We start from the raw sequence: 56,080 nt of genomic DNA on the forward strand, positions 1-56,080 counted from the left end.
TTCCAGATTTATAAGAATACCGACAGGCCAGCACGTCACACTGCTGGCCTTTCTGACAGCAGGTCGGCACAGCCGATGTGAAAATAAGAAGATCGTGGAGAACTACAATGAGCGCAAATGCGGAGAACGTTACCCCGCAGCAACCGGTCAATAAGAAAGGCAAACGCAAGAGCGCCCTTCTTCTGCTGACCTTGCTCTTTATTATTATTGCCGTGGCATATGGGATCTATTGGTTTTTAGTATTGCGTCACGCTGAAGAGACAGACGATGCATACGTGGCAGGGAACCAGGTACAAATCATGGCGCAGGTGTCGGGCAGCGTGACGAAGGTCTGGGCTGACAATACCGACTTTGTGCAAAAGGGCGACGTGCTGGTCACGCTCGATCCGACCGACGCCCAGCAGGCGTTTGAAAAAGCCAAGACCGCGCTGGCCTCCAGCGTGCGTCAAACCCGCCAGCTAATGATCAACAGCAAGCAGCTGCAGGCCAACATCGACGTGCAGAAAACCGCGCTCGCGCAGGCGCAGAGCGACCTGAACCGCCGCGTGCCGCTCGGCACCGCCAACCTGATTGGCCGTGAAGAGCTGCAGCACGCCCGCGATGCGGTTGCCAGCGCGCAGGCGCAGCTGGATGTGGCGATTCAACAGTACAACGCGAATCAGGCGATGGTGCTGGGGACAAGCCTTGAAAATCAGCCGGCGGTGCAGCAGTCCGCGACCGAGGTGCGTAACGCCTGGCTCGCCCTGCAGCGTACCAGGATCGTCAGCCCGATGACCGGCTACGTCTCTCGCCGCTCCGTGCAGCCAGGCGCGCAGATTAGCCCCACCACGCCGCTGATGGCGGTTGTACCGGCGAACAACCTGTGGGTGGATGCGAACTTCAAAGAGACGCAGCTTGCGCACATGCGCATCGGCCAGACCGCGACGGTCGTCAGCGACATTTACGGCGATGACGTGAAGTACACCGGTAAAGTGGTCGGTCTGGATATGGGGACAGGCAGCGCCTTCTCCCTGCTGCCCGCGCAGAACGCAACCGGTAACTGGATCAAAGTGGTTCAGCGTCTGCCGGTGCGTATCGAGCTGGATCCGAAACAGCTCGCCGATCATCCGCTGCGTATTGGCCTTTCAACGCTGGTAACCGTAGATACCGCCAACCGCGACGGCCAGATCCTGGCAAGCCAGGTGCGGACCAGCCCGGCTTATGAAAGTAACGCCCGTGAAATTAGCCTCGATCCGGTCAATAAGCTGATCGATGACATCGTGAAGGCAAACGCCGGTTAAGCCGAAGGTGAGCGTTATGCAACAGCAAAAGCCGCAAAAACCGCTGGAGGGCGCGCAGCTGGTCATTATGACCATTGCGCTCTCGCTGGCGACATTCATGCAGGTGCTGGACTCCACCATCGCAAACGTGGCGATCCCGACTATCGCCGGTAACCTTGGCTCGTCGCTGAGCCAGGGGACCTGGGTTATCACCTCATTCGGGGTGGCGAACGCCATCTCGATTCCGATTACCGGCTGGCTGGCGAAGCGCGTCGGTGAAGTGAAGCTGTTCCTGTGGTCAACGATATTGTTTGTGCTCGCCTCATGGGCGTGCGGCATGTCCACGAGCCTGACGATGCTGATCTTCTTCCGCGTTATTCAGGGGATCGTGGCCGGGCCGCTGATTCCGCTGTCGCAGAGTTTGCTGCTGAACAACTATCCGCCCGCCAAGCGCTCTATAGCGCTGGCGCTGTGGTCGATGACGGTGATCGTTGCGCCGATCTGCGGGCCTATCCTCGGCGGCTATATCAGCGACAACTACCACTGGGGCTGGATCTTCTTTATCAACGTGCCGATTGGGGCGTTGGTGGTGATGCTGACCCTGCAAACGCTGCGCGGTCGCGAAACCCGCACGGAGCAGCGGCGCATTGACGCCATTGGCCTGGCGCTGCTGGTGATTGGGATCGGCAGCCTGCAGGTGATGCTCGACCAGGGCAAAGAGCTGGACTGGTTTAACTCGACGGAGATTATCGTTCTGACGGTCGTCGCGGTGATATCGCTGAGCTTCCTGATCGTCTGGGAGCTGACGGACGATAACCCGATAGTCGATCTGTCGCTGTTTAAGTCGCGAAACTTCACCATAGGCTGCCTGTGCATCAGCCTGGCCTACATGCTCTACTTCGGCGCCATCGTCCTGCTGCCGCAGCTGCTGCAGGAGGTCTACGGCTATACCGCCACCTGGGCGGGCCTGGCCTCTGCGCCTGTGGGGTTAATTCCGGTCCTGCTGTCGCCGATTATCGGCCGCTTCGCCCACAAGCTCGACATGCGCAGGCTGGTGACGTTCAGCTTCATCATGTACGCCGTGTGCTTCTACTGGCGCGCGTATACGTTCGAGCCGGGCATGGACTTTGGCGCATCCGCGTGGCCGCAGTTCATCCAGGGCTTTGCCGTGGCGTGCTTCTTTATGCCGCTGACCACCATTACGCTTTCCGGCTTGCCGCCCGAGCGCATGGCGGCGGCATCAAGCCTGTCGAACTTCACCCGAACGCTGGCGGGCTCCATCGGGACGTCGATCACCACGACCCTCTGGACCAACCGCGAGTCGATGCACCACGCGCAGCTGACGGAAGCGGTGAACCCGTTTAACCCTAATTCCCAGCAGATGTACAGCCAGCTTCAGGGGATGGGCATGACGGAGCAGCAGGCGTCCGGCTGGATAGCCCAGCAGATCACCAACCAGGGGCTGATTATCTCCGCCAACGAGATTTTCTGGATATCGGCGGGGATCTTTATCGTCCTGCTGGGGCTGGTATGGTTTGCAAAACCGCCGTTTGGTGCCGGTAGCGGCGGCGGCGGAGCGCACTAGTCCTCTGCGCAGGATGCCGGGTGGCGGCTGCGCCTTACCGGGCCAACGTTGAATTTGTAGGCTTGGTAAGCGCAGCGCCATCGGGCAACGATCGCCTCCTTGTCCAAAATGCGACAGCGATTGTCAGTTTCGATAAAGCCGCGCGCCTGAAATCCCTTCACGATAGTGAAAAGACAACAGGAGCGCACCATGCTGAAAACACCCGCAGACAAGTATCAACCTTACCCTCCCCTCTCCCTGCCCGACCGCCGCTGGCCTGAGCAACGCATCACGCATGCCCCACGCTGGCTTTCAACCGACCTGCGCGACGGCAACCAGGCGCTGGCCGAGCCGATGGACGGCGCGCGCAAGCTGCAGTTCTGGGCGCTGCTGCTGAGCTGCGGATTTAAGGAAATTGAGGTGGCTTTCCCGTCGGCCTCGCAGACCGACTTCAACTTCGTTCGCCAGCTGATCGAAGAGAACCGCATTCCGGATGACGTCACGATTCAGGTGTTAACTCAGGCGCGGGAAGATCTGATCGTCCGCACCTTTGAGTCCCTGCGCGGCGCGAAGCAGGCCACGGTACATCTTTATAACGCCACCGCCCCGCTGTTCCGCCGCCTGGTGTTTGGCATGGATAAGGCGCAGGTCGTCGAGCTGGCGACGCGCTCCACGCGCCTTATTCGTCAGCTGTGTGAAGAGAACCCGGACACCCGCTGGCAGTACGAATACTCTCCGGAAACCTTCTGCTTTACCGAACCGGAGTTTGCGCTGGAAATTTGTGAGGCGGTGGCGGAAATCTGGCAGCCGTGCGGCGAGCGGCCAATGGTAATCAACTTGCCGGCCACCGTTGAGGTCAGCACGCCGAACGTCTATGCCGACCAGATCGAGTATTTCTGTCGCCGCTTCAGCCGCCGCCGCGACGTCTGCATCAGCGTGCATCCGCATAACGACCGCGGGACCGGCGTCGCCTGCGCCGAGCTTGCCGTAATGGCGGGCGCCGACCACGTGGAGGGGTGCCTGTTCGGCAACGGCGAGCGCACGGGCAACGTCTGCCTGGTAACGCTGGCGATGAATCTCTACAGCCAGGGCGTTAGCCCAAATCTCGACTTCAGCGATATGAACCGGGTCGTGGAAGTGGTGGAAACCTGCAACCAGCTGCCGGTCCATCCGCGCCATCCGTGGGCGGGACGGCTGGCCTATACCGCGTTTTCCGGCTCGCATCAGGATGCCATCAAGAAAGGGTTTGATTCCCGCCGGCCTGGCGACCGCTGGGAGATGCCCTATCTGCCCGTCGATCCGCAGGATATCGGCTGTACCTATGAAGCGGTGATCCGCGTGAACAGCCAGTCGGGGAAAAGCGGCAGCGCGTGGCTTATTGAGCATAATCATGGGCTAAAACTGCCCCGCGCCCTGCAGCAGGATTTCAGCCAGCACGTACAGCAGGAAACCGACCGCCATGGAAAAGAGATGACGCAAAACGCGCTGTGGCAGCTGTTCCGCGCCCGCTACGGCCTGGTGTCGACGCCGCGCTTCGCGCTGCAAACGTACCGCAGCGACAGCCAGCAGGACGGGCAGCTCCGGCTGACGGCAAGCGTTGCCACGCAGGGCGGAACGCGCCAGCTTGACGGCGAAGGTAACGGGCTGTTATCCGCCGCAGCCAGCGGGTTAAGCCGCTGGATTAATACGCCGTTTGTGATTAAGGACTACCACGAACACACCCTGGGCGAGCGCAGCGATAGCCGCTCGGTGGCCTACATTCGCTGCCTGTTCCAGGACGGCAGCAGCCGCTGGGGCGTGGGCATTGATAGCGACGTGGCGCGCGCGTCGCTTCAGGCGCTCTTTAATGCCGTCAGTCGTTCTTAAAGTAATCGCTGGGGGAGATGCCCATCACCCGACGGAACATGGCCGTAAAGGCGCTGTGGCTGCCGTATCCCAACTCCAGCGCCACGCGCAATACCGGCTGGCCCTGCGCCAGCCGGTCCAGCGCCTCCAGCAGCCGCGCCCTCCTCACCCACTCGCGAAAGCTTAGCCCCGTCTGGTGCTGGAAATGGCGATTTAGGGTCCGCTCGCTCATTCCCAGCACGCTCGCGGCCTGGCCTATGCTCCAGCCTTCGCCCGCGTTTTGCCTGACCCGATCGCAAAGGCCGCGCAGCGGTTCGCTTTGCGGCTCCGGCAGGTGAAACGGCAGCGCCGGCAGGGTGCGAATTTCATCAAGGATCAGCTCGTAGACCCGCTCATCACGGCTGCCGGACAGGTAGGATTCAGGAAGCGTTAGCGACGCGAGGATCAGTTCACGCAGCAGCGGCGAGATCTGCACGATCTGACAGGTTGCAGGCAGATCGGCCCGCGCCAGCGGATCGATAAACAGCGTGCGCGCGGCAACATGCCCGGTAATGCGTAGCGAATGCGGCGTACCCGCCGGAAGCCAGACGCCGCGACCCGGTGGCACCACCCAGCAGCCGGAAGCCGTATCCACCCGCACGACGCCGCTTAGGCTATGCAGCAGCTGCGCGCAGTCATGCTGATGCCACGGCTCGCTGTCACCATGAGCATAGTCATGCGCAAACGGAACGAGAGGACGATGGGTAAAGGAAAAGGTTGAGGTTGTGGTCATGGGCTAAATAACCCTTACCTTACCCTCTCCCAGGGGAGAGGGAGAAGGTGCCCTAGATGTGCAGTTCCTGCAGTTTTTCTTTCGGCAGGGCCAGCTCGTCGTTGCTGTTCACGCGAACATCACGCTCGATGATATGGCGGGCGATCTCCTGCGCTTCTTCCAGAGAGTGCATCTGGTAAGTCCCGCACTGGTAAACGTTCAGCTCTGGGATCTGGTTCTGCTCTTTCACCTTCAGCACGTCTTCCATGGCCGCTTTCCACGCGTCTGCAACGCGTTTCTCTTCAGGCGTGCCGATCAGGCTCATGTAGAAGCCGGTACGGCAGCCCATCGGGGAGATATCGATGATCTCAACGCCGTTGCCGTTCAGGTGGTCACGCATGAATCCGGCAAACAGGTGCTCCAGGGTGTGAATGCCTTTTTCCGGCATCACTTCTTTGTTCGGCACGCAGAAGCGCAGATCGAAAACGGTGATCGTGTCGCCGTGCGGGGTGTTCATGGTCTTCGCCACGCGTACTGCAGGTGCTTCCATACGGGTATGGTCGACGGTAAAGCTATCTAATAACGGCATACGTCACCTCCGATAGTGATTTTCTTAAAAATAAACTGAACTCTTCTACACAATGCGCGTCTGAGTATATGAAAGACGCGCATTTGTTATCATCATCCCTGAATTCAGAGATGTATATTTTGGCCACAGCGATGTGGCCTTTTTCTTTTCTGTTACGCCTGCTTCGCCAGAAACGCGTCAAACGACTCCGTATCCGCCGCCTCAATCTCTTTCTGACGCACCATGGAAGCCTCACGCTCCGCCACAAAGTCGGCTTCACTCAGCACCTCTAACGGCTCATGCATCAACATCTCACGATACTCCGCCGAGAGCGAACGTCCGGTGCCGCCAATGCCCTGCTCAATCATGGAACGCAGAATGCGCGCCGAGAACGTCAGTTCCGGATTATCAAAGCTTTCAACCAGCTGATCACAGACGTTTTGATACGCCTCGCCGCCGTCAATGCTGTCCATCGTCTGGGCGACGCGCTTCAGGTCACGGAACAGATCTTTACCGACTTTCGTCAGCGGGAACTGCGCCGTTTCGCACCCGATGCCAAGCGTCAGTCCTGGCTTACGGCCTTCCAGAATCACGCGGTTCCAGTTCGTGCGCGTGCAGGACAGTTCGTCAGAACTCATTTCCGGCGCGTCAGCCAGCACGCACCAGACCATGAACAGGTCAAGGAAGCGGATTTGCTGTTCGTCGACGCCAACCGGCGAGAACGGGTTGATGTCCAGCGAGCGCACTTCAATGTACTCAATCCCGCCGCGCTGCAGCGCATCGGACGGCGTTTCACCGCTGCGCGTGACGCGTTTAGGGCGAATCGGCGCGTACAGCTCGTTTTCAATCTGCAGCACGTTGCTGTTGATTTGCAGGCGCTTGCCGTCTTTTTCGAGGCCGATTTTTTCGTACTCTTCCGACTGCGTTTTAATCGCCCGCTTCAATCCTGCCACATACTCGTGCAAATCGTTAAACGTAATTCCGAGATTGCTTTGCGACTTATTGGTATAGCCAAGATCGCTCAGGCGCAGCGAGGTCGCATACGGCAGATAGTACATGCCGCATTCGGTCTTCTCGAACGGCAGCGTGGTCGGTTTTCCCTGCAGGAACGACGAGCAGATGGCTGGCGATGCGCCAAAGAGATACGGGATAACCCAGCCGAAGCGATAGTAGTTACGAATCAGACGGAGGTAGCCCGCTGAAATCGCCTCTTTATCGCTTTCACCGCATTTCGCCTGCCAGAAGGCCATCGGCAGCGAGAAGTTGTAATGAACGCCAGAGATGGTTTGCATCAGCGCGCCATAGCGGTTCTTCAGACCTTCGCGATAGAGCGTTTTCAGACGGCCAATGTTCGAGGTGCCGTATTGCGCCAGTTCAATAGCCTGCCCCTGCTCGATATAGCATGGCATGCTCAGCGGCCACATGCGCTCATCGCCCAGATTACGGGCGGTGAAGCGATGGACATCGCGCAGGATTTTCAGCATGCGATCGATGTCGCCCTCTACGGGAGTAATGAACTCCAGCAGCGCTTCGGCGAAATCGGTGGTGATCCATTTATGTGTCAGCGCCGATCCTAACGCCTTCGGGTGACCCGTCGTCGCTAAGCTTCCATCCGCGTTAACGCGCAGCGTTTCGCGCTCAAGCCCACGCTGAATCCCCTTCAGTGCCTGAGGGTGATTTTCCAGCCAGGCCAGCGCCTGTGATACGTCCGGGATCAAGTTGACCTCCCGCCTGTCAAAGTAATGTTACCCAGCATAATTGTAATGGTTGACGATTGAAGGTCGCGTATTCATTCCACCAATTAGTGCCACCACGTCATACCCTGTAGTGTTACCCATGCCACGAGAACATAGCGCAACGCCTTGCCAAGGCACAAAAAAAAGAGCACCGGTCCCCAGGAGATGCGTAACCATCCCGCCAGCAGACACAGTAAATCGCCTATTACAGGCATCCAGCTTAATAATAGCGTGGCAGCGCCATAGCGTTTTAGCCAGCCGACTGCCTTTTCCTGCCAGCGCGATTTTTCACGCAGCGGAAAGAAACGCCCAAGAATAACGTTAGTCAGTCCTCCAAGGCTATTACCCATTGTTGCTATTAACACCAGCAACCACGGCTGACTGACGCCGGACAACAGCATCGCCACCAGCACCACTTCCGAATTGCCCGGTAAAAGCGTCGCGCTTAAGAAACTGCTGGCGAATAGTGAGGCAAGTGACAGCGCGTCACTCACAGCAGGCGAACGTCCACCGCGGCCATGCCCGCATCCCGCGCGGCCTGAATGCCAAAATCAGCATCTTCAAAAACGACGCATTTTTCAGCAGGCACGCCCATCAATTTTGCGCAAAGCAGAAAGGTATCCGGAGCAGGTTTGTGATTTTTGACATGATCGGCCGCGACCACGGCAGAAAAATAGCGGCGCAGGCCCAGATGATTGAGCAACGCTTCGGCAACCGCGCTTTCACTGCCGGTGCCAACCGACATCGGTCGACGTCCGTGCCAGTCTTTTACCACGTCAATGAGCGGTAAAGGGCGCACGGTATCTAACAGCATGGCTTTTACCGCATCGGTTTTTTCGCGCGCGAGCTGGTAGGGGTCAAGATCGGCATGATTGAGTTCAATGACGGCCTGAGCAATACGCCAGGTCGGCGATCCGTTGAGGGCCACCATCGCCTGTAAATCGAAACGCATGCCGTAACGCCCAAGAACGTCATCCCAGGCTTTACGATGCGTAGGCTCGGTATCCAGGAGAGTGCCGTCCATATCGAAGATCAAACCGTCATACTTTGCGTACATCGTGCTCTCGCTAACCGATTAACAAAGCATTACTTTATCGTAAATGGGGGTTTTTGTCGCTGATTGCAGGTGCGATGATTAACGGAACGTCGAAGGAATAAACAAAGAGGGAGAATATGGTGCATCCGGGAGGATTACTCGGCTTACGCCTCGCCCTGCGGGCCGTTGCTGAAGCAACGTTATCCTCCCTAGTGCTCGCGATTCATTCGCGGACCTTTAAACAACAGCATCGCTGTTACCCTGGAGAATATGGTGCATCCGGGAGGATTCGAACCTCCGACCGCTCGGTTCGTAGCCGAGTACTCTATCCAGCTGAGCTACGGATGCATCGGGATAATGCTTTCAGAAATAGTAAATGGTGCATCCGGGAGGATTCGAACCTCCGACCGCTCGGTTCGTAGCCGAGTACTCTATCCAGCTGAGCTACGGATGCATCGGGATACTGCTTTCAGAAATAGTAAATGGTGCATCCGGGAGGATTCGAACCTCCGACCGCTCGGTTCGTAGCCGAGTACTCTATCCAGCTGAGCTACGGATGCATCGGGATTTACTACTGTACTACTCGATATTCACATCACTTCTAAAGCAATATGAAGTAATAGATGGTGCATCCGGGAGGATTCGAACCTCCGACCGCTCGGTTCGTAGCCGAGTACTCTATCCAGCTGAGCTACGGATGCAAAATGGCGGTGAGGCGGGGATTCGAACCCCGGATGCAGCTTTTGACCGCATACTCCCTTAGCAGGGGAGCGCCTTCAGCCTCTCGGCCACCTCACCACACAACGCCTCTCTCGAGTGCTTCAAGGAACTCGTTAAGAGCTTCTCGTCGCTGCGTGGCGCATATATTACTTTCTGGGACTTATAAGTCAAACAATTTTCCAAAAGCTTTTATCGTTTGCACAAATCACACGCAATTAGCATGTAAAAGCCACAAAGAGGGTGTTTTATAAGCGGATTTTAACGGATTCCAGACAGTTTCAGCAGAGCAGCATAAAGGTTGAAGGGCGTATTAAGGCAACGAGAAAGATGAAAATTTGAGCGGTTGAAATCAAACGGTAACGTTAAGCGGGAAAAATAGCGGAAGGGTTGCGTCTCGCCCGACAGCGAGACGCGACAATATCAGTAACTGGACTGCTGGGATTTTTCAGCCTGGATACGCTGGTAGATCTCTTCACGGTGGACAGATACTTCTTTAGGGGCGTTAACACCAATACGAACCTGGTTACCCTTTACCCCTAAAACTGTCACGGTGACCTCATCCCCAATCATGAGGGTCTCACCAACTCGACGAGTCAGAATCAGCATTCTTTGCTCCTTGAAAGATTAAAAGAGTCGGGTCTCTTGTATCCCGGCATTATCCATCATATAACGCCAAAAAGTAAGCGATGACAAACACGTAATGTGTAAGCAGTCACGGCATCACATTCTGTTAAACGTAAGTTTAGCCGATATACACAAACTCAACCTGACTTTATCGTTATCGATAGCGCAGTGAACAAGACGCCATAACGTTACCGCTATGGCGTCTGTTTGTGCTTTGTCGTTATTACAGTTTCGCACTCACCCAGCTTTCAACGCTGGCTAATGCTGCTGGAAGCGCCGCCGCATCCGTACCGCCGGCTTGCGCCATGTCAGGACGACCGCCACCTTTGCCACCCACCTGCTGGGCGACCATACCGATCAGTTCCCCTGCTTTAACACGGTCAGTCACATCCTTAGAGACCCCCGCAATCAGAGAAACCTTACCTTCTGCCACCGTCGCCAGTACGATAACCGTCGAACCTAACTGGTTCTTCAGATCGTCGACCATAGTGCGAAGCATTTTAGGCTCAACGCCAGCCAGATCGCTGACCAGCAGCTTAACGCCTTTAATTTCTACCGCTTTGCTGGAGAGGCTTGCGCTCTCCTGCGCCGCGGCCTGTTCTTTCAGCTGCTGGAGCTCTTTTTCCAGCTGACGGGTACGATCCAGCGCAACGCGCACTTTCTCGCCCAGGTTCTGGCTATCGCCTTTCAGCAGCTGCGCGATGTCGTGCAGCTGATCGCTCTGCGCATGCAGGCTGGCAATTGCGCCTTCACCGGTTACTGCTTCAATACGACGCACGCCCGCAGCCGTTCCTGATTCGGAAACGATGCGGAACAGGCCGATATCACCGGTGCGGGATGCGTGCGTACCGCCGCACAGTTCGGTGGAGAAATCACCCATGCTCAGCACGCGAACGCGCTCGTCATACTTCTCGCCAAACAGCGCCATCGCGCCTTTTTTCTTCGCGTCCTCGAGATCCATAATATGGGTTTCGATTGGCAGGTTACGGCGGATCTGCGCGTTCACCAGGTCTTCAACCGCACGAATTTCGGACGGCTTCATCGCTTCAAAGTGCGAGAAGTCGAAACGCAGCACTTTGTCGTTAACCAGAGAACCTTTCTGCGCAACGTGGGTACCCAGCACGTCGCGAAGCGCGGCGTGCATCAGGTGCGTTGCAGAGTGGTTCAGACGAATGCGCGCGCGGCGTGCTTCGTCAACGTTGGCCTGAACGCCCTCGCCCACTTTCAGAGAACCGGAAACCAGTTTGCCCTGGTGACCGATCGCCTGGCCATATTTCTGGGTGTCGGTGACGGCAAAGCTAAAGCCATTCCCTTTCAGTTCGCCCTTATCGCCAACCTGGCCGCCGGATTCGGCATAGAACGGCGTTTTGTCCAGAATGACCACCGCATCCTGACCCGCGCTGATGCTGTCTACGGCTTTGCCGTCAACAAACAGCGCGGTCACTTTGCCGGTCAGTTCCAGCGCATCATAGCCTTTAAATTCAGAGGCGCCGTCAACGCGGATCATCGCGTTGTAGTCGGCGCCAAAACCGCTGGATTCGCGCGCGCGGCGGCGCTGTTCTTCCATCGCCGCTTCAAAGCCCGCTTCGTCAACTTTGATGTTGCGCTCACGGCAAACGTCCGCCGTCAGATCAACCGGGAAGCCGTAAGTGTCGTAAAGGCGGAAAGCGGTTTCGCCGTCCAGCGTGTCGCCCTTAAGCTTCGCCAGCTCGTCGTCCAGCAGCGCCAGACCGCGTTCCAGCGTACGGGCAAACTGCTCTTCTTCGGTTTTCAGAACCTGTTCAACCTGCGCCTGCTGGCGTTTCAGCTCGTCACCGGCAGAGCCCATCACGCCAATCAGTGGCCCAACGAGTTTATAGAAGAAGGTGTCCTTCGCGCCCAGCATGTTGCCATGGCGGATCGCACGACGAATGATACGACGCAGCACATAGCCACGGTTTTCATTCGACGGGATAACGCCGTCAGCAATCAGGAACGCACAGGAACGAATATGGTCTGCGATAACGCGCAGTGATTTGTTGCTCAGATCGGTTGCGCCCGTTACCTCAGCAACGGCTTTGATCAGGGTGCTGAACAGGTCAATCTCATAGTTGGAGTTAACGTGTTGCAGAACGGCCGCGATACGCTCAAGGCCCATACCGGTATCTACGGACGGTTTCGGCAGCGGCTCCATGGTGCCGTCGGCCTGACGGTTGAACTGCATGAAGACGATGTTCCAGATCTCAATGTAGCGATCGCCATCTTCTTCCGCGCTTCCCGGAGGGCCACCCCAGATGTGGTCGCCATGATCGTAGAAGATCTCGGTGCACGGACCGCAAGGGCCGGTGTCGCCCATCTGCCAGAAGTTATCAGACGCGTAAGGCGCGCCTTTGTTGTCACCGATACGGATGATACGTTCGCGAGGGATACCGACTTCTTTTTCCCAGATTTCATAGGCTTCGTCATCGGTTTCGTAGACGGTAACCCACAGACGCTCTTTCGGCAGGTTGAACCAGTTTTCACCGGTCAGCAGTTCCCACGCAAACTGAATTGCATCATGTTTGAAGTAGTCGCCGAAGCTGAAGTTACCCAGCATTTCGAAGAAAGTGTGGTGGCGTGCGGTGTAGCCGACGTTTTCCAAATCGTTGTGTTTACCGCCCGCACGCACGCAACGCTGTGAGGTTGTGGCGCGGGAATAATTACGCTTGTCGAGACCAAGGAAAACATCCTTGAACTGGTTCATCCCGGCGTTGGTAAACAGTAAAGTCGGGTCGTTATTCGGTACCAGGGAGCTGCTGGCAACAACCTGGTGTCCCTTACTATGGAAAAAATCGAGAAACGCCTGACGGATCTCAGCGGTGCTCTTGCTCATAATTATCCTGAAATCAAGCTAACGAAATGTCGTAGCAAGCCTGTATCTGTAAACTGCTGGACAGGCTCGCGACTGAAAAAGTGGGAATAAGATAAGTTTTCTTTAAAGGGAAGTAAAATCCCGCATGCGTTCAATCGGCAAAATTACGCCAGATATCCTGAATATCTTCCATGAGAAAGCCGCGGTAGAGCAAAAAGCGTTGGATTTTGACTTTTTCTGAAAATTCGCGCGCCAGCGGTTCACCGTATTTACGCACGGCCTGCTCGCGCGCCAGCTCGCACCAGTCGATGTCGCATTCGCGCATCGCTTTTTCAATGGATTCCCGGGCAACGCCTTTCTGGTTCAGCTCCTGGCGGATACGTGCGGGGCCATATCCCTTGCGGCCGCGGCTGGCCAGAAACCGCCCGGCGAAACGATCATCGTCCAGATAACGCTGCTCGTAGCACCAGGCGATGACGCGATCGTAATCTTCAGCCGTGGCATCAATCTCTTCCGGACCGTTTTTGCTCATGACGGGCGCTGACAGCTTTCGCCGTAGCTCCTGTTCACTGTGGTCACGCACGGCAAGAATGCGTACGGCACGGTCCAGCAAGCGCGAGTAGGCGGGTCGGCGTGTTGTCGGTTCACTCATAAAAAACCTGCAGATTCAGAAATGCAAAAAGGGCCGCATCAGCAGCCCTTCATCTTTACACGAGAGACTTAAAAGTCTTCGTTGGTTTCTTCAGCATCCGCAGCATCAACCACGAAATCCGGTTTGGAGTCCTGGTTGCTCAACAGAAGCTCGCGTACTTTCTTCTCAATCTCTTTTGCGGCAGCCGGGTTGTCTTTCAGCCAGGAAATCGCATTCGCTTTACCCTGACCGATCTTGTCGCCGTTGTAGCTGTACCAGGCACCTGCTTTTTCAATCAGCTTCTCTTTCACGCCGAGGTCAACCAGCTCGCCGTAGAAGTTGATACCTTCACCGTAGAGGATCTGGAATTCAGCCTGTTTGAACGGCGCGGCGATTTTGTTCTTCACAACCTTCACGCGGGTTTCGCTGCCCACCACGTTTTCGCCCTCTTTCACCGCACCGATACGGCGAATATCCAGACGAACAGACGCATAGAACTTCAGCGCGTTACCACCGGTGGTGGTTTCTGGGTTACCGAACATCACGCCAATTTTCATACGGATCTGGTTGATGAAGATCAGCAGCGTGTTGGACTGCTTCAGGTTACCCGCCAGCTTACGCATCGCCTGGCTCATCATACGAGCCGCGAGGCCCATGTGTGAGTCGCCGATTTCACCTTCGATTTCCGCTTTTGGCGTCAGTGCGGCAACGGAGTCGACCACGATAACGTCAACCGCACCGGAACGTGCCAGCGCGTCACAAATCTCCAGCGCCTGCTCACCGGTGTCCGGCTGGGAACACAGCAGGTTGTCGATATCAACGCCCAGTTTGCGGGCATAGACAGGATCAAGCGCGTGCTCGGCATCGATAAACGCACAGGTTTTACCTTCGCGCTGTGCCGCCGCAACGACCTGCAGCGTCAGCGTCGTTTTACCCGAGGATTCCGGTCCGTAGATTTCTACGATACGGCCCATTGGTAAACCACCTGCGCCCAGGGCGATATCCAATGAAAGCGAACCGGTGGAGATAGTTTCCACGTCCATGGAGCGGTCTTCACCCAGGCGCATGATGGAGCCTTTACCGAATTGCTTTTCGATCTGGCCCAGTGCTGCCGCCAACGCTTTCTGTTTGTTCTCGTCGATAGCCATTATTACTCCTGTCATGCCGGGAGAAGCGGCTGCGCTTCACCGTGGATTTCTGTTCTGTTGATGCAATTATACTGTATGGTCATACAGTATCAAGTATTTTGTAGAAATTGTTGCCAGAGCGTTTTCAACGCATATTCCGTTGCCTGCCGGCGCACGCTTTCACGATCGCCGCTAAAGCATTCGCGGCGGGTGATCCCCTCACCTTTTGAGGTGGCGAACCCAAACCAGACGGTGCCAACGGGCTTCACGTCGCTGCCGCCGTCAGGCCCCGCGATGCCGCTAATGGAAATGGCATAATCCGCGCGCGCCTCTTTGAGCGCGCCAATTGCCATTTCAATCACTACCGGTTCGCTGACCGCACCGTGCTGCTCCAGCGTCGCTTCATGCACGCCAATCATCTGCGCCTTAGCTTCGTTACTGTAGGTCACAAAGCCGCGTTCAAACCAGGCGGAACTGCCCGCGATATCCGTGATAACTTTGGCAACCCAGCCGCCGGTGCAGGACTCCGCGGTGGTGAGGGTTGCACCACGCTGCTTCAGCGCCAGCCCTACCACTTCGCTCAGCTGCATCAATTCATGGTCAGTCATTCTCGCTCCAGGCTTCGGAAAAACGTGCAGCACAAGATAGCACTTTCCGGTGAGATATGGGGACGAGGTTCCGGTTTTACGAGGGGCATTCAGAAAAAAGCCGATGCGCGCGCACCGGCTCAGGAAAAGGGGTGACGAGAAAGAATTACTGGCTAAACGGTGACGCCGCCGGGACGCGCGCCTGGGACACCGCCAGCCCAAGCTGCCATACCGCCATAGCGTAATGGGTGCTGTGATTATAGCGGGTAATGGTGTAGAAGTTCGGCATGCCGTACCAGTACTGGTAGCCGGTCCCCACGTCCAGACGCAGCAGGCTCACCTGGTCCACGTTGCCCAGCGGCTGCGTTGGCGTTAAGCCCGCCGCCGTCAGCTGCGCCACGCTGTATTTGGTTTTAAAGCCATTATCCAGCCCGAACGCCTCGCCGTTAGCCTGCACCGCAACCTGCCCGCCCGGGGTCCAGCCGTGCGCCTTAAAGTAGTTAGCGACGCTGCCGATGGCATCCTCAGGGTCCCACAGGTTGATGTGTCCATCACCATTAAAATCAACGGCATATTGCTTGTAGGACGACGGCATAAACTGGCCGTAGCCCATCGCGCCGGCAAACGAACCCTTCAGATCGAGCGGGTCATCCTGCTCGTCGCGCGCCATCAGCAGGAAGGTTTCCAGCTCGGACGAGAAGTATTCAGCGCGGCGCGGATAGTTAAACGACAGCGTCGCCAGCGCGTCAAGAATGCGGGTTTTGCCCATCACGCGGCCCCAGCGCGTCTCCACGCCGATAATGCCGACGATGATTTCCGGCGGCACGCCGTAGACCTGCCACGCGCGGTTCAGGGCATCTTCATACTGATTCCAGAACGCCACGCCGTTTTGCACGTTGTCCGGGGTGATGAACTGCTTGCGATAGCGCAGCCATGCGCCGTTTGGCCCGGTTGGCACCTGCGCCGTCGGCGCCTGCCTGTCCATCAGGCGCAGGACGTAGTCCAGACGTTTCGCCTGGGACAAAATTTCATGCAGCTGCTGGCGGTCAAAGCCATGCTTGCTGACCATCTTATCGATGAACTGCTCGGCGGCCGGATTGTTCGCAAAGTCGCCGCCCATCTGCATCATGTTGTGCTGCGGCTCCAGCAGAAAGCCCCCGGAGGGCGCGCCAGCCGTTTGCTGGGCTGCTTCAGTTTTCGGTTTGCTATTACAGGCAGAAAGCAGAATCAGCGCGGGTAACAACGCTGCATAACGACGCTTGAGCATGTGACATCCATTTAACGAATCGATAAGTGCCAATTATGGTAAAGCATCCCCAACACCACAAGGAAGCGGTTATGTGGCGGTATGCAAAATCTTTCACCTTTAACCATGATCGCCAGAAGGGTATGCATTACTATTAACGCCCCCGCTGCTGAGCCGGGGATGGAACGATCGAAACCGGAGAGAACAATGAGTGATTTTCTGTTAAAGGCAGGCCGTCAAACCCTGATGCTGGAGCTGCAGGAGGCGAGCCGCCTGCCCGAGCGGCTGGGTGAAGATTTTGTCCGCGCGGCAAACACCATTATCCAGTGCGAGGGAAAAGTGATTGTGGCAGGCATCGGAAAGTCCGGCCATATCGGCAAAAAGATTGCCGCCACGCTTGCCAGCACCGGAACGCCTGCGTTCTTCGTCCACCCGGCCGAAGCGCTGCACGGCGACCTGGGCATGATCGAAAGTCGCGACGTGATGCTGTTTATCTCCTATTCAGGTTCGGCGAAAGAGCTGGATCTCATTATCCCGCGCCTGCAGGAAAAATCGGTCGCCCTGCTGGCGATGACCGGCAAATCCCGCTCGCCGCTGGCGCTGGCCGCGAAGGCCGTGCTGGATATCTCCGTGGAGCGCGAAGCCTGCCCGATGCACCTTGCGCCCACCTCCAGCACCGTCAATACGCTGATGATGGGCGACGCGCTGGCGATGGCGGTGATGCAGGCGCGCGGCTTTAACGAAGAAGATTTTGCCCGTTCGCATCCGGCAGGTGCGCTCGGCGCGCGCCTGCTCAACAAGGTGCACCACCTGATGCGCACCGACGATGCCATCCCGCAGGTTAAGCTCGAGACCAGCGTGATGGACGCGATGCTCGAACTGAGCCGTACCGGGCTGGGGCTGGTGGCCGTGTGCGATCGCGAGGGTGTCGTGAAGGGCGTATTTACCGACGGCGACCTTCGCCGCTGGCTGGTGGGCGGCGGCAAGCTGGAATCAGAGGTCGCCAAAGCGATGACGCGCGGCGGCCTGACGCTCAATGCCGACAGCCGCGCCATCGAGGCCAAAGAGGTACTGATGAAGCGCAAAATCACCGCCGCGCCGGTGGTCGACGAAAATGGCAGGCTGTGCGGCGCCATTAACCTGCAGGATTTCTACCAGGCCGGCATTATTTAAGGCCCAGACGTTTCGCCAGCCGGTGCAGGTTGGCGACGTCCATCTCCAGCGCCCGCGCGCACGCCGCCCAGCTGCGGTTGTTTTGCTCTAGCGCCAGGGCGATCCTCTGGCGCTGAAACGCCTCCGTCGCCTCGCGCAGGTTCTCGCAGGCAATCTCAGGCACCTCGCGGTTAATCACCAGCGCGTTTTCGTCATGCCGCGCAAAGTGGCTGGCGTGAATCACCACCTCATCCCCCGAGCGCGTCGCCCGCGCCAGCACCACCGCCCGGTGAATGGCGTGCTCAAGCTCGCGAACGTTGCCCGGCCAGCCGTAGCTCAGCAGGTGTGCTCGCGCGCCGGGGCTGAGCACCACGCGGGAGAGCCCCATTTTCAGCCGACACTGCTCGCAGAAATACCCTGCCAGCAGCACCACATCTTCACCGCGCTCGCGAAGCGGGGGTACGGAAAGGGGAAACACGCTCAGGCGATGGAACAGATCGGCGCGAAACGCCCCGGCCAGCACCGCCTCGCGCAGGTCGCGGTTGGTGGCCGCCAGCACGCGCACGTCAACGCGCAGGCTGCGGTCATCGCCGACGCGCTGAATATCGCCGTACTGCAGCACGCGAAGCAGCTTGGCCTGTAACGACAGGGAAAGCTCGCCGATTTCATCCAGGAATAGCGTGCCGTTGTCCGCCATCTCAAACTTGCCGCTGCGGTTGCTGATGGCCCCGGTAAACGCCCCCTTCACGTGGCCGAACAGCTCGCTCTCGGCCACGCTTTCCGGCAGGGCGGCGCAGTTAAGGTAGACCAGCGGGTTCACCGCGCGCGGCGAGGCCTCGTGGATGGATTTCGCCACCAGCTCTTTGCCGGTCCCCGTTTCGCCGAAAATCAGCACGTTAAGATCGGACGCTGCCACAATCTCGATCTCTTTCTTAAGCTGGAGCATACCCGGCGACAGGCCAATCATCTCCGTATGCGTGACCTGCTCAAACGACGCCGGGCTGCCCGGCAGAATGTTCTGGCTCTCCAGCTGTTCAATCAGCAGCGCGTTGTTGAGCGCGCCGGACGCCAGGGCGGCGATCAGCCGAAGCTCTTCGTCGCTGAAGGTGTCGAACTGGTCAGGAGACATGCCGTCGAGCGTCAGGGCTCCAATCAGGTTTTGCCCGGCAAACAGCGGCAGGCCGATGCACGCGTGGACCTTCAGGCTTTCCTGACCGGGAATAAGGCCGTCATACGGGTCGGGCAGCGCGCTGTCCGCCGGGAAGCGCACCACGTCTCCGGCGCGGGCGATGGTCTCGAGGCGCGGGTGGCCTTCAAGCATAAAGCGCCGCCCCAGCACGTCCTGCGCCAGCCCGTCGATCGCCAGCGGAATAAACTGCCGCCCCTCGTAGCGCAGCAGCGCCGAGGCGTCGCAGCCCAGCACGTGGCGCAGCGTGGAGATCAGCCGCTGAAAACGATCCGGGTGGCCGATACCGGTTTGCAATTCAATGGCGATCTTCGCCAGCACCTCTACGGAAAAGCTCATCTGCGCCTCGCTGTCATTTTGACAATGCATCATGTCATATTGACAATAAAACACATAGTCATAATGACTACTCACTTCGGATAATAAAAATTAAAAGCATTTAAAATCAATAAAATAAAAGTTGGCACGCAACTTGATATAGCTAATCCATCTTTTTTGAAACACGCGATATTAAAGCTGAGGTTGCTATGTCTATTCTGGTTAAAAATAACATTCATTGGGTTGGTCAACGTGACTGGGAGGTACGTGATTTTCACGGCACGGAATACAAAACGCTGCGCGGCAGCAGCTACAACAGCTATCTCATCCGTGAAGGTAAAAACGTCCTGATCGATACCGTCGATCACAAATTCAGCCGCGAGTTCGTGCAGAACCTGCGCGGCGAAATCGACCTAAACGACATCGACTACATCATCATCAACCATGCGGAAGAGGACCACGCCGGGGCGCTGACCGAGCTGATGTCCCACATTCCGGACACGCCAATCTACTGCACCACCAACGCCATCGACTCCATCAACGGCCATCACCACCATCCGGAGTGGAACTTCCACACCGTGAAAACCGGCGACGCGCTGGATATCGGCAACGGCAAGCAGCTGATCTTCGTTGAAACGCCGATGCTCCACTGGCCGGACAGCATGATGACCTACATGACCGGCGACGCGGTGCTGTTCAGCAACGACGCCTTCGGCCAGCACTACTGCGACGAGCGCCTGTTCAATGACGAAGTGGACCAGACCGAACTGTTCGAGCAGTGCCAGCGCTACTACGCCAACATCCTGACGCCGTTCAGCCGCCTGGTAACGCCGAAAATTACCGAGATCCTCGGCTTTAACCTGCCGGTGGATATGATTGCCACCTCCCACGGCGTGGTGTGGCGCGAAAACCCAACCCAAATTGTAGAGCTGTACCTGAAGTGGGCGGCGGACTATCAGGAAGATCGCATCACCATTTTCTACGACACCATGTCCAACAACACCCGCATGATGGCGGACGCGATTGCTCAGGGCATCAACGAAGTCGATCCGAACGTGGCGGTGAAAATCTTCAACGTGGCGCGCAGCGATAAAAACGAGATCCTGACCAACGTCTTCCGCTCAAAAGGCGTGCTGGTGGGCACCTCAACGATGAACAACGTGATGATGCCGAAAATCGCGGGGCTGGTGGAGGAGATGACCGGGCTGCGCTTTCGCAACAAGCGCGCCAGCGCCTTTGGCTCCCACGGCTGGAGCGGCGGCGCGGTTGACCGCCTCTCCACGCGTTTACAGGATGCCGGTTTTGAGATGTCCATGAGCCTCAAGGCAAAATGGCGCCCGGATATCGACGCGCTGGAAGTCTGCCGCCAGCACGGGCGTGACGTTGCGCGTCAGTGGGCGCTCGCACCGCTTCCTGAAGCCACGGTAAAAACCGCTGAACAACCGCCAGCCTGCACCGCAGCGGCCAGCGCCGATCTCGGCCCGCGCATGCAGTGCAGCGTCTGCCAGTGGATTTACGATCCCGAGCTGGGCGAGCCGCTGCAGGACGTTGCCCCGGGTACGCCGTGGAGCGACGTGCCGGATAACTTCCTCTGCCCGGAATGCTCCCTCGGCAAAGACGTCTTTGACGAACTGGCAACGGAGGCAAAATGAGCAACGGGATCGTCATCATCGGCTCGGGCTTTGCCGCCCGCCAGCTGGTGAAAAATATCCGCAAGCAGGACGCGAGCGTGCCGCTGACGGTGATCGCCGCCGACAGCATGGACGAGTACAACAAGCCGGATTTAAGCCACGTGATGAGCCAGAACCAGCGCGCCGCAGACCTCACCCGCCAGACGGCGGGGGCGTTCGCGGAGCAATTTAACCTGCGGCTGTTTCCGTACACGTGGGTGACGGACATTGACGCCGCCGCCCGCGTGGTAAAAGCCAAAGACCGGACGTGGCAGTACGACAGGCTGGTGCTGGCAACGGGGGCAACCGCCTTCGTGCCGCCGGTTGAGGGCCGCGAGCTGATGATTACGCTCAACAGCCAGCAGGAGTATCAGGCCAGCGAAGCCGTGCTGCGCGACGCGCGTCGGGTAATGATAGTCGGCGGGGGCCTGATTGGCACCGAGCTGGCGATGGACTTCTGCCGGGCGGGCAAATCGGTCACTCTCGTCGACCATGCGGCCAGCATTCTCTCGGCGCTGATGCCCGCAGAAGTAAGCAGTCGCTTACAGCATCGCCTGACCGATATGGGCGTGCACCTGCTGCTGAAGTCGCAGCTTCAGGGCCTGGTCAAATCCGAGGGCGGCATTCGCGCGACGCTCGACCGCGGCCGCAGCGTTGAGGTAGATGTGGTGGTCGCCGCCACCGGCCTGCGCCCGGAAACCGCACTGGCGCATCGCGCCGGCGCGGAAACGCACCGCGGCGTGAAGGTTGACAGCTACCTGCAAACCACCCGGCCCGATATTTACGCCCTGGGCGACTGCGCCGAAATCAACGGCCAGGTTCTGCCGTTCCTGCAGCCCATTCAGCTAAGCGCGATGTATCTGGCGAAAAACCTGCTCGGCGGCAGCGCGCCGCTGAAGCTCCCCGCCATGCTGGTGAAGGTGAAAACGCCTGCGCTGCCGCTGCACCTCGCGGGCGAAACGCAGCGACAGGATCTCAGCTGGCACATCGCCGTGGAATCACAGGGGATGGTGGCGCGCGGCGTCGACGACAGCGGCCAGCTGCGCGCCTTTGTGGTGAGCGAAGAGCGGATGAAGGAGGCGTTCGCGCTGCTGAAATTGCTACCAGCTTAACCCTCGAATTGCCGGGTGGCGCTCCGCTTACCCGGCCTACTTTACAACACAACGGCAACCCCTATAGCAACAAAAGGACCGCGTGTTTCAGGAACGCACCACCAGCGCGTCGTACCCGCGCCAGCGGTAGTTAACCATCGAGATCAGCCAGCAGGCGACGAACAGCCCCACCACCACAAATCCGGCGTTGCCGAGGTTGTCATTCACGCCCGCCACAGCGTCCCACAGCCCGCCGCTGAGGCCAAACTTATCCATCAGCAGCCCCAGCGCTTCCAGCCCGCCGATAAACAGCGCCACCACCACCGAGGTGCCGGTGATCGTCATGTTGTAGTAAAGCTTGCGCTGCGGCTTGTTGAACGCCCAGCCGTACGCGCCCACCATCAGCAGGTTGTCGAGCGTGTCCACCAGCGCCATGCCGCTGGCGAAAAGCGCCGGGAAAACCATGATCGACCAGATCGACATGCCGTGTGAGGCGCTGGCGGCGGAGATCCCGAGCACGCCAATTTCCGTCGCAGTATCAAAGCCCAGGCCAAACAGGAAGCCGACGAGGTACATCTGCCAGCTTTTGTTCACCAGGCGGAAGGTCTTGCCAAACAGCCAGCTCATCGCCCCGCCCTGCGCCGCAGGCAACACCGCATCGCTCACCTCGCGTCCGTTTTTCAACGCCTGGAAGCTGCGCCAGACGCCGCGCAGAATGACCATATTGACCAGCGCCATCGCCAGCAGGAAGGTGGCGGAAACGGCGGTGCCAATCAGGCTGCCGGTCTCGTGGAACCACGCCATGTTTTTCTGAAACGCCGTGGCGGTCGCCGCGATGGCAATCGATGCCAGCACCACGATGGTGGAGTGGCCGAGCGAGAACCAGGCCCCCACGCCCGAAGGACGCTTGCCCTGCTGCATCATCTTGCGCGTGACGGTATCAATCGCCGCGATGTGGTCGGCATCCACCGCGTGGCGCAGCCCGTAGCCCCAGGCCAGCAGGCTTGCGGCCATCAGCGCCGTGCTGTCGCTGAAGCTGTGCCATGCCCATCCCCAGGCCAGCAGGTTAGCCATGATTAACGCCAGCAGCAGCGCCGCCGCGCGAGGTTCATTGCGTAAGAGTCGTAACATTTTAAGTCCTTTGTGAACATGTCCGGGCAGCGGCAACAACGGCCTGTCCGAACGAGATTGCCCCGTCGCCTGAAGGCAGGCGATGAGGAAAAAGAAGCGTGAAGTCAGAAAGATAGTGGCGCAGGCGCGCGCGCAGCAGGCGGTTATGCATTACGCCGCCGCTCAGGCAGATCGTTGAAAGCGACAGGCGGCGGGCGTGACGCGCGGCTAACTCCGCCAGCCCTTTTGCCAGCGCGTCGTGAAACGCCCACGCCCGCTCGCTGGGCCCGGCCTGCCAGTTCAGCCACTGCTGCCAGAACAGCGCGAGGTTCTCCACCGCCAGCATGACCGGGTGTTCGACGCCATCGCAGCGCGCCGCCAGCGCTTCCAGACGACAGGCCGCCTCGCCTTCATAGCTCTGCTTTTCAGGCACGATGCCCAGCGCGCAGGCCACCGCGTCAAAAAGCCGACCGCAGGAAGAGGCCAGCGGCGCGTTGATCCCGCGGGCTATCGCCCTTGCCAGCAGCGCCCAGCCCTGCTGCTGCACCACGCATGTTTCGGGGCGCTGCTGCCAGTCCGGCACAAACGCCAGGCAGTGGGCGAGGAGGCTGCGCCAGGGCTGCATAGCGGCCAGATCGCCGCCCGGCAGCGCTACGGCAGGCAGGCCACCTAAATGTTCGCAGTCGCGGTAATTGACCCGCAGGCACTCGCCGCCCCACAGCGCGCCGTTCTCGCCCATGCCGATCCCGTCCAGCGTCAGGGCGATCGCATCGCCTGCATCCAGCGCCCAGCCGTTTTCGGCCAGGCACGCCGCCGCGTGGGCGTGATGGTGCAGCACCGTCTCAACGGGCAGCCCCTGCGCCTCCGCCCATTTTCGCGCGCGATAGCCCGGGTGCGCATCGCACACCGCGCGCTCCGCCCGGAACCCGTAGATCTGCTGCATCACCGACAGCGCCGAGCGCCACTGGGCCTCGACGCTGTCGTCGCTGAGATCGCCAAAGTGCTGGCTCAGCATCCCCTGGCTCCCGCGCACCAGGCAGAAGGTATTTTTCATCTCGCTGCCGGTGCAGACCATGGCGGGAATATTGTCGAAACCGGCGGGCAGCGTGAGGGCATCCGGCACGAAGCCGCGCGCCCGGCGCAGCACCGCGCCGTCGCGATCGACAACCGAATCATCCATTCTTTGCAGGATGTCGCGGTTGTGCAGCAAAAAGCCGTCGGCGATATCCCCCAGCGCGTCCAGCGCCTCCTGATTGGTGACGGCGGGCGGTCTGCCGCTCAGGTTGCCGGAAGTCATCACCAGCGGGCGGGCGCAGTCCGATAGCAGAAGGTGCTGTAGCGGGCTGGCGGGCAGCATAACGCCCACCGCGTCCAGCCCCGGGGCAATCGCCTCCGGCAGCGCGGGCAGCCACGCTTTGGGCGTTAAGACGATAGGGGCCGCGGGCGATTGCAGCAGCGCCTGAACCGGCGCGGGCAGGCCGTCCGCCTGGCCGATCATCACCGCCAGCGGCTTTGCGGGACGCCGCTTGCGCGCCCGCAGCGTCGCCACCGCCTGCGGGTTTTGCGCGTCGCAGGCCAGGTGGAACCCTCCCAGCCCTTTAATCGCAACGATGCCGCCGCGCTTTAGCATCTCAACCGCTTCGCGCAGGGCGGCCTCGCGCGTGGTGCAGGCATCACCCGCTCGCCACTCCAGCTCGGGCCCGCACGCCGGGCAGGCTACCGGCTGGGCGTGAAAGCGCCTGTCGGCAGGGTTAAGGTACTCGGCTTCACACGGCGCGCAGAGCGGAAACCGCGCCATTGACGTTGCAGGACGGTCATAGGGCATGGCGCGGATGATGGTGAAGCGCGGGCCGCAGTGGGTACAGTTGATAAACGGATAGCGGTAGCGACGCTCGCCGGGGTCATACATTTCCGCCAGGCACGCCGGGCAGGTGGCGGCGTCCGGCACGATCTGCGTGTCCATCGCGCCGCCCGCGCTGTGGCGGATGGTGAAGCCCGCGGGCGCGGACGCCCACGTGAACGGCTGCGCGTCAACGCTGTCGATGCGGGCCAGCGGCGGGCACTCCTGCTGCAATCCGGCGGTGAAGTCCGCCCCATCCCCCACCAGACGCACCAGCACGCCTTCCCCGTCGTTACAAACGTCTCCCGCCAGCTGTAGCCGGTGCGCAAGCTGCCACACGAAGGGCCGAAAGCCCACGCCCTGCACCTTGCCGCGCACCCGCAGCTGGACGCCGCCGCTGATCATCATCAGTCAGAAAAGCAGGGATGACGAGGTGTCGAACGCCGCGCGACGGCGCTTCTCGGCGCTCATCTGCTCGAGCTTGTCGCGATCCACGCAGACCAGCGCGTGCGTCGGGCACGCTTCCATGCAGGCCGGGCCGCCTTCGCGCTGGTAGCAGAGGTCGCATTTGTTGGCCTCGACCTTCTCGGCGCGCACGCTCAGCCCCATGCCGCTGTTGCGCACAACCGGGCGAACCACGACCTCCATCGCGCCGTACGGGCAGGCCACCACGCAGGTTTTACAGCCAATGCAGCGCTCCTGCATGACGTGGACAAAGCCTTTTTCGCGCTTAATCGCCCCGTTCGGGCAGACGTTGGCGCACGGCGCATCTTCACACTGGCGGCAGATGGCCGCCGTTGAAATATTCACGCCCTTAATGACGTGAATGCGCGGCAGAAATGATTCGGGGGTCAGCGAGGCGCAGTCCTGCTCCGCCTGATGGGATACAACGCACGCCACTTCACAGGTACGGCAGCCAATGCACTTACTGGCATCGGCCATCATAAAACGGTTCATCTGCTTCTCCAGCATAACAATCATGCGCGAAGCTATTCATAAACCATGCCAGTTTTTATCGTATTGATTTTATTGAGATTTAAAAAGAAAACGGCACTGTCATCGTCATAAGTGACGATGACAGATGTCGACGTCAGCGGTGCGGCCCGTCGATGACGGAATCGCGAAGGAGCAGCTCGCCCGGGAAGGATTGCTGCGAGGTAAACTCACCGCCGTCCAGCATAAAGATCAGGCGGCTGATGGTCTCTTTAATCATCTCCGTTACCGGAATACGCACGCTCGACAGCGACGGCGTGAGGTAAGGCGCGATCGCCACGTCGTCAAAACCGATTACCGACACCGCGTCCGGCATCGCTTTACCGCACTCGTGCAGCCGCTTCATGGCCCCAATCGCCATGTCGTCATTGCTGGCCACCAGCGCGGTAAACGTCTCGCCGCGCGCAACCAGGCCGGAGACGGCCTCCGCGCCGCTGATCGGAGTCCACTTTCCCTGCGCCACCAGCGTTTCGCGCAGCGGAATGCCGTGCTGCGCCAGCGCCTCTTTGTAACCCGACAGACGTTCAACGCCGGTTGGGGAATCCGGCGAGCCGGTGATAAAGGCGATATCGCGGTGCCCTTTTTCAATAAGCTGTTCCACCGCCTGCCGGCACGACGCCTTATGATCGGACCAGACGCAGTGGCTGCTGTTTTTCCGCAGGCGGCGGTTAAGCACCATAATCGGCTGCTCGCATCTCTCGACGATCTCGTCCATCTCGTCCACGCTCAGAAAGCGCGGATAGATGATCACCGCGTCGCAGCGCATATCGAGCAGATACTGTATCGCCTCGCGCTCTTCGTCGGCGCTGTGCTTGCCGTCCGCCAGAATCAGCTGACGCCCCTTCTCTTCCGTCATCCGCGCGGCGTGGAACAGCAGTTCGCTAAAGTAGACGCCGTGATAAAGGGTGTTCGTCACCACCAGCCCCAGCGTCTGGGTGCGTTTGGTCGCCAGGTTACGCGCCAGCAGATTAGGCCGATACCCGCTCTCTTCGATCGCCTGAAACACCCGGTCTTTGGTCTCCTGGCTGACGTAGCCATTGCCCGACAGCACCCGCGAGACCGTCGCTTTTGAAACGCCTGCCCGCTTCGCCACTTCCAGCATCGTGGTCATGTTGTTATTCCTTTGAAACTGATTAGGCGCAGTGTACTGCACCGCAGAAAAATTGTCCCAGCGGCAATCACGCGCGCCGAATTGCTCGTGGTGATCAGCATCACGAAACGAAAAAATGTATAAAAAGCGATCTTGTTTGATTGAAAGAAACTCATGATGATTATGTGAAACCGGTTTCCTACATTTCCTTAAAACAACAACAGGACCACCTCCGATGGCCAAAAACTATACCGCGCTGGCGACCGACGTCATCAGCGCGCTGGGCGGCAAAGAGAACATCGTCGCCGTCACCCACTGCATGACGCGCCTGCGCTTCGTCCTGAAGGATGAAAGCCTCACCGACGCCGCGCGCCTGAAAAGCATCAGCGGCGTGCTCGGCGTGGTGCGTAACGACAACCAGTGCCAGGTGATTATTGGCAACACCGTTTCTCAGGCCTATCGCGACGTGGTGAGCCAGCTGCCCACGGACCTGCAGCCTGCCGTCCCGGAGGGCCCTCAAAAGCTCACGCTGCGCCGGATCGGCGCGGGTATTCTCGACGCGCTGATCGGCACCATGTCGCCGCTGATCCCGGCGATCATCGGCGGCTCGATGGTCAAGCTGCTGGCGATGATCCTCGAAATGACCGGCGTGCTGGAGAAAGGCGCGCCGACCCTGACCATCCTGACCGTCATCGGCGACGGCGCGTTCTTCTTCCTGCCGCTGATGGTGGCGGCTTCGGCGGCGGTGAAGTTCAAAACCAATATGTCGCTGGCGATCGCCATTGCGGGCGTGCTGGTCCATCCGAGCTTTATCGAGCTGATGGCAAAGGCCGCGCAGGGCGAGCACGTTGAGTTCGCCTTTATTCCGGTGACGGCGGTGAAATACACCTACACCGTCATTCCCGCGCTGGTGATGACCTGGTGCCTGTCGTATATCGAACGCTGGGTCGATCGTATTACCCCGGCGGTGACGAAAAACTTCCTCAAGCCGATGCTGATCGTGCTGATCGCCGCCCCGCTCGCCATCGTGCTGATCGGGCCGCTGGGGATCTGGATCGGCAGCGCCATCTCCGCGCTGGTGTATACCATCCATGGCTATCTGGGCTGGCTCTCCGTGGCGATTATGGGCGCGCTGTGGCCGCTGCTGGTGATGACCGGGATGCACCGCGTCTTTACGCCAACCATTATTCAAACCATTGCCGAAACGGGCAAAGAGGGCATGGTAATGCCGTCGGAAATCGGCGCGAACCTGTCGCTTGGCGGCTCGTCGCTGGCGGTAGCCTGGAAAACCAAAAACCCGGAGCTGCGCCAGACGGCGCTGGCGGCCGCGGCTTCAGCCATCATGGCCGGGATCTCCGAACCGGCGCTGTACGGCGTAGCCGTGCGCCTGAAGCGCCCGCTGATTGCGAGCCTGATCAGCGGCTTTATCTGCGGCGCGGTGGCCGGCATGGCGGGCCTTGCCAGCCACTCGATGGCGGCGCCGGGGCTGTTCACCAGCGTGCAGTTCTTCGATCCGGCCAACCCGATGACCATCGTCTGGGTATTTGGCGTGATGGGGCTGGCGGTGGTGCTGTCGTTTGTTCTGACGTTGCTGCTAGGCTTTGAGGATATCCCGGTCGAAGACGAAGCGGAAAAGGCCCGCGCCCTGCAGGCCGCACCGACCAGCGCGGCAAAAGCATAAATTTTACGAGGTAGACATGTCAGTTTTTCCACAAGGATTTTTATGGGGCGGCGCGCTTGCCGCCAACCAGAGTGAAGGGGCCTATCGCGAGGGCGGAAAAGGGCTGACGACGGTCGATATGATCCCCCACGGCGCAAATCGTCTGGCGGTAAAGATCGGGAAAGAAAAGCGCTTTGCGCTGCGCGACGACGAGTTTTACCCGAGCCACGAGGCGATCGATTTTTACCATCGCTATAAAGAAGACATCGCCCTGATGGCGGAGATGGGCTTTACGGTGTTCCGAACCTCGATCGCCTGGAGCCGCCTCTATCCTAACGGCGACGAGCCGCTGCCGAATAAAGAGGGGATTGCCTTCTACCGCGCGGTCTTTGAAGAGTGCAAAAAGTACGGCATCGAGCCGCTGGTGACCCTGTGCCACTTCGACGTACCGATGCATCTGGTCACCGAGTACGGCTCGTGGCGCAACCGCAGAATGGTCGATTTCTTCGCCCGCTACGCGCGTACCTGCTTTGAGGAATTTAACGGGCTGGTGAAATACTGGCTGACCTTCAACGAAATTAACATCATGCTGCACAGCCCGTTCTCCGGTGCCGGGCTGGTGTTTGAGGAAGGCGAAAACGAAGACCAGGTGAAATACCAGGCCGCCCACCACGAGCTGGTGGCGAGCGCGCTGGCGACCAAAATCGCCCACGAGGTAAACCCGGATAACCAGGTCGGCTGCATGCTGGCGGGCGGAAACTTCTACCCGTACTCCTGCAAGCCGGAAGACGTGTGGATGGCGCTGGAGAAAGACCGCGAGAACCTGTTCTTTATCGACGTGCAGGCGCGCGGCCGCTATCCGGCCTACTCTGCCCGGGTGTTCCGCGAGAAAGGGGTGACGATAGTTAAAGATCCCGGCGACGATGAGCTGCTGAAAAACACCGTCGATTTTGTCTCGTTTAGCTATTACGCCTCGCGCTGCGCGTCGGCGGACATGAACGCGGGCAACACCAGCGCGGCGAACATCGTCAAATCTCTGCGTAACCCGCATATTCAGGTGAGTGAATGGGGCTGGGGCATCGACCCTCTCGGCCTGCGCATCACCATGAACATGATGTACGACCGCTACCAGAAGCCGCTGTTCCTGGTGGAAAACGGCCTCGGGGCGAAGGATGTTATTGATGAAAACGGCGAGATCAACGACGACTACCGCATCAGCTACCTGCGCGAACATATCCGCGCGATGGGCGATGCGATCGAGGACGGCGTGCCGCTGCTGGGCTACACCACCTGGGGCTGCATCGATCTGGTTTCAGCGTCGACCGGCGAAATGAGCAAGCGCTACGGGTTTGTCTACGTTGACCGCGACGATGCCGGAAACGGCACGCTGAACCGCAAGCGCAAAAAATCGTTCGGGTGGTATAAGAAGGTGATTGCGAGTAATGGGGGGGACTTGGCGTAGCCTGTCCTTACCCCTCTCCCCATAGGGGAGAGGGAACCGTTTGGTGCGGTTTTCAGCCTCTTTACTCCGGGAATAAAGGACTGCTCGGCGCGGTTTTCACCCTCTCCCCTCTGGGGAGAGGGCCGGGGTGAGGGGCGGAAAACCCCCGTCCCCAACCCACCCTTCAAGCCGTGAATAAACCTCTTCCACCGCCGCTTTCACCGGCGGCGTCATCGGGTAATAAAACCCAACGATGTCCGGCTGAATGCCCAAAAACAGCACCTCGCCCACGTCGTCCTTGATCTGATCGACCAGGTAATTCAGCGGCATATTGTGCGTCGTCATCATAAACATCTCGGCGATGTCGTCCGGATCGATCAGGCGGATCTCGCCGGGGTTGAGCCCCATATCGGTAGCATCGACGATCAGCAGCTTTTCAGGGCGCAGTTCGCGAATGGCAACCACGTCGTTTTCCGGGGCGCTGCCGCCGTCAATCACTATCCACTTGCCCTGCGGGTTTGCGGCACACATTTCCGCCAGCAGCGGGCCTGCGCCGTCGTCGCCCATCATGCTGTTGCCGACACACAGTAAAACGTCAGTCACGTAATCTCCTCACCATCAGATAGATGGCGCTCTCCTGATGAATATCGTGCAGCATGCCAAGCAGCGTTTTGCTCCACGCCTGCTGCTCCGGGGTTTGCCTGCCGAGCGCCGCATCGAAGGCGTTGGCGAGCATCGCAATATGGTTAGCGTCGATGACGATCTCACCGTATTTCGGCACGCCCTCCATCTTGCGCCGCGCCGTGCTGCCCTCCTCCAGCGTGGCGATCCACGCCAGATAATCGGGCCACGGGCAGCTCAGCGCCGCTTCCAGACAGTCGATCACCCCGAGGTGGTGCCCAATCGCCAGGCTGTAATAGACCACCTGCTGCGCCGCATCCGGCGTGGCATCGTTCTCATCAATAAACTTGCGGCTCAGCTGGCTGAACACCACCGTCTCACTCATCGGATGCGCGCCTCGTCTACAATGCTGTTCAGGTTCGCCACGATCTCATTCAGACGCGGATCGTTCTCCGCCTCCAGCCAGCGCGCCACCTGATGGTCGCCCTGGCTCAGCAGGCGCAGATAGTCGTCGGCAATCTGGCGACCGTAGCGATACCCCGCCAGCCTGCGCGCCGTGCGGTCAACCTTCACGCGCAGCGGCTGCACCATGTCCGGATGCAGAATGGCCGCAGGCTGGTTGTCCAGCTCGCCAGGCTCGCGGGCGTGGATTTTCTGCTCCAGCAGCCCGAGCGCCATCGCGAAGCCGTACAGCGTTGCGGCCGGCGTCGGCGGGCAGCCCGGAATGTAGACGTCCACCGGCACGATTTTGTCAGTGCCGCCCCACACGCAGTACAGGTCGTGGAAGATGCCGCCGCTGTTGCCGCAGGCCCCGTACGAAATGCAGATTTTGGGATCGGGCGCGGACTGCCAGGCGCGCAGCGCGGGCGAGCGCATGGCGCGGGTGACGGCTCCAGTGAACAGCAGGATGTCCGCATGACGAGGGGACGGCACCACTTTGATCCCGAAGCGTTCGGCGTCGAACAGCGGCGACAGCGTGGCGAAGATTTCAATCTCGCAGCCGTTGCAGCCGCCGCAGTCCACGCGGTAGACGTAGGCCGAGCGTTTGATTTTTTTCAGCAGCGACGCCTTCATGCTGGCGATGGATTCCTCCACCGTCATCGGCACCGGCATGCCATTGTCGTCGCGCGGGCCGAGTAAGTTTTCCATTAGCTGGCCTCCCTCATGTGGCGGGTGATATCAATGCGGTCGGACGGCAGCAGGCACTTTTGACGCTTGCACTCCGGGCAGGTTTCAAAGCTTTCGCGGTGATGCTCCGCCCGAACGTCGCCGTTGTGCTGCAGCAGCGCGATGGCGTAGTCGATCTCTTTTTGCACGGCGAACGGGCGTTCGCACACGCGGCAGTGGCACAGCGCGAAGCGCGACTGCTGGAGAAAATCGGCTTTTTTCCACACCGCCAGCTCGTACTCCTGCGACAGCCGGATGGCCGCCGTCGGGCACACTTCTTCACAGCGGCCGCAGAAGATGCAGCGCCCAAGGTTGAACTGCCACGCCAGCTCGCCGCCTTTCAGGTCGGTTTCCACCGTGAGCGCGTTTGACGGACAGGCGTTGACGCAGGCCGCGCAGCCAATGCACTGCTGCGGGTTGTGCTCGGGCTTGCCGCGAAAGTTTTTATCGACCGGCATCGGCTCCAGCGGATAGCTGCTGGTCTGTACGCCGGTTTTGATCGCTTTTTTGATAAAGGTAAACATGTTTGCTCCTGCTTTCGTGCGGTTTTCTGACCCTCACCCTAGCCCTCTCCCTGAAAGGGAGAGGGAACCGTTCGCACCCTCGCCCCTTTGGGGAGAGGGCCGGGGTGAGGGGGTACAGACCGCACTACGTCAACTATTTCAGCGGCGAGTTCTTACGCTCGATGCTGTAGCGCTCAAGCTCTTTGTACGGCACCACCTGGCTTTTCTTCCTGCGCACGTCCACCACCGTCATGCGGTCGGTGCAGGAGTAGCACGGGTCGAGGCTGCCGATGATGAGCGGCGCGTCGGACACCGTATTGCCGCGCAGCATGTAGCGCAGCGTCGGCCAGTTGGCGTAGGTCGCGGCGCGGCAGCGCCAGCGGTACAGCTTCTGGTTGTCGCCGGTCATGCTCCAGTGGATGTCGTCCCCGCGCGGCGCTTCGGCAAAGCCGAGGGCGAAGCGGTTCGGAATGTAGGTGAAGCCCTCGACCATCAACGGGCCGCCCGGCAGGTTATCCAGGCCAAAGTCGATCATGTTCAGCGCCGTGAAGACCTCGTTGATGCGCACCTTCAGCCGAGAGATAACGTCGCAGCCCTGCTCGCTGTGCACCTCCATCGGCAGCAGGCCGTAGCCGACGAACGGGTGATCGGCGCGGGTGTCGCGGGCGTGGCCGCTGGCGCGCACCATCGGGCCGACGTTGCTGAAGTCGCGGGCAATTTCCGGATCAAGACGGCCAATCCCCACGGTGCGCTGCTCGATGTTTGGCGTGCTGAGCAGCATATCCACCAGCTCCTGCACGTCGCGGCGCATCTGCTGCGCCAGCGCACGGGTCTGGATCATGTCGTCCTTCAGCAGGTCGCGGCGGATCCCGCCGATCAGGTTCAGGCCGTAGGTTTTACGCGCCCCGGTGAGGATCTCCGCCATCTTCATCGACGCTTCGCGCACGCGGAAGAACTGCATAAAGCCGGAGTCGAAGCCGACAAAGTGGCAGGCCAGGCCGAGGTTCAGCAGGTGCGAGTGCAGGCGCTCTACCTCCAGCAGAATGGCGCGGATCATCTGCGCGCGCTCTGGCACCACGATCCCCATGCCGTTTTCCACCGAGGTGGTGTAGGCGGTGCTGTGGGCAAAGCCGCAGATGCCGCACACGCGGTCGGAGAGGAAGGAGACTTCGTTATAGCCCATGCGGGTCTCCGCGAGCTTTTCCATGCCGCGGTGGACGTAGAACAGGCGGTAGTCAGCGTCGATAATGTTTTCGCCGTCGACGAACAGGCGGAAGTGGCCCGGCTCGTCGGAGGTGACGTGCAGCGGGCCGATCGGCACCACGTTGTTCTTCTTGCTGCCCAGCTCGTTAATGAACTCGTAGGTTTCGCTGTCGGTGGTCGGCGCCGGGCGCTGGCGATAGTCCATGCTGTCTTTACGCAGCGGATAAAGTTCGTCCGGCCAGTCGTCCGGCAGCACCAGGCGGCGCTCGTCCGGCAGGCCGACCGGCACCAGCCCGTACATGTCGCGCACCTCGCGCTCGCCCCAAACCGCGGCAGGCACGCGCGGCGTAACGGACGGATACTCCGGCTTGTTCGGATCGACTTCGACGCGCACGGTGAGCCAGCACTTCTCGCCCTGCTCCATCGACATCACGTAGTAGACGGCGTAATTGCCGCACAGCTGGCGCTCGTCGTTGCCGAACAGCACCGACAGCCAGCCGCCCTGCCGGTAGTAAAGAAACTCCACCACTTCCGGCAGGTAGTTCACCTTGATGGTGACCGTTATCTGGTCTTTGGTCTGCCAGGACTCCTCCAGCACCACGCCAGGGAAGGCCTGATGCAACGCGGCGAGATACTGCTGACCTTTCTTTTCTTCAGACATAACTACTCTCTTTAATCACGCCACCAGCAAGGAGACGAACGCTAAAAATGCAAAGCCAAAACCGGCCCAGGTAACGCGCGAGGTGGCGTTGAAGCGCAGGCGCGCCATGCTGTTCTCAAACAGGGCAATCACCAGCACGCCGACCACCAGCTTGAGCGCGGCAATCACCGCCGCCAGCACCAGCCCCGCGGCGGAGAAGTGCGTCATCTGCCCCCACGGGAAGAAGACGCCGACAAACATCTGCAGCACCACCAGCTGCTTCAGGCTGATGCCCCACTTGAGCACCGCAAAGCCGTAGCCGCTGTATTCAGTGAGCGGCCCTTCCTGAAGCTCCTGCTCCGCTTCCGCGAGGTCAAACGGCAGCTTGCCCATCTCAATAAAGGTGGCAAACGCGCAGGCGCAGAGCGCCAGCACCAGCGGGATAGAGCGGGAAACGGGCCAGTGATAGACCGTATCGGCGATATGGCTGATATGCGTTGAGCCCGCAACCTGCGCGGCCACCCACAGCCCCAAAAGCAGGATCGGCTCAACCAGCACGCCGAGCATCGCCTCGCGGCTGGCGCCAATGCCGGTAAACGGGCTGCCGGTGTCGAGGCCCGCAATCGCAAAGAAGAAGCGCGCGATGGCGAAAAGGTAGATAAGGGTAATGAGATCGCCGAGCGCGGGCAGCGGCGACCCCACCGTGACCACCGGCAGCGCGGTGGCGATGGTGAGCATCACCCCGACCATCACAAACGGCGTCAGGCGGAAGACCCAGCCCGCGGCGTCCGGCGCCACGCTCTGGCGCGAGAGCAGCTTGAACAGGTCGCGGTACTCCTGAAGCACGCCGGGCCCGCGGCGGTTGTGCATCCGGGCGCGCGCCACGCGCGTGATGCCGGAAAGCAGCGGCGCGGCGGCAAAGAGCACCAGCGCCTGAAGTATTGCCAGTAACAGACTCATGTCAGGCTCCTCGAGAAATCACAATCACCACCAGTACCGCCAGCTCGATCAGCGCCAGGCGGCGGAACAGCGCGGGCGCGGCGGCGCTCTGCCAGCCGGGGATCAGGCTGGCCGGGTTAAGCCAGCGGCGCAGCTTCAGCACGGCGGCAAAGTTCTCCTTCACCGGCATGGCGAAGCCGTGGGCGGTAATCACCATTGACTGTTCGTGTTCGTAGCCGCAGGCCCACGCCGCGCCGCGCGAGCGCGCGGGAAGCCGATCGCGCCTGAAGAACAGCATCAACACGAACGGCAGCAGCGGCGCGGCAATCAGCAGCAGCGCCATCATCGGCTGAGAAACGGCGGTATGCGCCGTCGCGAGCGGCAGAGGAATCGCGTTGCCCAGCAGCGGCAGCAGCCACGGCGCGGCCACGCCGCCCGCGATGCAGCACAGAGCGAGTGCGACAACGCTTATCGCCATCAGCAGCGGCGAGCAGCAGGCGTTTTCCGCTTCCCGCGTGCGCGGCGCGCCGAGGAAGGTCACGCCATAGACTTTCGCCATGCACATCACCGCCAGCGCCCCGGTGATCGCCAGCCCCACGGCCAGCAGCGGGCCAAGCAGGCGGGCGATAAACGCGTCGCTCTGGCCGAGCGCGAAGAAGGACTGGTAAATCACCCACTCTCCGGCAAAGCCGTTCAGCGGCGGCAGCGCCGCCATCGCCATCAGCCCCACCAGCATCGCAAGCGAAATGACCGGCATTTTCTTGCCGATGCCGCCGAGCTTTTCGATATCGCGATGGCCGGTGCGGAACCAGACGCTCCCCGCGCCGAGGAACAGCGTGCTTTTAAACAGGCTGTGGCTGATGAGGTGATACAGGCCGCCGATGAACCCGGCGGCGATCAGCGCAGGCTGGCTGAGGGCCAGCCCGGCCACGCCCGCGCCGAGGCCCAGCAGAATAATGCCGATGTTTTCCAGCGTGTGGTACGCCAGCAGGCGCTGGATGTTGTGCTCCATCAGCGCGTACAGCCCGCCGACGAACGCGGTGATCATCCCCGCGACAAGCAGCGCGATGCCCCACCACAGCGGCGGCTGGCCGCCCATCAGCGACAGCGTCAGAATGCCGAACAGGCCAACCTTCATCACCACCGTCGAGAACAGCGCGGCGGCGGGCGCGGAGGCATTGGCGTGCGCCTGCGGCACCCAGCCGTGGAGCGGGATAATCCCCGCAAGCAGGCCAAAGCCCGCGACGCCCAGCAGCCAGACGTCATTGCCCAGCGGCTGGCCTCTCAGCACGGCAAAATCCAGGGTGCCGAAACGCTGCCACACCAGCCAGCAGGCCAGCGCCAGCAGCAGCGTGCCGAGGCGGCCCAGCGCAAACCAGAGCTTGCCGGAGGCGCTGCAGCCCGTCAGGAATACGCCGCAGAGGGCCATAATTTCGGCCATCACCACCAGCGCCCCGAGGTTGCTGGCAATCACGGTTAATACCGCCGTCGCCATCAGCAGGTTAACCAGCAGGCCGTTGGCTTTGACGTGCTGGTGACGATGCCAGTCAATATTAAACAGGCTGATAAACAGCCCGCAAAGGCCAAACGTCACCAGCCAGATGGCGTTAAGCGGCGTGAGCAGAACCGTATGGCGAATCAGCGGCATTACCGCCTGGGCAGCGGTTCCGCCGAGCAGCACCGCGCTGCCGGCAAACAGCGCCATCAGGCTGCCTGCCGCCCCGCCGATTCCGGCAATCCAGCCGCTCAGGCCCTTATGAAACGAGAACAGCAGCGCCAGCACGGCGGCAGCGGCAAAGCACGCCACCGCGCCGTTAATCATGGATATCGCGTTCATTTCGCCCCCTCCTGATGCGCCTGAAGCAGTGACAGATCGCCAACGTCGGTATTGATCGTTAGCTCACGCTTGCGCCTGCTGGAGCGGGCGATGTCGCGAATGTTGACCAGAATCAGCGCCTTCGTCGGGCAAGTGCGCACGCAGGCCGGGCCTTGCTCATCAAAGCTGCACAGGTCGCACTTCACCGCCACGGCGCGCACGCCGGGCACCCAGTCCAGCAGCGTGCTGACGCGTGCGGGAGCCGGAGGCGCAGGCGGAGCCTTCGGCGAGTTGGCGTTCGCCGGGATATGCAGCGGGCGGCTGCCGGAAAACTCAATCGCCCCGAACGGGCAGGCAATGCCGCACAGCTTGCAGCTTACGCACAGGCTTTCATTGAGCTGGACTGCGCCATCCGCGCGGGTGATGGCGTTAACGGGGCAGACGCCCGCGCAGGGGGCATCTTCACAGTGGTGGCAGAGCTGCGGGGCAGACTCTTTTTCATTACGCATGACGCGAAGGCGCGGCATCGACTGCAGCCCGTGCAGGCGGTGCGTCTCCGAACACGCCGCTTCACAGGTGCGACAGCCAATACAGACCGTCGAGTCAGCAATTACAAAACGGTTCACCGGCAATCCTCTGGTGATAGTCATTTTTGACGAAAAAATCTGTCTTATCGACACTTCTCGACACTGGATAATCAGGCCACGCTGGCGGATGTACTTGTGGCGATAAGCTGCTTAAGGTTGACCGGGAGATCGTGCTCGACCGCGGCGTACAGGCCGTTGTAAACCGGCGCGATTTTTTCCAGGTAATGCTCCAGCACCTGCTGGCGGTCGCGGTTGCTGACGTGCCCGTCGACCATGCCGTCGGCCATCAGCTCGGCCTGCGCAATGCGCTCCTTCTCACCCTCTTTCGTCTCGACGTAGTACTCGATGGTGTGGCTGTTGAAGGTGTCCGCCAGGGTGACGTAAATCGTGAAGTGGTCGAACAGGACGAAGCGCATGTCGCCCTGCGCCGCGCAGCTTACGGCATGATGCAGGCGAGCCTTTGACAGGGTGATCCCCTGAACCAGCGCGTTGCAGTAAAGGTGCCATTGATCCTGAAGCTGATGGTGGCGCTGTGCGATGTAATCCGCTTTTTCGCTTATTTCCCAAATCGTCATAAAAGGTATCCGGTTAATGGAGATAGCAGCCGTAATGCAGATTCCATGCCAGTTTTTAACCTATTGATTAGAATGTGTTTTTTAAATAACCCCGCTGTCATGACGGTGATGTCGATGTGTCATTTCGACAGCGACGTCATCGTCACGCCCTAACGTAAATTAAGCTGGCACCGTTATTGCATTAAGCCTTCCCGTTATTAAGGAGGCGTCATGCACGAAATCACCCTCTGCCAGCGGGCGCTGGAGCTTATCGAACAGCAGGCAGTGCAAAACCACGCGAAACGCGTTACCGGGGTATGGCTGAAAATCGGCGCGTTTTCCTGCGTCGAAACCAGCGCCCTCACCTTCTGCTTTGAGCTGGTGTGCCGCGGCACGCTGGCGGAAGGCTGCGAACTTCATATCGAAGAGCAGCAGGCGGAGTGCTGGTGCCCAGAGTGCCAGCAGTACGTCACCCTGCTGTCATCAAAGGTCCAGCGCTGCCCCCGGTGCCAACGCGCCGGGCTGCGCATCGTGGCGGATGACGGCATGCAGATCCAACGTCTCGAAATCGAGAGGGAGTAACCTATGTGCAGTACCTGCGGTTGCGCTGAAGGCAACCTGTATATTGAAGGGGATGAACATCGCCCCCACTCCGCGTTTCGCTCCGCGCCCTTTTCACCCGCGCCGCGTCCGGCTGCGGCATTGACCGGCCTGACCTTCACGCCTCGGCAATCCGCTGCGGGCGATCTGCACTACGGCCACGGGGAAGCCGGAACCCACGCGCCGGGCATCAGCCAGCGCCAGATGCTGGACGTTGAAATCAACGTGCTCGACAAGAACAACCGGCTGGCGGCCCGCAACCGCGCCCGCTTCGCCGCCCGCCAGCAGCTGGTGCTGAACCTGGTCTCCAGCCCCGGCTCCGGCAAAACCACGCTGCTGACCGAGACCCTGAAGCGGCTGAACGCCCGCGTCTCCTGCGCGGTCATTGAGGGCGACCAGCAAACCGTCAACGACGCCGCGCGCATTCGCGAAACCGGCACGCCCGCCATTCAGGTGAATACCGGTAAAGGCTGCCATCTCGACGCACAGATGATTGCCGATGCCGCGCCGCGCCTGCCGCTGGCGGATAACGGCATTCTCTTTATCGAGAACGTCGGCAACCTGGTGTGCCCGGCGAGCTTCGACCTTGGCGAGCGGCATAAGGTCGCGGTGCTCTCCGTGACCGAAGGTGAGGACAAGCCGCTGAAATATCCGCACATGTTTGCCGCCGCCTCGCTGATGCTGCTGAACAAGATCGACCTGCTGCCGTACCTCAACTTCGACGTGGACAAGTGCCTGGCGTACGCGCGCGAAGTAAATCCTGACATTGATATCCTGCTGGTGTCCGCCACGCGCGGCGACGGCATGGACGCCTGGCTTAGCTGGCTGGAGAACGAACGATGTGCATAGGCGTACCGGGGCAAATCCGTTCCATTGAGGGAAATCAGGCAAAGGTGGACGTCTGCGGCGTGCTGCGCGATGTCGATCTCACGCTGGTGGGCGACCGGGATGAATCCGGCGCCTCGCGGCTGGGCCAGTGGGTGCTGGTTCACGTGGGCTTTGCCATGAGCGTGATTAACGAAGCGGAAGCGCGCGACACGCTCGAAGCGCTGCAAAATATGTTCGACGTCGAGCCTGACGTGGGCGCGCTGCTGTACGGCGAGGAGCGGTGATCCATGCGTTACGTTGACGAATACCGCGCGCCGGAGCGGGTCATGCGGCTTATCGAACGGCTGAAAAAACGCGCCGCCCTGCTGGACTACACCGCACAGCGGCCGCTGCGAATTATGGAGGTCTGCGGCGGGCACACCCATGCTATCTTCAAGTTTGGCCTCGACCAGCTGCTGCCGGAAAACATCGAGTTCATCCACGGCCCCGGCTGCCCGGTCTGCGTGCTGCCGATGGGCCGCATCGACAGCTGCATTGAGATTGCCAGCCAGCCCGACGTCATCTTCTGCACTTTTGGCGACGCGATGCGCGTACCGGGTAAAAATGGCTCTCTGCTTCAGGCCAAAGCGCGCGGAGCGGACGTGCGAATCGTGTACTCGCCGATGGACGCCCTCAACCTGGCAGCGGCAAACCCGATGCGCAAGGTGGTCTTTTTTGGGCTCGGTTTTGAAACCACCATGCCCGCAACTGCGATCACGCTCCAGCAGGCGAAAGCCCGCGGCAGCAAAAACTTTTTCTTTTTCTGCCAGCACATTACGCTGATACCCACGCTGCGCAGCCTGCTGGCAGAGCCGGGAAACGGCATCGACGCCTTTCTGGCCCCCGGCCACGTCAGCATGGTCATCGGCACCGAGGCCTACGGCTTCATCGCTGACGATTACCGTCGCCCGTTAGTGGTTGCCGGATTCGAACCCCTTGATCTACTGCAAGGCGTACTGATGCTGGTTGAGCAGAAAATAGCGGCCCTGAGCGTGGTGGAAAACCAGTACCGGCGCGTGGTGCCGGACGGCGGAAATATTCACGCCCGCCGGGCGATTGCCGATGTGTTTACGGTAGAGGGCGACAGCGAGTGGCGCGGGCTGGGGCTGATTGCCGAATCCGGCGTTCACCTGAGGCCCGCGTACCGCCAGTTTGACGCCGAAACGCACTTTCGCCCGCACCCGCAGCAGGTGTGCGACGATCCCCGCGCGCGCTGCGGCGAGGTGCTCACCGGCAAATGCAAGCCTCATCAATGCCCGTTACTGGGTAAAACCTGTAACCCGCAGACCGCCTTCGGCGCGCTGATGGTCTCCTCCGAAGGAGCCTGCGCCGCGTGGTATCAGTATCGCAATCAGGAGTGTGAAGCATGAACACGGTGGAAATGGCGCACGGCAGCGGCGGTAAGGCGATGCAGCAGCTGATCAATCAGCTGTTTATGGAGGCGTTTAACAACCCGTGGCTGGCGGAGCAGGAAGACCAGGCGCGCCTCTCTCTCTCCACGCTCACCGCGCGCGGCGACAGGCTGGCGTTTTCTACGGACAGCTACGTCATCGACCCGCTGTTTTTCCCCGGCGGCGATATCGGCAAGCTGGCCGTCTGCGGGACGGCGAACGACGTGGCCGTCAGCGGCGCGGTGCCCCAGTATCTCTCGTGCGGTTTTATCCTCGAAGAGGGCCTGCCGATGGAGACGCTTAAAGCGGTCGTCGGGAGCATGGCGCACACCGCGCGCGAGGCGGGCATCGCGATCGTGACCGGCGACACCAAGGTGGTACAGCGCGGCGCGGCGGATAAGCTGTTTATCAACACCGCCGGAATGGGGGCGATCCCCGCCGACGTTCACTGGGGCGCACGGCACCTGTCCCCCGGCGACGTGCTGCTGGCCAGCGGAACGCTCGGCTGCCACGGCGCGACCATTCTGAACCTGCGCGAAGGGCTGGGGCTGGACGGTGCGCTTCGCAGCGACTGCGCGGTGCTGACGCCGCTGATTCAGGCGCTGCGCGCGGTACCGGGCGTGAAGGCGATGCGCGATGCCACCCGCGGCGGCGTGAACGCCGTGGCGCACGAGTTTGCCGCCAGCAGCGGTTTTGGCGTTGAGCTGAGCGAGCGCAGCCTGCCCGTGAAGCAGGAGGTGCGCGGGCTGTGCGAGCTGCTCGGCCTCGATCCGCTAAACTTCGCTAACGAAGGCAAGCTGGTGATCGGCGTGGAGCGCCAGGCGGCTGACGCCGTGCTGTCGACGCTGCGCGCCCATCCTTTAGGAAAGGAGGCCGCCATGATTGGTGAGGTGGTTGAACGCAAAGGGGTACGCCTGGCCGGGCTTTACGGCGTCAAGCGTACGCTCGATCTGCCGCACGCGGAGCCGTTACCGCGAATCTGCTAGAGCCGCGCCATAAGCGGCCAGCGCTGTTTTTATTTTTGCCAGTTTCTATTGGAAAGCAATATGCCGTATACACCGATGAGCGATCTTGGGCAGCAGGGCCTGTTTGACATCACGCGCACACTTTTACAGCAGCCCGATCTCGGCTCGCTGAGCGATACCCTGACGCGGCTGGTCAGGCAGTCCGCGCTGGCGGACAGCGCCGCCATTGTGCTCTGGCACGGCGGGACGCAGCGTGCAAGCTACTACTCAACGCGTGAGAACGGAAAAGTCTTTGAATATGAAGACGAAACCTATCTGGCGCACGGCCCGGTGCGCCGCCTTCTCTCACGCCCGGAAGCGCTGCACTGCAGCTTCGATGAATTTCAGCAGGCCTGGCCAAGGCTCGCCGAAAGCCCTCTTTATCAGCCTTTCGGCCACTACAGCCTGCTGCCGCTGGCAGTCGATGGGCGAATTTTTGGCGGCTGCGAATTTATCCGCACCACCCATCAGCCGTGGAGCGAGGCGGAGTATGAGCGGCTGCACACCTTTACCCAGATTGTCGCCGTCGTCGCGGAGCAGATCCAAAGCCGCGTCAGCAACAACGTCGATTACGATCTGCTGAGCCGCGAGCGCGATAACTTTCGCATTCTGGTGGCCATCACCAACGCCGTGCTGTCCCGGCTCGACATGGACGAGCTGGTCAGCGAAGTGTCGAAAGAGATCCACCACTATTTCAAAATCGACGCCATCAGCATTGCGCTGCGCGGCCACCGCAAGGGCAAGCTGAATATTTACTCCACCCACTATCTTGATGAAGAGAACCCGGCGCACGAGCAGAGCGAGGTGGACGAAGCGGGAACCCTGTCCGAGCGGGTCTTTAAAAGCAAAGAGATCCTGCTGCTAAACCTGAGCGAGCGCGACGCGCTGGCTCCCTACGAGCGGATGCTGTTTAACACCTGGGGTAATAAAATCCAGACGCTGTGCCTGCTGCCGCTGATGTCCGGCGATACCATGCTCGGCGTGCTGAAGCTGGCGCAGTGCGACGAGGCCGTATTCACCACCGCCAACCTCAAGCTACTGCGCCAGATTGCCGAACGCATCTCTATTGCGCTGGATAATGCGCTGGCCTATCAGGAGATCCACCGCCTGAAAGAGCGGCTGGTGGATGAAAACCTGGCGCTGACCGAACAGCTGAACAACGTGGACAGCGAGTTCGGCGAAATCATCGGGCGCAGCGACGCGATGTACAGCGTGCTGAAGCAGGTTGAAATGGTGGCGCAGAGCGACAGCACGGTGCTGATCCTCGGCGAAACCGGGACGGGTAAGGAGCTGATTGCCCGCGCCATCCACAATTTAAGCAACCGCAACAGCCGCCGCATGGTGAAGATGAACTGTGCAGCCATGCCCGCAGGCCTGCTGGAAAGCGATCTCTTTGGCCACGAGCGCGGCGCGTTTACCGGCGCCAGCAGCCAGCGGCTGGGGCGCTTTGAGCTGGCGGATAAAAGCTCGCTGTTCCTGGACGAAGTGGGCGATATGCCGCTGGAGCTGCAGCCGAAGCTGCTTCGCGTCCTGCAGGAGCAGGAATTTGAGCGCCTCGGCAGCAATAAGCTGATCCGGACGGACGTGCGCTTAATCGCCGCCACCAACCGCGATCTGAAAAAAATGGTCGCCGACCGCGAGTTTCGCAGCGACCTCTACTACCGCCTGAACGTGTTTCCGATTTGCCTGCCGCCGCTGCGCGAGCGCCCGGAGGATATCCCGCTGCTGGTCAAAGCGTTTACCGCCAAAATTGCCCGCCGCATGGGGCGCAACATCGACAGTATTCCCGCCGAGACCTTACGCATCCTCTCGTCCATGGACTGGCCTGGCAACGTGCGCGAGCTGGAAAACGTTATCGAACGTGCGGTACTGCTGACGCGCGGCAGCGTGCTGCAGCTTTCGCTGCCTGAAGTGTCGCTGCCGGAGGCGCCAATGGCCGCAACGGACGTGGCGCGAGAAGGTGAGGACGAATATCAGCTGATTATGCGCGTGCTCAAAGAGACGAACGGCGTTGTCGCGGGGCCGAAAGGGGCCGCGCAGCGTCTTGGACTGAAGCGCACGACGCTGCTGTCGCGCATGAAGCGTCTGGGCATTGATAAAGAGAGCCTGGCGTAGCCGTCGCTACTTTTTAGGGCGGTATTTTTCCGGCAGTTCCGGCACCGGGCGGCGATCGTCAATCAGATGACGAAGCGTCAAGATCGGGTGCCGCCACAGCATACGCGGCCCCGCCCAGCGCATCACCTGCTTCATCTCTTCCCGCTTTGCGGGCGGGTAGCAGTGAACCGGGCACTGCTTACAGGCGGGCTTTTCCTCACCAAAAACACATTTATCCAGACGCTTATCGGCGTAAGCCCGGAGCGCCTGGTAATGCCCCTCTTCTTCCACGGCCTGCGGGCACTGCTTTTCATACAGGGCGATCATTTTAGCGATCGTCTTTTTTTCACGTGCGATGCGTTTCCCGGACATAGGTCATTACCCCTTTAAAACATGCATAGATAATACCTCTTTAAGAAGCCGTTTTCAGGTGTTGCATTTTATTTTCTGAAGACGCCTTCCAGTTTTGGGCCGACTCAGCGAGAGAATTACGGGTATTTTATACAGGCATCAAGAACCAGCGCTGCACGTATAAACCGGAGGCCGTATGCCAGAGATCGTCATCCCCAAATCCTATCGCCGCCTGAAGGTCGGCTATTTCAGAAAACGCCATGAAGATCGTAAAACGAAAATCCCAACGCGCTACAGCGTTCACGCTGCGCTGAGCTTAAAAGGCGACTGGCTTGAAAAGGCAGGATTTACCACAAATTCGCAGGTTCGGGTGGGCGTTGAGCACGGAAAAATCGTCATCGAACTCATGCCGGAAGGCGTCTCGTAAAGTCGCGACTTTTTTCTGCGCGGGGCTATTTTTTCATGCGACAATAGAGGAAACCAGCGGCCACCGAGCCGTATAAAGAACATCATTATCAAAGAAATGGATATCATAACTCCATGAGCACAATCGACAATTTAGATGCACATACGCCGATGATGCAGCAGTACCTGAAGCTGAAAGCACAGCATCCGGAAATCCTGCTGTTTTATCGTATGGGCGATTTTTACGAGCTCTTTTATGACGATGCCAAACGCGCGTCGCAGCTGCTCGATATTTCCCTGACCAAGCGCGGCGCCTCGGCTGGCGAACCCATTCCGATGGCCGGTATCCCGCACCACGCGGTGGAAAACTACCTTGCAAAGCTGGTGAACCAGGGCGAATCCGTTGCGATTTGCGAGCAAATTGGCGACCCGGCCACGTCGAAAGGGCCGGTTGAACGCAAGGTTGTGCGCATCGTTACGCCGGGCACCATCAGCGATGAGGCCCTGCTTCAGGAGCGCCAGGATAACCTGCTGGCAGCGATTTGGCAGGATAGCAAAGGCTTTGGCTACGCGACGCTGGACATCAGCTCCGGACGCTTTCGCCTGAGCGAGCCCGCCGACCGCGAGACGATGGCCGCCGAGCTTCAGCGCACTAACCCGGCAGAACTGCTGTATGCCGAAGACTTCGCGGAAATGGCCCTCATCGAGGGGCGCCGCGGCCTGCGCCGCCGTCCGCTGTGGGAGTTCGAAATCGATACCGCGCGCCAGCAGCTTAACCTGCAGTTTGGTACCCGGGATCTGATTGGCTTTGGCGTTGAAAACGCCCCGCGCGGCCTGTGTGCCGCGGGCTGTTTGCTGCAATACGTCAAAGATACCCAGCGCACCACCCTGCCCCATATCCGCTCCATTACCATGGAGCGCCAGCAGGACAGCATCATCATGGATGCCGCCACGCGCCGCAATCTGGAGATCACCCAGAACCTGGCCGGCGGCGTGGAGAACACTCTCGCTGCCGTGCTGGACAGCACCGTCACGCCGATGGGCAGCCGCATGCTCAAGCGCTGGCTGCATATGCCCGTTCGCGACACCGCCACGCTGATCGGCCGCCAGCAGACGATTGCCGCTCTGCAGGATCGCTACACCGACCTGCAGCCGGTACTGCGTCAGGTGGGCGATCTGGAGCGTATTCTGGCGCGGCTTGCGCTTCGCACCGCCCGCCCGCGCGATTTGGCGCGGATGCGCCACGCCTTCCAGCAGCTGCCGGAGCTGCGCGCCCAGCTGGGCACCGTCGACAGCGCGCCGGTTCAGGCGCTGCGCGAAACGATGGGCGAATTTACCGAACTGCGCGAACTGCTCGAACGCGCCATCATCGACGCCCCGCCGGTTCTGGTGCGCGACGGCGGCGTGATAGCGCCGGGCTATAACGAAGAGCTGGACGAATGGCGCGCGCTGGCTGACGGCGCAACGGACTATCTTGATAAGCTGGAAATCCGCGAGCGCGAGCGCCTCGGGCTGGATACGCTGAAGGTCGGCTATAACGCGGTGCACGGCTACTATATTCAGATTAGCCGCGGTCAGAGCCATCTGGCCCCTATCCACTACGTCCGCCGCCAGACGCTGAAAAATGCCGAGCGCTATATCATCCCGGAGCTGAAAGAGTACGAGGACAAAGTGCTCACCTCCAAAGGCAAAGCGCTGGCGCTGGAAAAACAGCTTTATGACGAGCTGTTCGATAAGCTGATGCCGCACCTTGCCGACCTGCAGTCAAGCACTGCTGCCCTGGCGGAGCTGGATGTGCTGGTCAACCTGGCTGAACGCGCCGACACGCTGAACTACACCTGCCCGACCTTCAGCGACAAGCCCGGCATTCGCATCAGCGAAGGCCGCCACCCGGTGGTTGAACGAGTGCTGAACGAGCCCTTCATCGCCAACCCGCTCAACCTGTCTCCGCAGCGAAGAATGCTCATTATTACCGGCCCCAACATGGGCGGTAAAAGTACCTACATGCGCCAGACGGCGCTGATTGCGCTGCTGGCCTATATCGGCAGCTACGTCCCGGCGCAAAACGTTGAGATTGGCCCTATCGACCGCATCTTCACGCGCGTGGGCGCGGCGGACGATCTGGCCAGCGGACGCTCAACCTTCATGGTGGAGATGACCGAAACCGCCAACATTCTGCATAACGCCACGGAGCACAGTCTGGTGCTGATGGACGAGATCGGACGCGGCACCTCGACCTACGACGGGCTGTCGCTGGCCTGGGCCTGCGCGGAAAATCTGGCCAACAAAATCAAGGCGCTGACGCTGTTTGCCACGCACTACTTCGAGCTGACGCAGCTGCCGGAAAAAATGGAAGGCGTGGCGAATGTCCACCTTGATGCGCTGGAGCACGGCGATACCATCGCCTTTATGCACACGGTGCAGGACGGTGCGGCAAGCAAGAGCTACGGCCTGGCCGTGGCCGCGCTGGCGGGCGTGCCGAAGGAAGTAATTAAGCGCGCGCGTCAGAAGCTGCGCGAGCTGGAAAGCCTGTCTCCGAACGCGGCGGCAACGCAGATCGATGGAACCCAGATGTCGCTGCTGGCGCCTGCGGAAGAGACCTCGCCTGCCGTCGAAGCGCTGGAAAATCTCGATCCAGATTCGCTCACGCCGCGTCAGGCGCTGGAGTGGATTTATCGGTTGAAGAGACTGGTTTAGGTCTTCGCGGTCTGATGCCCTCAGCCCACAGGGAGAGGGTGAAAACATGAAAACGGCAACCTAAGTTGCCGTTTTGCTTATAACAGCGGCGGGATTGTCGGCACCTGAGGCGCCTCATCGATATCCTTTTGCGTCATGCGGAACGCTTCAGGATAGTGCTCGCGGCTGGTGCGGCGCAGCGGCTCGGTATCGCGCCAGGTATACAGACAGTGCTGGCACTGGTAAACGGTCCAGACGCCTTTCACCGGGGACGTCGCCATCACTTCAATATGCTCATCGGCACAACGTGGACAAATCATCTTTTCCTCCTTATTGGCGTGCGGCCAGCATCGCGGTCAGTTTCTCAGCCCAGGCTTTGGTTTCAGGCAGATCCTGTACCGGCTGGCTGTAGTGGCCACGGGTATCCGGCGCGACGGGGGTGGTAGCATCAATAATCAGCTTGTCGGTGATCCCCGCCGGGCTGGATCCTGGGTCAAGCTCTAGCACCGACATGTTCGGCAGCTGCACTAAATCCCCCGCCGGATTCACCTTCGACGACAGCGCCCACATCACCTGCGGCAGGTTAAACGGATCGACGTCCTCGTCCACCATGATGACCATCTTCACGTAGCCCAGCCCGTGCGGCGTGGTCATTGCGCGCAAACCTACCGCGCGGGCGAAGCCGCCGTAGCGTTTTTTGGTCGAGATAATCGCCAGCAGGCCGTGGGTATACATCGCGTTTACCGCCTGCACTTCCGGGAACTCCGCCTTCAGCTGCTGATAGAGCGGCACGCAGGTCGCCGGGCCCATCAGGTAGTCGATTTCAGTCCACGGCATGCCGAGGTACAGCGATTCAAAAATCGGCTTAGTGCGGTACGAGACTTTATCGATGCGCACCACCGTCATGTTGCGCCCGCCGGAGTAGTGCCCGGTGAACTCGCCGAACGGCCCTTCGATCTCGCGCTTGCGGCCTTCGATCACCCCTTCCAGGATCACTTCTGAACCCCACGGCACGTCAAACCCGGTGAGCGGCGCGGTGGCAATTGGGTACGGGCTTTCGCGCAGCGCGCCCGCCATTTCATACTCAGACTGATCGTATTTCAGCGGCGTGGCGCCCATCAGGGTAATAATCGGATCGTTGCCAAGCGTGATCGCAATCGGCAGATCTTCCCCGCGCTCCTCTGCCTTATGCAGATGCAGCGCGATGTCATGCATCGGTACCGGCTGCAGGCCGAGCTTGCGCTTGCCCTTCACCTCCATGCGATAGATGCCGACGTTCTGCTTGCCGAAGTTATCGGGATCGAGCGGATCGCGTGAAACGACGCAGGCTTTATCAAGATAGAAACCACCGTCTCCGTCGTTCAGGCGAAACAGCGGAAGAATGTCGAACAGGTTAATGTCTTCACCGTCGACCGTGTTCTCCGCCCATGCAGGATTGGCGCGGCGCTCTGGCGCAACGGGAAATTTACCCCAGCGGCGAATATACTCGTCGATCTGTTTTTTCACCGGCGTATTGGCCGGCAGCCCCATCGAGATGGCGTGGTTCTGCCAGGAGCCGATGGTGTTCATCACCACGCGGGCGTCGGTAAAACCGCGAATATTGTCGAACCACAGCGCGGGCGCGCCGTCCCCGATGCGGCCGGTGGCGTTCGCTGCCGCCGCTAAATCCGGCTCGGCGTTCACCTCTTCCTCGATTTTCAGCAGTTGCCCTTGCTCATCGAGCGCCTGCAGGAAGCTTCTCAAATCATCAAATGCCATTTTTATTCTCCTGTGAAAACTGTTTCGCCTGCTGCAGGCCGTTCCAGCGGCGCGCCTTTTTATGCTCAAGGCCAAACTGGTCAAGCACGCGGGTTACGATGTGCTGGGTAATGTCATCGGCGGTTTGCGGGTGGTTATAGTAGGCGGGCATCGGCGGCACCATCGCGACGCCCATGCGGGAAAGCGCCAGCATGTTCTCAAGATGAATAGTGCTCAGCGGCGTCTCTCGCGGGACCAGCACCAGCTTGCGCCCCTCTTTCAACACCACGTCCGCCGCGCGTCCGACCAGACCTTCGGCGTAGCCCGCGCGGATGCCCGACAGCGTTTTCATGCTGCACGGAATGACGATCATGCCATCGGTGCGAAACGAGCCGGATGAAATGGTGGCAGCCTGATCGGCAGGGCTGTGAACAACGTCCGCCAGCGCGGCGACGTCCTGCGCGGTAAAGGGCGTTTCCAGCTCAATGGTCGTCTTGGCCCACTTGGACATCACCAGATGCGTCTCAACGTCCGGCATCTCACGCAGCGCCTGCAGAAGCGCCACTCCCAGCGGTGCGCCGGTGGCGCCCGTCATCCCAACGATCAATCTCATTCAGCACCTCATCGATTTCGTTCGCATACGAACATACTGGGTAAACTATACTCATATGAAGATGGTGGCAAGATCGTTCGTGCACGATCGCATTGAATGCTAAAAAATGCCGCGTTAAATTCCTGCTGATAAGCGGCTATGATAGTGGGCTATTTTTTCCGTCGGAGTGGTCATGGAGCTAAGACAAGAAGCGTTCCACCTGTTACGTCAGCTATTTCAGCAGCATACCGCGCGGTGGCAGCACGCCCTGCCGGACCTGACCAAGCCGCAGTACGCGGTGATGCGATCGATTGCCGAGAATCCGGGCATTGAGCAGGTTGCCCTAACTGAAGTGGCGGTAAGCACCAAAGCGACGCTGGCCGAGATGCTGAGCCGCATGGAGGCGCGCGGGCTGGTTAAGCGCGAGCACGATCCGGCAGATAAACGCAGGCGGTTTGTTTTTTTAACCCCCGAAGGCGAAGCGCTGCTTGAAAGCCGTAAATCTATTGGTAACAGCGTGGACGAGGCCTTTCTCGGACGGCTCAGCAAAGAGGAACAGGCGCATTTCACAGCGCTTATCAAAAAAATGATGCAGCCCTAGCTCACCCGCGCGCGCATGAAATCGATAAAAGTACGTACCTTCGCCGACACGTGCCGGGCATCCGGGTAGACGGCATAGATCCCCTGGGGCGCAAATTCATAATCCGGCAGGACGGCCACCAGCTCGCCGGAGTCCAGCGCGTCTTGTACCAGCCATTCGGGCAAAAGCGCGACGCCGCATCCGGCCAGCGCAAAGGCCATCAGCGACTGGGCGCTGTCTGCAAACAGGCGAGGGGGCTGTTTTATGTCCAGAACCGCTTTTTCCCCGTCCCTCCCCCTCACCTGCCAGCGCAGCGTCGCGGATAAGCGTTCATGAATGATCCACTCTGCCTCTGCCAGCGCTTCAAGCGAGTCAACGTGATGCATTTTCAGCCAGCCAGGGGACGCCACCGGCAGGATCGTAAATTGCGAAATCAGCGCCGCGTGGTAGCGGGAATCGGCAAGCGTGCCCAGCCGAATGGCGACGTCGAAACGCTCTGAAATCAGATCCGCATGCAGGGACGACGAGGCGTGCCGCACGCGCAGCTCGGGATGCAGAAGGCTGAACTCGGCCAGCAGAGGCACGACAACCCGGGAACCATACTCGGGCGTAGTGGTGATGCGTAATTCTCCCTTCAGACCCGCGTGGTTTGCGCGCACCTCGTCCTGCAGGTTTTCAGCATCCTTCAGCAGCGCGGCGCTTCGCAGATGAAAAAGCGAGCCGGCCTCGGTGAGCGTCAGGCGTCGGGTGGAGCGCAGCAGCAGCGTGACGCCCAGCTCGGCTTCAAGCTGGCGAATATTGAAGCTCACCACCGCTTTCGTTAGCCCCATCGCGTCTGCCGCCGCGGTGAAACTGCCCGTATCCACGACCGCTGCAAAAATCGCCGCGCGCTGCAAATTCAGCATTGTAGCCTCATATTCGTCAAAATTTTTTTGACAGTATATCGCTGATTGGCACGTTTATCCGCCACGCGCCGCCCGATACGATACGCCACCTTATGGGAGGATCATTTATGACGTATCGCACCAGGGTCGCGGCCGTATTCCTGCTGGGCTTCTTTCTCGACCTGATCAACATGTTTATTGCCAGCGTCGCCTTTCCGGCGATGGGCCAGGCGCTTCACGCTACGCCCGCGTCGCTCGCCTGGGTGAGCAATGGCTATATTGCCGGGCTAACGCTGGTTATTCCGTTTAGCGCCCTGCTGGCGCGCCTGCTGGGACCCAAGCGCACGATCTTACTCTCGCTTTTTCTGTTTAGCGCGGCGTCCACCGCGGCGGGGCTGGCAACCTCGCTCGACAGCCTGATTGCCTGGCGCGTGGTTCAGGGGCTGGGAGGCGGGCTGCTGATCCCGGTTGGGCAGGCGCTGGCGTGGCAGCAGTTCAGGCCGCACGAGCGCGCCAGGCTCTCCTCGGCGGTGATGCTGGTTGCCCTGCTGGCACCGGCATGTTCCCCCGCGATCGGCGGGCTGCTCGTGCAGACACTGGGCTGGCGGTGGATCTTTTTTGTGACTCTTCCCGTCGCCGCGGTGACGTTTGCGCTGGCCTGGCTGTGGCTCAGCGCTGAAAAGCCTGAGAAGGCACCTTCGCGCCTGCTGCATCTTCCGCTGCTGAAGGATCCGCTGCTGCGGTTCTCGATGCTGGTGTACCTCTGCGTGCCCGGCATGTTCATCGGCGTGAACGTGGTGGGGATGTTCTACCTGCAAAGCGTCGCCGGGCTGACGCCAGCGGAAACGGGCATGCTGATGCTGCCCTGGTCGCTGGCATCCTTTGTGGCAATTACGGCGACGGGACGCTACTTTAACCGCACGGGCCCCCGCCCGCTGATTGCCCTCGGCTGCCTGCTGCAGGCCGCGGGGATTTTACTGCTGATGAACGTCGGGCCGGAAACGGCGCGCGCGCTGGCCGTTCTGGCCTTTGCGCTGATGGGCATCGGCGGCAGCCTGTGCAGCAGCACGGCGCAAAGCAGCGCGTTTTTGACCATTCCACACGCGGAGATGCCCGACGCCAGCGCGCTGTGGAACCTCAATCGCCAGCTCAGCTTTTTTATGGGCGCCCTGCTGCTGGCAGAGCTGCTGAGCCTGACGCAAGGCTATCTGCCGCCGTCGAGCGCGTGGCGCTGGACGTTTATTTTCGCAGCCGGCGTGACGTTACTGCCCCTGCTGCGCGTTTTCCATCTTAATAACCCGACGATACTGATGCAGATTCGACAGGAGAAACCATGACAAGCTATGAAAAAGAGATTCTGGACGTCCACGTTGCGCTGGAAAACTGGCTCGGGGAGGGCGAAGGAGATATGCACGCGCTGCTTGCGCGCTTTCGGCCAGACTTTCTGATGATTCCGCCGGGGGGAGTCCATATTGACCATGCCGGGCTGGCCAGCTTTCTTGATAGCCAGCGCGGCAGCCGCCCCGGCCTGAAGATTGTGGTTGATGAATTAACGACGCTTCAGGCGTGGGACAAGGGCGCGGTGCTGCACTACAGAGAGACGCAAACGCGGCCAAACCTGCCCGTCAACGTGCGCTGGTCCACTGCCGTGCTGAATGAGGAAGGCGATAACATCGCGTGGCGACTGCTGCACGAGACGGCCCAGCCGTAGCGCAAAAGAAAAAGGCCCGTCTCACGACGGGCCTTTTTTGACGAAAGGGTGCTTATTCGCGGAACAGCGCTTCGATATTCAGACCTTGCCCCTGCAGAATTTCACGCAGGCGGCGCAGACCTTCAACCTGAATCTGACGAACGCGTTCACGGGTCAGGCCAATTTCGCGGCCGACGTCTTCCAGCGTTGCAGCTTCATACCCCAGTAAACCGAAACGACGTGCCAGCACTTCACGCTGTTTGGCGTTCAGTTCGAACAGCCATTTAACGATGCTCTGCTTCATGTCATCGTCCTGCGTGGTGTCTTCCGGGCCGTTGTCTTTTTCATCGGCCAGGATGTCCAGCAGCGCTTTTTCGGAGTCGCCACCCAACGGGGTGTCAACCGAGGTAATGCGCTCGTTGAGACGCAGCATACGGCTTACGTCATCAACCGGTTTATCGAGCTGTTCGGCAATCTCTTCGGCGCTTGGCTCGTGGTCCAGCTTATGGGACAACTCGCGCGCGGTACGCAGATAGACGTTCAACTCTTTGACGATGTGGATCGGCAGTCGAATCGTACGGGTTTGGTTCATGATTGCCCGTTCGATGGTCTGACGAATCCACCAGGTCGCGTAGGTTGAGAAGCGGAACCCGCGTTCCGGGTCAAACTTCTCAACTGCGCGGATGAGACCTAAATTACCCTCTTCAATCAGGTCCAGCAGAGCCAGACCACGATTGCCGTAGCGGCGGGCAATCTTCACGACCAGACGCAAGTTACTTTCAATCATGCGACGGCGCGAGGCAACATCACCACGCAAAGCACGACGTGCGAAATAGACTTCTTCTTCGGCCGTTAACAGTGGGGAGTAACCAATCTCCCCAAGGTAAAGCTGAGTCGCGTCCAGTACACGCTGTGTGGCGCCCTGCGATAACAGCTCTTCTTCAGCCAAATCGTTATCACTGGGTTCCTCTTCTACTAAGGCTTTTTCGTCAAAAGCCTCTGCTCCGTTCTCATCAAATTCCGCATCTTCATTTAAATCATGAACTTTCAGCGTATTCTGACTCATAAGGTGGCTCCTACCCGTGATCCCTGAACGAGACACCCCGGCTGGCATGCCCCGTCAAATTATCGCTGCGGCAAATACTGCAGCGGGTTTACGGATTTCCCCTTGTAACGAATTTCAAAATGCAAGCGTGTAGAACTGGTTCCGGTGCTACCCATGGTAGCGATTTTTTGCCCCGCCTTAACTTCTTGTTGTTCCCGGACCAGCATTGTGTCGTTATGGGCGTAGGCACTCAGGTAATCATCGTTATGTTTGATGATAATAAGATTACCGTAACCGCGAAGCGCATTACCGGCATACACTACGCGACCGTCTGCAGTCGCAATAATTGCCTGTCCTTTGCTTCCTGCGATATCGATCCCTTTATTCCCCCCTTCAGAGGTAGAGAAGTTTTCGATAACTTTGCCGTCGGTTGGCCAGCGCCATGAAGATATAGACGCGCTGGACATCTGACTGCTTGCAGTCGGTTGGGAAGAGCTAACCACAGGTGCCGTAACCGGTGCTGTGACAACAGTCGCAGTACCTTTATTATTCGGCAACATTTTGTTAGCACTCTGATCACCTGAATCCTCAGAATACGTAATTACAGGTTGCGAAGCAACAGCCGTGGTGGTTTTTTGTGCAGGCTTGACGCTGTTATTTTGCGCGGTCACGTCTGCCGCCGAGACGGTGTTGCCTGGCGTGAGCGGCGTACCCGTCGCGTTGCCAACCTGAAGCGTTTGCCCCACTTCCAGGCCATACGGGGCCTGGACGTTATTGCGCTGCGCCAGGTCACGGAAATCGTTCCCGGTGATCCAGGCGATATAGAACAGCGTGTCGCCGCGCTTCACGGTGTAGGTGCTGCCGCCGGTATAGCTTCCTTTCGGAATGTTCCCATACTTGCGGTTATACACTATGCGGCCATTTTCGGTCTGAACAGGCTGTTGTACTGGCTGAATCTGCGTTGGCTGCGTAACAGGTGTCTGTACAGGCTGGATCTGTGGCATTTGCTGCGCCTGGGGCGTTGAGGTGCCCATTTTCGGCGGAGGCGTAATGAGCATTCCACTGGACGTGTTACCCGAGCCGCTATTTCCGCCGACGGAGCTGACCGGCGCAGGCGTGTTATTGGAACTTGTACAGCCCGCCAGCCAGAGCGAAACCAGTGACAGTGCCGCCACGCGGCTGATGGTGAATTTTGGGCTTCCCGCGCTCATTTATCCCCCAGGAATGTGTTAACTACCAGTGACTTAAAATAACCGTGATGGCACGAACCTTTTGCGCCACACCATACGCTGAATTTGCCTGAATAACCCTGGATAAATCCGAGTCTCAGGCCAGCTCTCCCTTCACGAGAGGCACAAAGCGCACGGCTTCCACGGTATCGATAATAAACTCGCCGCTGCGTCGACGAACGCGCTTCAAAAACTGATGCTCGTCCCCGACGGGCAAAACCAGAATGCCGCCGTCGTCCAGCTGCGACAGCAGCGCAGCGGGGATCTCAGGCGGTGCCGCCGTGACGATGATGGCATCAAACGGGGCGCGAGCCTGCCAACCCTGCCATCCATCACCGTGGCGTGTCGAAACATTATGTAAATCAAGTTGTTTCAGGCGACGACGCGCCTGCCACTGCAGGCCCTTAATCCGCTCGACGGAGCATACATGATGCACCAGATGCGCCAGGATCGCGGTTTGATACCCCGAGCCCGTGCCAATCTCCAGCACGCGGGACTCTGGCGTCAGTTCCAGCAGCTCCGTCATGCGCGCCACCATGTAGGGCTGTGAAATCGTCTGGCCCTGCCCGATAGGCAGCGCCACGTTCTCCCACGCCTTGTGCTCAAACGCCTCGTCAACAAACTTTTCGCGGGGAACCTGAGCGAGTGCATCAAGCACATGCTCATCGGCAATCCCCTGCGCGCGTAATTGTTCCAGAAGAGTTTGTACACGTTTGCTTACCATTACGCGTTCACCCCGACCCGCTCCAGCCAGTCCGACACCACATCATGCGCGCTATAGGCGGTTAAATCCACGTGCAGCGGCGTAACGGATACGTAGCCTTCATCAA

At 59.9% G+C, this 56,080-nt stretch carries 54 protein-coding genes and 5 tRNA genes (1 of these 59 running past the window's edge); 20 read left to right on the forward strand and 39 right to left on the reverse strand.

Annotated elements, in window-relative coordinates; all coding sequences use genetic code 11:
* Positions 1–107: 107 nt before the first annotated feature.
* The 3 genes from emrA to leuA all read left to right on the forward strand — a co-directional run bounded on the left by emrA (position 108) and on the right by leuA (position 4,689).
* The gene (emrA, locus tag DBY73_RS02520) at positions 108–1,280 is read left to right on the forward strand and encodes a multidrug efflux MFS transporter periplasmic adaptor subunit EmrA (RefSeq protein ID WP_112009654.1); all 1,173 of its coding nucleotides are present in this window, start codon (positions 108–110) and stop codon (positions 1,278–1,280) included.
* A gap of 16 nt (positions 1,281–1,296) precedes the next feature.
* Positions 1,297–2,844 (forward strand): multidrug efflux MFS transporter permease subunit EmrB, encoded by a 1,548-nt coding sequence (emrB, locus tag DBY73_RS02525; protein ID WP_112009655.1) that lies wholly within the window; start codon positions 1,297–1,299, stop codon positions 2,842–2,844.
* 189 nt (positions 2,845–3,033) lie between these two features.
* Positions 3,034–4,689 carry a 2-isopropylmalate synthase gene (leuA, locus tag DBY73_RS02530; RefSeq protein ID WP_112009656.1) on the forward strand — a complete coding sequence of 552 codons (1,656 nt, stop codon included), beginning with the start codon at positions 3,034–3,036 and terminating at the stop codon, positions 4,687–4,689.
* On the opposite strand, the gene DBY73_RS02535 is transcribed toward leuA, so the two are convergent.
* The 16 genes from DBY73_RS02535 to mltB all read right to left on the reverse strand — a co-directional run bounded on the left by DBY73_RS02535 (position 4,676) and on the right by mltB (position 16,545).
* Positions 4,676–5,440, reverse strand: coding sequence for a helix-turn-helix transcriptional regulator (locus tag DBY73_RS02535; RefSeq protein WP_112009657.1), 765 nt, complete (start codon positions 5,438–5,440; stop codon positions 4,676–4,678). The genes leuA and DBY73_RS02535 overlap by 14 nt on opposite strands.
* A 52-nt stretch (positions 5,441–5,492) precedes the next feature.
* Entirely contained in the window at positions 5,493–6,008 is a 516-nt protein-coding gene (gene luxS, locus DBY73_RS02540) for an S-ribosylhomocysteine lyase (RefSeq protein WP_112009658.1), read from the reverse strand.
* Positions 6,009–6,160: 152 nt separating this feature from the next.
* Positions 6,161–7,705, reverse strand: coding sequence for a glutamate--cysteine ligase (gshA, locus tag DBY73_RS02545; protein WP_112009659.1), 1,545 nt, complete (start codon positions 7,703–7,705; stop codon positions 6,161–6,163).
* Positions 7,706–7,788: 83 nt separating this feature from the next.
* Positions 7,789–8,217, reverse strand: a complete 429-nt coding sequence (locus DBY73_RS02550; protein ID WP_112009660.1) for a YqaA family protein — start codon at positions 8,215–8,217, stop codon at positions 7,789–7,791.
* Positions 8,214–8,780, reverse strand: a complete 567-nt coding sequence (gene yqaB, locus DBY73_RS02555) for a fructose-1-phosphate/6-phosphogluconate phosphatase (protein ID WP_112009661.1) — start codon at positions 8,778–8,780, stop codon at positions 8,214–8,216. Before yqaB ends, DBY73_RS02550 begins: the two co-directional genes overlap by 4 nt.
* A gap of 250 nt (positions 8,781–9,030) precedes the next feature.
* A tRNA-Arg gene (locus DBY73_RS02560) sits at positions 9,031–9,107 on the reverse strand.
* 29 nt (positions 9,108–9,136) lie between these two features.
* Positions 9,137–9,213: transfer RNA gene (locus tag DBY73_RS02565), tRNA-Arg, on the reverse strand.
* A 29-nt stretch (positions 9,214–9,242) separates the two neighbouring features.
* Positions 9,243–9,319, reverse strand: a tRNA-Arg gene (locus DBY73_RS02570).
* A gap of 64 nt (positions 9,320–9,383) precedes the next feature.
* Positions 9,384–9,460 (reverse strand) — tRNA-Arg (locus DBY73_RS02575).
* A 4-nt stretch (positions 9,461–9,464) separates the two neighbouring features.
* Positions 9,465–9,557, reverse strand: a tRNA-Ser gene (locus tag DBY73_RS02580).
* 342 nt (positions 9,558–9,899) lie between these two features.
* Positions 9,900–10,085 (reverse strand): carbon storage regulator CsrA, encoded by a 186-nt coding sequence (csrA, locus tag DBY73_RS02585; RefSeq protein WP_000906486.1) that lies wholly within the window; start codon positions 10,083–10,085, stop codon positions 9,900–9,902.
* Positions 10,086–10,326: 241 nt separating this feature from the next.
* The gene (gene alaS / locus DBY73_RS02590; RefSeq protein WP_112009662.1) at positions 10,327–12,954 is read right to left on the reverse strand and encodes an alanine--tRNA ligase; all 2,628 of its coding nucleotides are present in this window, start codon (positions 12,952–12,954) and stop codon (positions 10,327–10,329) included.
* Positions 12,955–13,084: 130 nt separating this feature from the next.
* Positions 13,085–13,585, reverse strand: coding sequence for a recombination regulator RecX (recX, locus tag DBY73_RS02595; RefSeq protein ID WP_112009663.1), 501 nt, complete (start codon positions 13,583–13,585; stop codon positions 13,085–13,087).
* Positions 13,586–13,653: 68 nt separating this feature from the next.
* Positions 13,654–14,712, reverse strand: coding sequence for a recombinase RecA (gene recA, locus DBY73_RS02600; RefSeq protein ID WP_112009664.1), 1,059 nt, complete (start codon positions 14,710–14,712; stop codon positions 13,654–13,656).
* Positions 14,713–14,801: 89 nt separating this feature from the next.
* Positions 14,802–15,299 (reverse strand): nicotinamide-nucleotide amidase, encoded by a 498-nt coding sequence (gene pncC, locus DBY73_RS02605; protein ID WP_112009665.1) that lies wholly within the window; start codon positions 15,297–15,299, stop codon positions 14,802–14,804.
* Positions 15,300–15,444: 145 nt separating this feature from the next.
* The gene (gene mltB, locus DBY73_RS02610; protein ID WP_112009666.1) at positions 15,445–16,545 is read right to left on the reverse strand and encodes a lytic murein transglycosylase B; all 1,101 of its coding nucleotides are present in this window, start codon (positions 16,543–16,545) and stop codon (positions 15,445–15,447) included.
* 186 nt (positions 16,546–16,731) lie between these two features.
* Between mltB and gutQ the strand changes: the two genes are divergently transcribed.
* Positions 16,732–17,697 (forward strand): arabinose-5-phosphate isomerase GutQ, encoded by a 966-nt coding sequence (gene gutQ, locus DBY73_RS02615; protein ID WP_112009667.1) that lies wholly within the window; start codon positions 16,732–16,734, stop codon positions 17,695–17,697.
* Here gutQ and norR read toward each other — a convergent pair.
* On the reverse strand, positions 17,690–19,201 hold the full coding sequence (gene norR, locus DBY73_RS02620) for a nitric oxide reductase transcriptional regulator NorR (protein ID WP_112009668.1): 1,512 nt from the start codon (positions 19,199–19,201) through the stop codon (positions 17,690–17,692). The two genes, gutQ and norR, sit on opposite strands and share 8 nt — an antisense overlap.
* A gap of 188 nt (positions 19,202–19,389) precedes the next feature.
* On the opposite strand from norR, the gene norV reads away from it, so the two are divergent.
* Positions 19,390–20,832, forward strand: a complete 1,443-nt coding sequence (norV, locus tag DBY73_RS02625) for an anaerobic nitric oxide reductase flavorubredoxin (RefSeq protein WP_112009669.1) — start codon at positions 19,390–19,392, stop codon at positions 20,830–20,832.
* Positions 20,829–21,962 (forward strand): NADH:flavorubredoxin reductase NorW, encoded by a 1,134-nt coding sequence (gene norW / locus DBY73_RS02630; RefSeq protein ID WP_112009670.1) that lies wholly within the window; start codon positions 20,829–20,831, stop codon positions 21,960–21,962. The genes norV and norW overlap by 4 nt, the downstream gene beginning before the upstream one ends.
* Before the next feature lie 87 nt (positions 21,963–22,049).
* Here norW and DBY73_RS02635 read toward each other — a convergent pair whose 3' ends face one another.
* The 4 genes from DBY73_RS02635 to DBY73_RS02650 form a co-directional block, all read right to left on the reverse strand.
* Positions 22,050–23,072, reverse strand: a complete 1,023-nt coding sequence (locus DBY73_RS02635; RefSeq protein WP_112009671.1) for a HoxN/HupN/NixA family nickel/cobalt transporter — start codon at positions 23,070–23,072, stop codon at positions 22,050–22,052.
* 1 nt (position 23,073) lies between these two features.
* On the reverse strand, positions 23,074–25,296 hold the full coding sequence (gene hypF / locus DBY73_RS02640; protein WP_112009876.1) for a carbamoyltransferase HypF: 2,223 nt from the start codon (positions 25,294–25,296) through the stop codon (positions 23,074–23,076).
* Between the two features lie 6 nt (positions 25,297–25,302).
* The gene (gene hydN / locus DBY73_RS02645) at positions 25,303–25,848 is read right to left on the reverse strand and encodes an electron transport protein HydN (RefSeq protein WP_112009877.1); all 546 of its coding nucleotides are present in this window, start codon (positions 25,846–25,848) and stop codon (positions 25,303–25,305) included.
* 133 nt (positions 25,849–25,981) lie between these two features.
* Entirely contained in the window at positions 25,982–26,995 is a 1,014-nt protein-coding gene (locus tag DBY73_RS02650) for a LacI family DNA-binding transcriptional regulator (protein WP_112009672.1), read from the reverse strand.
* 214 nt (positions 26,996–27,209) lie between these two features.
* On the opposite strand from DBY73_RS02650, the gene ascF reads away from it, so the two are divergent.
* Together ascF and DBY73_RS02660 are read left to right on the forward strand one after the other, a co-directional pair.
* The gene (gene ascF, locus DBY73_RS02655) at positions 27,210–28,655 is read left to right on the forward strand and encodes a PTS cellobiose/arbutin/salicin transporter subunit IIBC (protein ID WP_112009673.1); all 1,446 of its coding nucleotides are present in this window, start codon (positions 27,210–27,212) and stop codon (positions 28,653–28,655) included.
* Positions 28,656–28,671: 16 nt separating this feature from the next.
* A complete protein-coding gene (locus DBY73_RS02660; RefSeq protein WP_112009674.1) occupies positions 28,672–30,096 on the forward strand; it encodes a 6-phospho-beta-glucosidase in 1,425 nt (474 codons plus the stop codon).
* Between the two features lie 96 nt (positions 30,097–30,192).
* On the opposite strand, the gene hycI is transcribed toward DBY73_RS02660, so the two are convergent.
* The 9 genes from hycI to hycA all read right to left on the reverse strand — a co-directional run bounded on the left by hycI (position 30,193) and on the right by hycA (position 38,126).
* Positions 30,193–30,678, reverse strand: coding sequence for a hydrogenase maturation peptidase HycI (gene hycI / locus DBY73_RS02665; protein WP_112009675.1), 486 nt, complete (start codon positions 30,676–30,678; stop codon positions 30,193–30,195).
* Positions 30,671–31,081: a formate hydrogenlyase maturation HycH family protein gene (locus tag DBY73_RS02670; protein ID WP_112009676.1), complete on the reverse strand. Its 411-nt coding sequence runs from the start codon at positions 31,079–31,081 to the stop codon at positions 30,671–30,673. Before DBY73_RS02670 ends, hycI begins: the two co-directional genes overlap by 8 nt.
* Entirely contained in the window at positions 31,078–31,845 is a 768-nt protein-coding gene (locus DBY73_RS02675) for an NADH-quinone oxidoreductase subunit B family protein (protein ID WP_112009677.1), read from the reverse strand. The genes DBY73_RS02670 and DBY73_RS02675 overlap by 4 nt, the downstream gene beginning before the upstream one ends.
* Positions 31,845–32,387: a formate hydrogenlyase complex iron-sulfur subunit gene (locus DBY73_RS02680; RefSeq protein WP_112009678.1), complete on the reverse strand. Its 543-nt coding sequence runs from the start codon at positions 32,385–32,387 to the stop codon at positions 31,845–31,847. Before DBY73_RS02680 ends, DBY73_RS02675 begins: the two co-directional genes overlap by 1 nt.
* Positions 32,388–32,520: 133 nt before the next feature.
* Positions 32,521–34,230, reverse strand: coding sequence for a hydrogenase large subunit (locus DBY73_RS02685; RefSeq protein WP_112009679.1), 1,710 nt, complete (start codon positions 34,228–34,230; stop codon positions 32,521–32,523).
* A 15-nt stretch (positions 34,231–34,245) separates the two neighbouring features.
* Complete coding sequence (locus DBY73_RS02690; RefSeq protein WP_112009680.1) at positions 34,246–35,169, reverse strand: respiratory chain complex I subunit 1 family protein; 924 nt, start codon at positions 35,167–35,169, stop codon at positions 34,246–34,248.
* Position 35,170: 1 nt separating this feature from the next.
* Positions 35,171–36,985, reverse strand: a complete 1,815-nt coding sequence (hycC, locus tag DBY73_RS02695) for a formate hydrogenlyase subunit 3 (protein WP_112009681.1) — start codon at positions 36,983–36,985, stop codon at positions 35,171–35,173.
* Positions 36,982–37,590 carry a 4Fe-4S dicluster domain-containing protein gene (locus DBY73_RS02700; RefSeq protein ID WP_112009682.1) on the reverse strand — a complete coding sequence of 203 codons (609 nt, stop codon included), beginning with the start codon at positions 37,588–37,590 and terminating at the stop codon, positions 36,982–36,984. The genes hycC and DBY73_RS02700 overlap by 4 nt, the downstream gene beginning before the upstream one ends.
* A 71-nt stretch (positions 37,591–37,661) precedes the next feature.
* Positions 37,662–38,126, reverse strand: coding sequence for a formate hydrogenlyase regulator HycA (hycA, locus tag DBY73_RS02705; RefSeq protein WP_112009683.1), 465 nt, complete (start codon positions 38,124–38,126; stop codon positions 37,662–37,664).
* A gap of 210 nt (positions 38,127–38,336) precedes the next feature.
* Here hycA and hypA point away from each other — a divergent pair, with 210 nt between their 5' ends.
* Genes hypA through flhA form a run of 6 tightly spaced genes read left to right on the forward strand, consistent with a single transcriptional unit; the run spans position 38,337 to position 44,082 of the window.
* Positions 38,337–38,687, forward strand: coding sequence for a hydrogenase maturation nickel metallochaperone HypA (hypA, locus tag DBY73_RS02710; RefSeq protein ID WP_112009684.1), 351 nt, complete (start codon positions 38,337–38,339; stop codon positions 38,685–38,687).
* A gap of 3 nt (positions 38,688–38,690) precedes the next feature.
* On the forward strand, positions 38,691–39,554 hold the full coding sequence (gene hypB, locus DBY73_RS02715) for a hydrogenase nickel incorporation protein HypB (protein ID WP_112009685.1): 864 nt from the start codon (positions 38,691–38,693) through the stop codon (positions 39,552–39,554).
* On the forward strand, positions 39,545–39,817 hold the full coding sequence (locus tag DBY73_RS02720; protein WP_112009686.1) for a HypC/HybG/HupF family hydrogenase formation chaperone: 273 nt from the start codon (positions 39,545–39,547) through the stop codon (positions 39,815–39,817). Before hypB ends, DBY73_RS02720 begins: the two co-directional genes overlap by 10 nt.
* A 3-nt stretch (positions 39,818–39,820) precedes the next feature.
* Positions 39,821–40,942 (forward strand): hydrogenase formation protein HypD, encoded by a 1,122-nt coding sequence (hypD, locus tag DBY73_RS02725; RefSeq protein WP_112009687.1) that lies wholly within the window; start codon positions 39,821–39,823, stop codon positions 40,940–40,942.
* A complete protein-coding gene (hypE, locus tag DBY73_RS02730; protein ID WP_112009688.1) occupies positions 40,939–41,949 on the forward strand; it encodes a hydrogenase expression/formation protein HypE in 1,011 nt (336 codons plus the stop codon). Before hypD ends, hypE begins: the two co-directional genes overlap by 4 nt.
* Positions 41,950–42,009: 60 nt before the next feature.
* Complete coding sequence (flhA, locus tag DBY73_RS02735) at positions 42,010–44,082, forward strand: formate hydrogenlyase transcriptional activator FlhA (protein ID WP_112009689.1); 2,073 nt, start codon at positions 42,010–42,012, stop codon at positions 44,080–44,082.
* A gap of 6 nt (positions 44,083–44,088) precedes the next feature.
* Here flhA and DBY73_RS02740 read toward each other — a convergent pair whose 3' ends face one another.
* A complete protein-coding gene (locus tag DBY73_RS02740) occupies positions 44,089–44,433 on the reverse strand; it encodes a nitrous oxide-stimulated promoter family protein (RefSeq protein ID WP_112009690.1) in 345 nt (114 codons plus the stop codon).
* Between the two features lie 175 nt (positions 44,434–44,608).
* On the opposite strand from DBY73_RS02740, the gene DBY73_RS02745 reads away from it, so the two are divergent.
* Positions 44,609–44,839 (forward strand): SymE family type I addiction module toxin, encoded by a 231-nt coding sequence (locus DBY73_RS02745; RefSeq protein ID WP_112009691.1) that lies wholly within the window; start codon positions 44,609–44,611, stop codon positions 44,837–44,839.
* A gap of 113 nt (positions 44,840–44,952) precedes the next feature.
* Entirely contained in the window at positions 44,953–47,514 is a 2,562-nt protein-coding gene (gene mutS / locus DBY73_RS02750) for a DNA mismatch repair protein MutS (protein ID WP_112009692.1), read from the forward strand.
* A gap of 77 nt (positions 47,515–47,591) precedes the next feature.
* On the opposite strand, the gene DBY73_RS02755 is transcribed toward mutS, so the two are convergent.
* From DBY73_RS02755 to DBY73_RS02765, 3 genes are read right to left on the reverse strand one after another with little or no spacing between them, the layout of a single operon-like run.
* Positions 47,592–47,813 (reverse strand): non-oxidative hydroxyarylic acid decarboxylases subunit D, encoded by a 222-nt coding sequence (locus tag DBY73_RS02755; RefSeq protein ID WP_003862116.1) that lies wholly within the window; start codon positions 47,811–47,813, stop codon positions 47,592–47,594.
* Positions 47,814–47,823: 10 nt separating this feature from the next.
* On the reverse strand, positions 47,824–49,251 hold the full coding sequence (locus DBY73_RS02760) for a non-oxidative hydroxyarylic acid decarboxylases subunit C (RefSeq protein WP_112009693.1): 1,428 nt from the start codon (positions 49,249–49,251) through the stop codon (positions 47,824–47,826).
* On the reverse strand, positions 49,241–49,843 hold the full coding sequence (locus tag DBY73_RS02765) for a non-oxidative hydroxyarylic acid decarboxylases subunit B (protein WP_112009694.1): 603 nt from the start codon (positions 49,841–49,843) through the stop codon (positions 49,241–49,243). Before DBY73_RS02765 ends, DBY73_RS02760 begins: the two co-directional genes overlap by 11 nt.
* Before the next feature lie 172 nt (positions 49,844–50,015).
* Here DBY73_RS02765 and DBY73_RS02770 point away from each other — a divergent pair, with 172 nt between their 5' ends.
* Positions 50,016–50,423 (forward strand): MarR family transcriptional regulator, encoded by a 408-nt coding sequence (locus DBY73_RS02770; protein ID WP_112009695.1) that lies wholly within the window; start codon positions 50,016–50,018, stop codon positions 50,421–50,423.
* Here the strand turns inward: DBY73_RS02770 and DBY73_RS02775 are convergent.
* Positions 50,420–51,307, reverse strand: a complete 888-nt coding sequence (locus DBY73_RS02775) for a LysR family transcriptional regulator (protein ID WP_112009696.1) — start codon at positions 51,305–51,307, stop codon at positions 50,420–50,422. The genes DBY73_RS02770 and DBY73_RS02775 overlap by 4 nt on opposite strands.
* 107 nt (positions 51,308–51,414) lie before the next feature.
* Between DBY73_RS02775 and DBY73_RS02780 the strand changes: the two genes are divergently transcribed.
* Both DBY73_RS02780 and DBY73_RS02785 read left to right on the forward strand, forming a co-directional pair.
* Positions 51,415–52,623 (forward strand): MFS transporter, encoded by a 1,209-nt coding sequence (locus DBY73_RS02780; RefSeq protein WP_112009697.1) that lies wholly within the window; start codon positions 51,415–51,417, stop codon positions 52,621–52,623.
* Positions 52,620–52,997 carry a DUF4440 domain-containing protein gene (locus DBY73_RS02785; RefSeq protein ID WP_112009698.1) on the forward strand — a complete coding sequence of 126 codons (378 nt, stop codon included), beginning with the start codon at positions 52,620–52,622 and terminating at the stop codon, positions 52,995–52,997. Before DBY73_RS02780 ends, DBY73_RS02785 begins: the two co-directional genes overlap by 4 nt.
* Before the next feature lie 52 nt (positions 52,998–53,049).
* Here the strand turns inward: DBY73_RS02785 and rpoS are convergent, their stop codons facing one another.
* The gene (rpoS, locus tag DBY73_RS02790) at positions 53,050–54,042 is read right to left on the reverse strand and encodes an RNA polymerase sigma factor RpoS (RefSeq protein ID WP_013098493.1); all 993 of its coding nucleotides are present in this window, start codon (positions 54,040–54,042) and stop codon (positions 53,050–53,052) included.
* A gap of 59 nt (positions 54,043–54,101) precedes the next feature.
* The gene (gene nlpD, locus DBY73_RS02795) at positions 54,102–55,181 is read right to left on the reverse strand and encodes a murein hydrolase activator NlpD (RefSeq protein WP_258458359.1); all 1,080 of its coding nucleotides are present in this window, start codon (positions 55,179–55,181) and stop codon (positions 54,102–54,104) included.
* Here nlpD and DBY73_RS22260 point away from each other — a divergent pair.
* Positions 55,123–55,254, forward strand: a complete 132-nt coding sequence (locus tag DBY73_RS22260; protein ID WP_258458360.1) for a peptidase — start codon at positions 55,123–55,125, stop codon at positions 55,252–55,254. The genes nlpD and DBY73_RS22260 overlap by 59 nt on opposite strands.
* A 93-nt stretch (positions 55,255–55,347) precedes the next feature.
* Here the strand turns inward: DBY73_RS22260 and DBY73_RS02800 are convergent, their stop codons facing one another.
* Complete coding sequence (locus tag DBY73_RS02800; RefSeq protein WP_112009700.1) at positions 55,348–55,974, reverse strand: protein-L-isoaspartate(D-aspartate) O-methyltransferase; 627 nt, start codon at positions 55,972–55,974, stop codon at positions 55,348–55,350.
* A protein-coding gene (gene surE / locus DBY73_RS02805; RefSeq protein ID WP_112009701.1) for a 5'/3'-nucleotidase SurE crosses the window boundary here: on the reverse strand, positions 55,974–56,080 show its 3' portion. It continues 649 nt past the right edge of the window; only the last 107 of its 756 coding nucleotides appear in the window; its start codon lies beyond the right edge, outside the window; it ends in the stop codon at positions 55,974–55,976. Before surE ends, DBY73_RS02800 begins: the two co-directional genes overlap by 1 nt.

The sequence above is a fragment of the Enterobacter sp. RIT418 genome (assembly GCF_003057745.1).
GTDB lineage: Bacteria > Pseudomonadota > Gammaproteobacteria > Enterobacterales > Enterobacteriaceae > Enterobacter.

What these genes read in the sequence shown, in the direction of transcription:
- emrA (WP_112009654.1), top strand. Translation starts at nt 108, where the DNA reads ATGAGCGCAAATGCGGAGAACGTTACCCCGCAGCAACCGGTCAATAAG.
- emrB (WP_112009655.1), top strand. Translation starts at nt 1,297, where the DNA reads ATGCAACAGCAAAAGCCGCAAAAACCGCTGGAGGGCGCGCAGCTGGTC.
- leuA (WP_112009656.1), top strand. Translation starts at nt 3,034, where the DNA reads ATGCTGAAAACACCCGCAGACAAGTATCAACCTTACCCTCCCCTCTCC.
- DBY73_RS02535 (WP_112009657.1), bottom strand. Translation starts at nt 5,440, where the DNA reads ATGACCACAACCTCAACCTTTTCCTTTACCCATCGTCCTCTCGTTCCG.
- luxS (WP_112009658.1), bottom strand. Translation starts at nt 6,008, where the DNA reads ATGCCGTTATTAGATAGCTTTACCGTCGACCATACCCGTATGGAAGCA.
- yqaB (WP_112009661.1), bottom strand. Translation starts at nt 8,780, where the DNA reads ATGTACGCAAAGTATGACGGTTTGATCTTCGATATGGACGGCACTCTC.
- csrA (WP_000906486.1), bottom strand. Translation starts at nt 10,085, where the DNA reads ATGCTGATTCTGACTCGTCGAGTTGGTGAGACCCTCATGATTGGGGAT.
- alaS (WP_112009662.1), bottom strand. Translation starts at nt 12,954, where the DNA reads ATGAGCAAGAGCACCGCTGAGATCCGTCAGGCGTTTCTCGATTTTTTC.
- recX (WP_112009663.1), bottom strand. Translation starts at nt 13,585, where the DNA reads ATGAGTGAACCGACAACACGCCGACCCGCCTACTCGCGCTTGCTGGAC.
- recA (WP_112009664.1), bottom strand. Translation starts at nt 14,712, where the DNA reads ATGGCTATCGACGAGAACAAACAGAAAGCGTTGGCGGCAGCACTGGGC.
- pncC (WP_112009665.1), bottom strand. Translation starts at nt 15,299, where the DNA reads ATGACTGACCATGAATTGATGCAGCTGAGCGAAGTGGTAGGGCTGGCG.
- mltB (WP_112009666.1), bottom strand. Translation starts at nt 16,545, where the DNA reads ATGCTCAAGCGTCGTTATGCAGCGTTGTTACCCGCGCTGATTCTGCTT.
- gutQ (WP_112009667.1), top strand. Translation starts at nt 16,732, where the DNA reads ATGAGTGATTTTCTGTTAAAGGCAGGCCGTCAAACCCTGATGCTGGAG.
- norR (WP_112009668.1), bottom strand. Translation starts at nt 19,201, where the DNA reads ATGAGCTTTTCCGTAGAGGTGCTGGCGAAGATCGCCATTGAATTGCAA.
- norV (WP_112009669.1), top strand. Translation starts at nt 19,390, where the DNA reads ATGTCTATTCTGGTTAAAAATAACATTCATTGGGTTGGTCAACGTGAC.
- norW (WP_112009670.1), top strand. Translation starts at nt 20,829, where the DNA reads ATGAGCAACGGGATCGTCATCATCGGCTCGGGCTTTGCCGCCCGCCAG.
- DBY73_RS02635 (WP_112009671.1), bottom strand. Translation starts at nt 23,072, where the DNA reads ATGTTACGACTCTTACGCAATGAACCTCGCGCGGCGGCGCTGCTGCTG.
- hypF (WP_112009876.1), bottom strand. Translation starts at nt 25,296, where the DNA reads ATGATCAGCGGCGGCGTCCAGCTGCGGGTGCGCGGCAAGGTGCAGGGC.
- hydN (WP_112009877.1), bottom strand. Translation starts at nt 25,848, where the DNA reads ATGAACCGTTTTATGATGGCCGATGCCAGTAAGTGCATTGGCTGCCGT.
- DBY73_RS02650 (WP_112009672.1), bottom strand. Translation starts at nt 26,995, where the DNA reads ATGACCACGATGCTGGAAGTGGCGAAGCGGGCAGGCGTTTCAAAAGCG.
- ascF (WP_112009673.1), top strand. Translation starts at nt 27,210, where the DNA reads ATGGCCAAAAACTATACCGCGCTGGCGACCGACGTCATCAGCGCGCTG.
- DBY73_RS02660 (WP_112009674.1), top strand. Translation starts at nt 28,672, where the DNA reads ATGTCAGTTTTTCCACAAGGATTTTTATGGGGCGGCGCGCTTGCCGCC.
- DBY73_RS02670 (WP_112009676.1), bottom strand. Translation starts at nt 31,081, where the DNA reads ATGAGTGAGACGGTGGTGTTCAGCCAGCTGAGCCGCAAGTTTATTGAT.
- DBY73_RS02675 (WP_112009677.1), bottom strand. Translation starts at nt 31,845, where the DNA reads ATGGAAAACTTACTCGGCCCGCGCGACGACAATGGCATGCCGGTGCCG.
- DBY73_RS02680 (WP_112009678.1), bottom strand. Translation starts at nt 32,387, where the DNA reads ATGTTTACCTTTATCAAAAAAGCGATCAAAACCGGCGTACAGACCAGC.
- DBY73_RS02685 (WP_112009679.1), bottom strand. Translation starts at nt 34,230, where the DNA reads ATGTCTGAAGAAAAGAAAGGTCAGCAGTATCTCGCCGCGTTGCATCAG.
- DBY73_RS02690 (WP_112009680.1), bottom strand. Translation starts at nt 35,169, where the DNA reads ATGAGTCTGTTACTGGCAATACTTCAGGCGCTGGTGCTCTTTGCCGCC.
- hycC (WP_112009681.1), bottom strand. Translation starts at nt 36,985, where the DNA reads ATGAACGCGATATCCATGATTAACGGCGCGGTGGCGTGCTTTGCCGCT.
- hycA (WP_112009683.1), bottom strand. Translation starts at nt 38,126, where the DNA reads ATGACGATTTGGGAAATAAGCGAAAAAGCGGATTACATCGCACAGCGC.
- hypA (WP_112009684.1), top strand. Translation starts at nt 38,337, where the DNA reads ATGCACGAAATCACCCTCTGCCAGCGGGCGCTGGAGCTTATCGAACAG.
- hypB (WP_112009685.1), top strand. Translation starts at nt 38,691, where the DNA reads ATGTGCAGTACCTGCGGTTGCGCTGAAGGCAACCTGTATATTGAAGGG.
- DBY73_RS02720 (WP_112009686.1), top strand. Translation starts at nt 39,545, where the DNA reads ATGTGCATAGGCGTACCGGGGCAAATCCGTTCCATTGAGGGAAATCAG.
- hypD (WP_112009687.1), top strand. Translation starts at nt 39,821, where the DNA reads ATGCGTTACGTTGACGAATACCGCGCGCCGGAGCGGGTCATGCGGCTT.
- hypE (WP_112009688.1), top strand. Translation starts at nt 40,939, where the DNA reads ATGAACACGGTGGAAATGGCGCACGGCAGCGGCGGTAAGGCGATGCAG.
- flhA (WP_112009689.1), top strand. Translation starts at nt 42,010, where the DNA reads ATGCCGTATACACCGATGAGCGATCTTGGGCAGCAGGGCCTGTTTGAC.
- DBY73_RS02740 (WP_112009690.1), bottom strand. Translation starts at nt 44,433, where the DNA reads ATGTCCGGGAAACGCATCGCACGTGAAAAAAAGACGATCGCTAAAATG.
- DBY73_RS02745 (WP_112009691.1), top strand. Translation starts at nt 44,609, where the DNA reads ATGCCAGAGATCGTCATCCCCAAATCCTATCGCCGCCTGAAGGTCGGC.
- mutS (WP_112009692.1), top strand. Translation starts at nt 44,953, where the DNA reads ATGAGCACAATCGACAATTTAGATGCACATACGCCGATGATGCAGCAG.
- DBY73_RS02755 (WP_003862116.1), bottom strand. Translation starts at nt 47,813, where the DNA reads ATGATTTGTCCACGTTGTGCCGATGAGCATATTGAAGTGATGGCGACG.
- DBY73_RS02760 (WP_112009693.1), bottom strand. Translation starts at nt 49,251, where the DNA reads ATGGCATTTGATGATTTGAGAAGCTTCCTGCAGGCGCTCGATGAGCAA.
- DBY73_RS02765 (WP_112009694.1), bottom strand. Translation starts at nt 49,843, where the DNA reads ATGAGATTGATCGTTGGGATGACGGGCGCCACCGGCGCACCGCTGGGA.
- DBY73_RS02770 (WP_112009695.1), top strand. Translation starts at nt 50,016, where the DNA reads ATGGAGCTAAGACAAGAAGCGTTCCACCTGTTACGTCAGCTATTTCAG.
- DBY73_RS02775 (WP_112009696.1), bottom strand. Translation starts at nt 51,307, where the DNA reads ATGCTGAATTTGCAGCGCGCGGCGATTTTTGCAGCGGTCGTGGATACG.
- DBY73_RS02780 (WP_112009697.1), top strand. Translation starts at nt 51,415, where the DNA reads ATGACGTATCGCACCAGGGTCGCGGCCGTATTCCTGCTGGGCTTCTTT.
- DBY73_RS02785 (WP_112009698.1), top strand. Translation starts at nt 52,620, where the DNA reads ATGACAAGCTATGAAAAAGAGATTCTGGACGTCCACGTTGCGCTGGAA.
- rpoS (WP_013098493.1), bottom strand. Translation starts at nt 54,042, where the DNA reads ATGAGTCAGAATACGCTGAAAGTTCATGATTTAAATGAAGATGCGGAA.
- DBY73_RS02800 (WP_112009700.1), bottom strand. Translation starts at nt 55,974, where the DNA reads ATGGTAAGCAAACGTGTACAAACTCTTCTGGAACAATTACGCGCGCAG.